Annotated in this window: 59 protein-coding genes and 1 tRNA gene (1 of these 60 running past the window's edge); 28 read left to right on the top strand and 32 right to left on the bottom strand. The window is 71.3% G+C overall.

The genetic code is table 11. The features are described from left to right. A protein-coding gene (locus tag VLI41_RS04445; protein WP_325266846.1) for a TolC family outer membrane protein crosses the window boundary here: on the bottom strand, positions 1-793 show its 5' portion. It extends 734 nt beyond the left edge of the window; the window shows 793 of its 1527 coding nt (coding positions 1-793); the start codon lies at positions 791-793; its stop codon lies beyond the left edge, outside the window. A gap of 124 nt (positions 794-917) precedes the next feature. Further along, positions 918-1481: a protein-L-isoaspartate O-methyltransferase gene (locus VLI41_RS04440; RefSeq protein WP_325266845.1), complete on the bottom strand. Its 564-nt coding sequence runs from the start codon at positions 1479-1481 to the stop codon at positions 918-920. A 148-nt stretch (positions 1482-1629) separates the two neighbouring features. On the opposite strand from VLI41_RS04440, the gene VLI41_RS04435 reads away from it, so the two are divergent. Then, a tRNA-Cys gene (locus VLI41_RS04435) sits at positions 1630-1703 on the top strand. 124 nt (positions 1704-1827) lie between these two features. Beyond that, the gene (locus VLI41_RS04430; RefSeq protein ID WP_325266844.1) at positions 1828-2145 is read left to right on the top strand and encodes a hypothetical protein; all 318 of its coding nucleotides are present in this window, start codon (positions 1828-1830) and stop codon (positions 2143-2145) included. A gap of 699 nt (positions 2146-2844) precedes the next feature. Here the strand turns inward: VLI41_RS04430 and VLI41_RS04425 are convergent. Both VLI41_RS04425 and VLI41_RS04420 read right to left on the bottom strand, forming a co-directional pair. Then, the gene (locus VLI41_RS04425) at positions 2845-3819 is read right to left on the bottom strand and encodes an aldo/keto reductase (RefSeq protein WP_325266843.1); all 975 of its coding nucleotides are present in this window, start codon (positions 3817-3819) and stop codon (positions 2845-2847) included. Beyond that, positions 3816-5501, bottom strand: coding sequence for an FAD-dependent oxidoreductase (locus VLI41_RS04420; protein ID WP_325266842.1), 1686 nt, complete (start codon positions 5499-5501; stop codon positions 3816-3818). Before VLI41_RS04420 ends, VLI41_RS04425 begins: the two co-directional genes overlap by 4 nt. A gap of 84 nt (positions 5502-5585) precedes the next feature. Between VLI41_RS04420 and VLI41_RS04415 the strand changes: the two genes are divergently transcribed. Beyond that, a complete protein-coding gene (locus VLI41_RS04415; RefSeq protein ID WP_325266841.1) occupies positions 5586-6629 on the top strand; it encodes a tetratricopeptide repeat-containing glycosyltransferase family protein in 1044 nt (347 codons plus the stop codon). Here the strand turns inward: VLI41_RS04415 and VLI41_RS04410 are convergent. The 4 genes from VLI41_RS04410 to chrA are packed head-to-tail and all read right to left on the bottom strand — an operon-like array spanning position 6626 to position 11042. After that, on the bottom strand, positions 6626-7678 hold the full coding sequence (locus VLI41_RS04410) for a DMT family transporter (protein ID WP_325266880.1): 1053 nt from the start codon (positions 7676-7678) through the stop codon (positions 6626-6628). The genes VLI41_RS04415 and VLI41_RS04410 overlap by 4 nt on opposite strands. Positions 7679-7737: 59 nt before the next feature. Further along, positions 7738-8730, bottom strand: coding sequence for a hypothetical protein (locus tag VLI41_RS04405; protein ID WP_325266840.1), 993 nt, complete (start codon positions 8728-8730; stop codon positions 7738-7740). Positions 8731-8732: 2 nt separating this feature from the next. Continuing rightward, positions 8733-9617, bottom strand: coding sequence for a DUF1259 domain-containing protein (locus VLI41_RS04400; RefSeq protein ID WP_325266839.1), 885 nt, complete (start codon positions 9615-9617; stop codon positions 8733-8735). Positions 9618-9638: 21 nt separating this feature from the next. After that, a complete protein-coding gene (chrA, locus tag VLI41_RS04395) occupies positions 9639-11042 on the bottom strand; it encodes a chromate efflux transporter (protein ID WP_325266838.1) in 1404 nt (467 codons plus the stop codon). Between the two features lie 250 nt (positions 11043-11292). On the opposite strand from chrA, the gene VLI41_RS04390 reads away from it, so the two are divergent. The 7 genes from VLI41_RS04390 (at position 11293) to VLI41_RS04360 (ending at position 15278) form a co-directional block, all read left to right on the top strand. Continuing rightward, positions 11293-12249, top strand: a complete 957-nt coding sequence (locus VLI41_RS04390) for an MDR/zinc-dependent alcohol dehydrogenase-like family protein (protein ID WP_325266837.1) — start codon at positions 11293-11295, stop codon at positions 12247-12249. After that, on the top strand, positions 12246-13274 hold the full coding sequence (locus VLI41_RS04385) for a Gfo/Idh/MocA family oxidoreductase (protein WP_325266836.1): 1029 nt from the start codon (positions 12246-12248) through the stop codon (positions 13272-13274). Before VLI41_RS04390 ends, VLI41_RS04385 begins: the two co-directional genes overlap by 4 nt. Further along, positions 13271-13876 carry an NAD(P)H-dependent oxidoreductase gene (locus VLI41_RS04380; RefSeq protein WP_325266835.1) on the top strand — a complete coding sequence of 202 codons (606 nt, stop codon included), beginning with the start codon at positions 13271-13273 and terminating at the stop codon, positions 13874-13876. Before VLI41_RS04385 ends, VLI41_RS04380 begins: the two co-directional genes overlap by 4 nt. Positions 13877-13967: 91 nt before the next feature. Next, on the top strand, positions 13968-14150 hold the full coding sequence (locus tag VLI41_RS04375; RefSeq protein WP_325266834.1) for a hypothetical protein: 183 nt from the start codon (positions 13968-13970) through the stop codon (positions 14148-14150). 9 nt (positions 14151-14159) lie between these two features. After that, positions 14160-14300, top strand: coding sequence for a hypothetical protein (locus tag VLI41_RS04370; protein ID WP_325266833.1), 141 nt, complete (start codon positions 14160-14162; stop codon positions 14298-14300). Positions 14301-14343: 43 nt separating this feature from the next. Continuing rightward, positions 14344-14943, top strand: a complete 600-nt coding sequence (locus VLI41_RS04365) for a cytochrome c (protein ID WP_325266832.1) — start codon at positions 14344-14346, stop codon at positions 14941-14943. A 56-nt stretch (positions 14944-14999) separates the two neighbouring features. Further along, positions 15000-15278 carry a hypothetical protein gene (locus VLI41_RS04360; protein ID WP_325266831.1) on the top strand — a complete coding sequence of 93 codons (279 nt, stop codon included), beginning with the start codon at positions 15000-15002 and terminating at the stop codon, positions 15276-15278. A gap of 3 nt (positions 15279-15281) precedes the next feature. Here VLI41_RS04360 and VLI41_RS04355 read toward each other — a convergent pair whose 3' ends face one another. The 3 genes from VLI41_RS04355 to VLI41_RS04345 all read right to left on the bottom strand — a co-directional run bounded on the left by VLI41_RS04355 (position 15282) and on the right by VLI41_RS04345 (position 18634). Beyond that, the gene (locus VLI41_RS04355; RefSeq protein WP_414692523.1) at positions 15282-17327 is read right to left on the bottom strand and encodes a prolyl oligopeptidase family serine peptidase; all 2046 of its coding nucleotides are present in this window, start codon (positions 17325-17327) and stop codon (positions 15282-15284) included. A 125-nt stretch (positions 17328-17452) separates the two neighbouring features. Continuing rightward, on the bottom strand, positions 17453-17605 hold the full coding sequence (locus VLI41_RS04350; protein WP_325266829.1) for a hypothetical protein: 153 nt from the start codon (positions 17603-17605) through the stop codon (positions 17453-17455). Positions 17606-17635: 30 nt separating this feature from the next. Continuing rightward, positions 17636-18634 carry a helix-turn-helix transcriptional regulator gene (locus tag VLI41_RS04345; RefSeq protein WP_325266828.1) on the bottom strand — a complete coding sequence of 333 codons (999 nt, stop codon included), beginning with the start codon at positions 18632-18634 and terminating at the stop codon, positions 17636-17638. Between the two features lie 73 nt (positions 18635-18707). Between VLI41_RS04345 and VLI41_RS04340 the strand changes: the two genes are divergently transcribed. Genes VLI41_RS04340 through VLI41_RS04330 form a run of 3 tightly spaced genes read left to right on the top strand, consistent with a single transcriptional unit; the run spans position 18708 to position 20946 of the window. Continuing rightward, the gene (locus VLI41_RS04340; RefSeq protein WP_325266827.1) at positions 18708-18995 is read left to right on the top strand and encodes a hypothetical protein; all 288 of its coding nucleotides are present in this window, start codon (positions 18708-18710) and stop codon (positions 18993-18995) included. Between the two features lie 48 nt (positions 18996-19043). After that, positions 19044-19874 carry an AraC family transcriptional regulator gene (locus tag VLI41_RS04335; protein WP_325266826.1) on the top strand — a complete coding sequence of 277 codons (831 nt, stop codon included), beginning with the start codon at positions 19044-19046 and terminating at the stop codon, positions 19872-19874. 10 nt (positions 19875-19884) lie between these two features. Then, on the top strand, positions 19885-20946 hold the full coding sequence (locus VLI41_RS04330) for a serine hydrolase (protein WP_325266825.1): 1062 nt from the start codon (positions 19885-19887) through the stop codon (positions 20944-20946). On the opposite strand, the gene VLI41_RS04325 is transcribed toward VLI41_RS04330, so the two are convergent. Genes VLI41_RS04325 through VLI41_RS04315 form a run of 3 tightly spaced genes read right to left on the bottom strand, consistent with a single transcriptional unit; the run spans position 20912 to position 22900 of the window. Further along, positions 20912-21556, bottom strand: a complete 645-nt coding sequence (locus VLI41_RS04325; RefSeq protein ID WP_325266824.1) for a 2-hydroxychromene-2-carboxylate isomerase — start codon at positions 21554-21556, stop codon at positions 20912-20914. The genes VLI41_RS04330 and VLI41_RS04325 overlap by 35 nt on opposite strands. 1 nt (position 21557) lies before the next feature. Then, positions 21558-21914, bottom strand: a complete 357-nt coding sequence (locus tag VLI41_RS04320; RefSeq protein ID WP_325266823.1) for a DUF6285 domain-containing protein — start codon at positions 21912-21914, stop codon at positions 21558-21560. Beyond that, the gene (locus VLI41_RS04315; protein WP_325266822.1) at positions 21911-22900 is read right to left on the bottom strand and encodes a phosphotransferase family protein; all 990 of its coding nucleotides are present in this window, start codon (positions 22898-22900) and stop codon (positions 21911-21913) included. The genes VLI41_RS04320 and VLI41_RS04315 overlap by 4 nt, the downstream gene beginning before the upstream one ends. A 133-nt stretch (positions 22901-23033) precedes the next feature. Between VLI41_RS04315 and VLI41_RS04310 the strand changes: the two genes are divergently transcribed. Next, a complete protein-coding gene (locus VLI41_RS04310) occupies positions 23034-24458 on the top strand; it encodes an acyl-CoA dehydrogenase (protein ID WP_325266821.1) in 1425 nt (474 codons plus the stop codon). Here the strand turns inward: VLI41_RS04310 and VLI41_RS04305 are convergent. From VLI41_RS04305 to VLI41_RS04285, 5 genes are all read right to left on the bottom strand, one after another. Further along, positions 24455-24673 carry a PRC-barrel domain-containing protein gene (locus VLI41_RS04305; protein WP_325266820.1) on the bottom strand — a complete coding sequence of 73 codons (219 nt, stop codon included), beginning with the start codon at positions 24671-24673 and terminating at the stop codon, positions 24455-24457. The two genes, VLI41_RS04310 and VLI41_RS04305, sit on opposite strands and share 4 nt — an antisense overlap. Continuing rightward, positions 24673-25026, bottom strand: a complete 354-nt coding sequence (locus VLI41_RS04300; RefSeq protein WP_325266819.1) for a hypothetical protein — start codon at positions 25024-25026, stop codon at positions 24673-24675. The genes VLI41_RS04305 and VLI41_RS04300 overlap by 1 nt, the downstream gene beginning before the upstream one ends. Next, entirely contained in the window at positions 25023-26261 is a 1239-nt protein-coding gene (locus VLI41_RS04295) for an NRAMP family divalent metal transporter (protein ID WP_325266818.1), read from the bottom strand. Before VLI41_RS04295 ends, VLI41_RS04300 begins: the two co-directional genes overlap by 4 nt. Continuing rightward, positions 26245-26589, bottom strand: coding sequence for a hypothetical protein (locus VLI41_RS04290; protein WP_325266817.1), 345 nt, complete (start codon positions 26587-26589; stop codon positions 26245-26247). Before VLI41_RS04290 ends, VLI41_RS04295 begins: the two co-directional genes overlap by 17 nt. A 169-nt stretch (positions 26590-26758) precedes the next feature. Further along, complete coding sequence (locus VLI41_RS04285; protein ID WP_325266816.1) at positions 26759-26983, bottom strand: tautomerase family protein; 225 nt, start codon at positions 26981-26983, stop codon at positions 26759-26761. Positions 26984-27121: 138 nt separating this feature from the next. Between VLI41_RS04285 and VLI41_RS04280 the strand changes: the two genes are divergently transcribed. The 4 genes from VLI41_RS04280 (at position 27122) to VLI41_RS04265 (ending at position 30708) form a co-directional block, all read left to right on the top strand. Further along, a complete protein-coding gene (locus VLI41_RS04280) occupies positions 27122-28696 on the top strand; it encodes a winged helix-turn-helix domain-containing tetratricopeptide repeat protein (protein ID WP_325266815.1) in 1575 nt (524 codons plus the stop codon). Continuing rightward, the gene (locus VLI41_RS04275; RefSeq protein WP_325266814.1) at positions 28693-29166 is read left to right on the top strand and encodes a hypothetical protein; all 474 of its coding nucleotides are present in this window, start codon (positions 28693-28695) and stop codon (positions 29164-29166) included. Before VLI41_RS04280 ends, VLI41_RS04275 begins: the two co-directional genes overlap by 4 nt. Before the next feature lie 4 nt (positions 29167-29170). Beyond that, complete coding sequence (locus tag VLI41_RS04270; RefSeq protein ID WP_325266813.1) at positions 29171-30022, top strand: polysaccharide deacetylase family protein; 852 nt, start codon at positions 29171-29173, stop codon at positions 30020-30022. Between the two features lie 173 nt (positions 30023-30195). After that, the gene (locus VLI41_RS04265; RefSeq protein WP_325266812.1) at positions 30196-30708 is read left to right on the top strand and encodes a hypothetical protein; all 513 of its coding nucleotides are present in this window, start codon (positions 30196-30198) and stop codon (positions 30706-30708) included. Between the two features lie 10 nt (positions 30709-30718). On the opposite strand, the gene acpS is transcribed toward VLI41_RS04265, so the two are convergent. From acpS to folK, 6 genes are all read right to left on the bottom strand, one after another. Beyond that, positions 30719-31117 carry a holo-ACP synthase gene (acpS, locus tag VLI41_RS04260; protein ID WP_325266811.1) on the bottom strand — a complete coding sequence of 133 codons (399 nt, stop codon included), beginning with the start codon at positions 31115-31117 and terminating at the stop codon, positions 30719-30721. Continuing rightward, entirely contained in the window at positions 31114-31872 is a 759-nt protein-coding gene (locus VLI41_RS04255; RefSeq protein ID WP_325266810.1) for a pyridoxine 5'-phosphate synthase, read from the bottom strand. The genes acpS and VLI41_RS04255 overlap by 4 nt, the downstream gene beginning before the upstream one ends. 244 nt (positions 31873-32116) lie before the next feature. Next, entirely contained in the window at positions 32117-32701 is a 585-nt protein-coding gene (gene pyrE, locus VLI41_RS04250; protein ID WP_325266809.1) for an orotate phosphoribosyltransferase, read from the bottom strand. Between the two features lie 94 nt (positions 32702-32795). Further along, positions 32796-34970 carry a bifunctional (p)ppGpp synthetase/guanosine-3',5'-bis(diphosphate) 3'-pyrophosphohydrolase gene (locus VLI41_RS04245; RefSeq protein ID WP_325266879.1) on the bottom strand — a complete coding sequence of 725 codons (2175 nt, stop codon included), beginning with the start codon at positions 34968-34970 and terminating at the stop codon, positions 32796-32798. A gap of 128 nt (positions 34971-35098) precedes the next feature. After that, positions 35099-35458 carry a DNA-directed RNA polymerase subunit omega gene (rpoZ, locus tag VLI41_RS04240; RefSeq protein ID WP_297693500.1) on the bottom strand — a complete coding sequence of 120 codons (360 nt, stop codon included), beginning with the start codon at positions 35456-35458 and terminating at the stop codon, positions 35099-35101. Positions 35459-35775: 317 nt separating this feature from the next. Then, the gene (gene folK / locus VLI41_RS04235) at positions 35776-36300 is read right to left on the bottom strand and encodes a 2-amino-4-hydroxy-6-hydroxymethyldihydropteridine diphosphokinase (protein ID WP_325266808.1); all 525 of its coding nucleotides are present in this window, start codon (positions 36298-36300) and stop codon (positions 35776-35778) included. 3 nt (positions 36301-36303) lie between these two features. On the opposite strand from folK, the gene VLI41_RS04230 reads away from it, so the two are divergent. The 4 genes from VLI41_RS04230 to VLI41_RS04215 all read left to right on the top strand — a co-directional run bounded on the left by VLI41_RS04230 (position 36304) and on the right by VLI41_RS04215 (position 40125). Continuing rightward, complete coding sequence (locus tag VLI41_RS04230) at positions 36304-36918, top strand: NYN domain-containing protein (RefSeq protein ID WP_325266807.1); 615 nt, start codon at positions 36304-36306, stop codon at positions 36916-36918. After that, a complete protein-coding gene (locus tag VLI41_RS04225) occupies positions 36905-37567 on the top strand; it encodes a uracil-DNA glycosylase (RefSeq protein WP_325266806.1) in 663 nt (220 codons plus the stop codon). The genes VLI41_RS04230 and VLI41_RS04225 overlap by 14 nt, the downstream gene beginning before the upstream one ends. A gap of 34 nt (positions 37568-37601) precedes the next feature. After that, positions 37602-38657: an MBL fold metallo-hydrolase gene (locus VLI41_RS04220; RefSeq protein ID WP_325266805.1), complete on the top strand. Its 1056-nt coding sequence runs from the start codon at positions 37602-37604 to the stop codon at positions 38655-38657. Between the two features lie 64 nt (positions 38658-38721). Further along, entirely contained in the window at positions 38722-40125 is a 1404-nt protein-coding gene (locus VLI41_RS04215) for a M20/M25/M40 family metallo-hydrolase (RefSeq protein ID WP_325266804.1), read from the top strand. A 154-nt stretch (positions 40126-40279) separates the two neighbouring features. On the opposite strand, the gene VLI41_RS04210 is transcribed toward VLI41_RS04215, so the two are convergent. From VLI41_RS04210 to dapA, 3 genes are all read right to left on the bottom strand, one after another. Then, the gene (locus tag VLI41_RS04210; RefSeq protein WP_325266803.1) at positions 40280-41017 is read right to left on the bottom strand and encodes a GNAT family N-acetyltransferase; all 738 of its coding nucleotides are present in this window, start codon (positions 41015-41017) and stop codon (positions 40280-40282) included. A 154-nt stretch (positions 41018-41171) separates the two neighbouring features. After that, positions 41172-41630, bottom strand: coding sequence for an SsrA-binding protein SmpB (gene smpB, locus VLI41_RS04205; RefSeq protein ID WP_325266802.1), 459 nt, complete (start codon positions 41628-41630; stop codon positions 41172-41174). 1 nt (position 41631) lies between these two features. Beyond that, entirely contained in the window at positions 41632-42516 is an 885-nt protein-coding gene (gene dapA, locus VLI41_RS04200; RefSeq protein WP_325266801.1) for a 4-hydroxy-tetrahydrodipicolinate synthase, read from the bottom strand. 104 nt (positions 42517-42620) lie between these two features. Here dapA and VLI41_RS04195 point away from each other — a divergent pair, with 104 nt between their 5' ends. After that, the gene (locus VLI41_RS04195) at positions 42621-44762 is read left to right on the top strand and encodes a lytic transglycosylase domain-containing protein (protein WP_325266800.1); all 2142 of its coding nucleotides are present in this window, start codon (positions 42621-42623) and stop codon (positions 44760-44762) included. Positions 44763-44847: 85 nt separating this feature from the next. Here VLI41_RS04195 and VLI41_RS04190 read toward each other — a convergent pair whose 3' ends face one another. After that, positions 44848-45480, bottom strand: coding sequence for a TetR/AcrR family transcriptional regulator (locus tag VLI41_RS04190; protein WP_325266799.1), 633 nt, complete (start codon positions 45478-45480; stop codon positions 44848-44850). A 149-nt stretch (positions 45481-45629) separates the two neighbouring features. Here VLI41_RS04190 and VLI41_RS04185 point away from each other — a divergent pair, with 149 nt between their 5' ends. Further along, positions 45630-46532 carry a class I SAM-dependent methyltransferase gene (locus VLI41_RS04185; RefSeq protein ID WP_325266798.1) on the top strand — a complete coding sequence of 301 codons (903 nt, stop codon included), beginning with the start codon at positions 45630-45632 and terminating at the stop codon, positions 46530-46532. Further along, positions 46529-47317, top strand: a complete 789-nt coding sequence (locus VLI41_RS04180; RefSeq protein WP_325266797.1) for an RNA methyltransferase — start codon at positions 46529-46531, stop codon at positions 47315-47317. The genes VLI41_RS04185 and VLI41_RS04180 overlap by 4 nt, the downstream gene beginning before the upstream one ends. An 11-nt stretch (positions 47318-47328) precedes the next feature. Here VLI41_RS04180 and VLI41_RS04175 read toward each other — a convergent pair whose 3' ends face one another. Then, positions 47329-48228, bottom strand: a complete 900-nt coding sequence (locus VLI41_RS04175) for a sugar phosphate isomerase/epimerase (RefSeq protein ID WP_325266796.1) — start codon at positions 48226-48228, stop codon at positions 47329-47331. A gap of 201 nt (positions 48229-48429) precedes the next feature. On the opposite strand from VLI41_RS04175, the gene VLI41_RS04170 reads away from it, so the two are divergent. Continuing rightward, positions 48430-48900 (top strand): carboxymuconolactone decarboxylase family protein, encoded by a 471-nt coding sequence (locus VLI41_RS04170; RefSeq protein ID WP_325266795.1) that lies wholly within the window; start codon positions 48430-48432, stop codon positions 48898-48900. A gap of 6 nt (positions 48901-48906) precedes the next feature. On the opposite strand, the gene hrpB is transcribed toward VLI41_RS04170, so the two are convergent. Both hrpB and VLI41_RS04160 read right to left on the bottom strand, forming a co-directional pair. After that, positions 48907-51345: an ATP-dependent helicase HrpB gene (hrpB, locus tag VLI41_RS04165; RefSeq protein ID WP_325266794.1), complete on the bottom strand. Its 2439-nt coding sequence runs from the start codon at positions 51343-51345 to the stop codon at positions 48907-48909. Between the two features lie 71 nt (positions 51346-51416). Further along, positions 51417-53012 (bottom strand): APC family permease, encoded by a 1596-nt coding sequence (locus VLI41_RS04160; protein ID WP_325266793.1) that lies wholly within the window; start codon positions 53010-53012, stop codon positions 51417-51419. A gap of 211 nt (positions 53013-53223) precedes the next feature. Here VLI41_RS04160 and VLI41_RS04155 point away from each other — a divergent pair, with 211 nt between their 5' ends. Next, positions 53224-53892, top strand: coding sequence for an MBL fold metallo-hydrolase (locus tag VLI41_RS04155; protein ID WP_325266878.1), 669 nt, complete (start codon positions 53224-53226; stop codon positions 53890-53892). Positions 53893-53941: 49 nt separating this feature from the next. Next, positions 53942-54269, top strand: a 328-nt coding sequence (locus VLI41_RS04150) for a response regulator (RefSeq protein WP_325266792.1), incomplete at its 3' end; no start/stop codon positions are given.

Below are 54269 nucleotides of genomic sequence, written 5' to 3'. Positions count from 1 at the left end.
GTTCGGCGAACTCCTGGGCGCGGAGCTGCGGGCTGTACTGCTCGGCGACCATGAAGGCCTGGTCGGGATCCGAGGGCAGCAGGTAGGCGAGCGACGGCTCCGGCGCGAGGTCGCCGGGATTCTGGCCGACCACGGAGGCGTAGTTGGCGCGGCTGATCGCGAGCTGGGCCTGGGCGGTCTGCAGCAGCGCCTTGGCGGCGGCGAGACGCGCCTCCGACTCGGCCACGTCGGTGCGGGTGATCTCGCCCACGTCGAAGCGGGCGCGGGATTCGTCGAGCTGCTTCTGCAGGACGACGAGGTCCTCCTGGCGGATCTTCAGCCCCTCCTCGTCCCGGAGCACGTCCATGTAGCCCTGGATCACCGAGACGAGCACCTGCGACTCGACGCGGCGCACGTTCTCCCGGCCCTGCAGGATGTCGGCCTGGGCGGCGGAGACGTTGGCCGCGGTGCGGCCGCCGGTCCAGATCGGCTGGGTGAAGGTGAGCGCCAGGCTGCCGGCGTTGCTCTCGGCGCTCTGGGTGAGGAAGTTCTGCGCCGCGTGCGGGATGGCGAGCTTGTCGTAGGTGCCGACCGCCTGGAGCTGCAGCGTCGGCCGCCAGCCGGTGCGCGCCTGGACGTACTCCTCGTCGATCGCGCGCTGGGTGGCGCGCTGCGCCTGCAGGGTCGGGTTGGTCTCGTAGGCCAGGGCCACGGCGTCGGAGAGCGTTTCGCCGCTTGCGGGCGCGGCGGCCGCGGCCGCGATCCCGCCGGTGAAGAGCGCGGCCAAGAGGCGTCCGCGGAGCGTCTTCGACATTCGTGATCCCCGATGAGACGAGAGTGTGACTTACGCCCTAATAGGCCTCGCCGGGCCGACGCGGCCAGTGGGCTTTGCCTTAAGCTTTGTTCACGCTTGGATTTCCGCGTTGCTCCGGATCAGATCAGAACGCAAAGCCATGCTGAACCTCCATCCCGGCGAGGACCGGAGGCGTGGAATCGAACAACTCCCGCCGACCCACGCCGTCCTGGGCCCGCAGGTAGAGGGAGGCCTTGCCGACCGGCCCATCGCGCTCGACGACGCCCAGCCGCCCGCCCTCGGCGATCGCGGCCTGCCAGGCCTGCGGCGCGCGGCCGACCGCGCCTTCGCAGACGATGACGTCGAACGCGCCGCTCGGGGGCAGATGGGGGTCCTCGATCCGGACGACGTCAAGGCCGATGCGCTCCAGGACCGCTGCGGCATAAGGCGCGGCGACGGCCAGCGCGCGCTCGCCCGCCATTGGGCGCAGGGCCTGCAGCAGCTTGGCCACGTCGCGCGGCTTCAGGAGCCAGCGACCCGGCGCATACTCGACCTCGATATCGGCGTAGGCGAGGTAGGTCTTGGCGGGGGGCACGAAGGTTTCGCGCGGCAGCGCGCGCATGGCGTCCTGGATGCGCAGATCGGTGACGTCGGCGGTGCGAACCTGGCTCTCCACCATGTTCTCCCGGGCGGCGGCGAGATCGGCCATGAGGCTCCCCCAGTCACGCGCCGAGGCGACGCGCCGCGGCTTATAGGGCGGGGCGCCCGGTCAAGGCAATCGAGCGGGCCCGCCGCAGGGCGCGAGACACGTTGCCGAACCGCGGGGCTTCTGTTAGCCATCCCGCCCGCTTCCGGATGGCCTGATGGCGGAGTGGTTACGCAGCGGACTGCAAATCCGTGCACGCCGGTTCGATTCCGGCTCAGGCCTCCAATGCCCATTTTTCCGGCATTCACAGACAAGCAGCACAGTGTTTAAACGCGCTGTGTTTTCAGGATCTTGCGTTAGCCGTCGGGTTGCAGACATTCATTGACATGCGCTGACGCCCAAGGCTTGGTTGGCCGAAATCGGCCTTGAGCCCTCGATCGGCGCTGCCGTGGTGGAACTGGCCATAGATGTAGGCAACCGCATCGCCGGGATGGACGAAGGCGAGCGGGAGCTGTGGCGGCGCGAGCAGCAAGCTCTGTTTATCAAGTGCGCCCGTTCCGAGGAACACGCGTCCGAGCTTCTGGATTATGCGAAGGCGGTCCTCGAACGTGGCGATCCCGGCTATCGAGAGCTGCTGGCCAAGTGCGGAGCGCTGGACGACGCCATGATCCTCCTGAACCTGGGACTACATGGCGAACGGCTAGCGGCACGCAACGCCGGTCAATAACAATACGTCAAGGGAATGAGCGTATCGGGGGCGCTTAGATAAGGTTCGCCCCCATGCGATGCATTCTCATTATCTTGGCTCTCTCGTTGCTGAGCCACCCGGCTTCCGCTGTTGAGCTGACCCTGCATTGTGAAGGGACTCACAACTACGCCACCACTAATTCTCACACGGTCTGGTCTGCTAGCCCTCATAGCTTTAGCTCAAATGTCGTAGACGACTACGGGGAAGCCTCTGAGGCGGACCAACTGACAGTCAAAATTTACGGTTCAGACGTGAGCGTTCAGCTTCCGGACTCAATGATCCCTGTTCTGCATATGGGTGACTCTGATGGGCGATGGAGCCTCTATGATGTACACATAAACGATAATCTGATCTCCGGTCGCTTCCGCGTAAACCCGTTGAACAAACCAACGCTAGTCATCGACCGGACCACGGGACACATCCAAATCCAAGGATTCGCCTCTGGTTTCCAGGGGACTTGCTCGCCGTACACGCCGGGAGAGGCGAAGTTTTGATTCACTGGGGGAATAATTGTGGGAACAGCCCGCTTCGCCCCCGTTTCACCGAGGGAAATTCGGAGTCGGCTCAGGCCTCCAGGATCCTGCGGCTTGCTCGGCGCCCTCCTCGACCGCAAGGCCGGCAGGTCTCGGCGTCGCCGGTCTGAACGACAGCGGAGTCCTGTTCGCCTGACCCGGAAGCTCAGGCGGCCAGTTCGAAGCCGCCCACCCGGCTGGCGCCGGCTTCGATGAGCCGGGCGGCAGGCGCGGCGAGCGAGTCGTCGGCGGCGACCTCGGCGTTCTGGCGGATGCGTTCGGGGTCGGTGCTGGCGATCAGGACCAGGCCGTTGGGGTTGTCGAGCAGCGCCGCCTTCAGCATCAGCCGCGAGAGCACCCGCGGGTCGCCCACGTCGAGGCCGATGCTGTCGGACAGGCGCTGGGCGGCTTCGGGGTGAGCGATCAAATGGCGGACCAGCCCGCGGAAATCTTGGGTGAGCACCCAGTAGTGGATTTCGAAGGCGTCCCGGAACCGCGGGCCGTTGGTCAGGGCGTCGTGGTTGAACTGCGCGACGCCGAAGAACTCGCGGTGCCCGGTGTAGGCCTCGGAAAGCAGCAGGACGTGACCGCCGACCCCGAAGGCGCCGATGTGGCCGGCGGCGGCTTCCGTCTCCAGGAACTCCAGCAGCCCGGCCCGCCCGAGGTCGGCCGCGTCGGGTTCGTGCATCAGGTAGAGATCGAGCTTGTCCCGTCTGAGCAGGCCGAGGCTGCGGGTCAGCGACTCGCGCGCCTCCCCGGGACGGTAGCTGGCCTTCGCGGTTCTCGGCCCGCGCGGGGGCGCGCCGCTCGGGCTTGGCCGCCGCGCCCGCAACGCACGGACCGCCGGGCCCAGCACGGTCCGCGCTGCCCGAATGTGCAGCGGCCGCGCAGAGGGCGGCCTGAGGCCATACTTGGAGGTGACGGTGACGTCGTCGCGGCCTTCGAGGAAGGTCCCGACATAGCCCTCGGCGCGCCCGTCCAGATAGAAGGGGGCCACGTCGAAGTGCCGGATCCCCGCGTCGTAGGCCGCCTGAAGCACGCGGTGGGCCTGGACCTCCGTCGTCTTGGGCTGGAAGGCGCAGCCGAAGCCGAGCTGGGTCGTCATGCGGTCCGAACCGGGAAGCCTGACGGTCTTCATCATGCAGCCCTCTGCAGCGCCGCCTGCTTGCCGAGCCGCTCGGCAAGGCGCGCGGCCAGCGCGATGATCGTGTGCGTCGGGTTCGCGAAGCCCGAGGTCGGGAACACCGAGGAACTGCAAACGTAGGCGTTGTCGAGTCCGTGCAGCCGCAGATCGGTGTCCACCACCCCTTCGTTCGGATCGCTCGACATCCGCGTGCCGCCACAGTGGTGGAACATGTCGCCGCACCGGTCAGCGAAGCGATCGCTCATCAGGTCGCGGTGGGGGACGATCTCGACGCCGTGCGCCGCGAAAGCCTCGATGGCGAGCTTTGCGTAGGTGCGGATGGTGTGCAGCTCGAGGTCGGAGATGGTCCAGCTCAGCCTTGCGCGCCGCAGACCGAGCGCATCGCGCGCCTGCGACAGCTCGATGCGGCTCTCCGACAGCGGCGACTGCTCGCAGAATACCGAGAGCCGCGGCTGCGCCCACGGCAGGGTGAACTTCGGATCGGCCTTCGAACGGAGGTGATGCCAGATCGCGCCGGGCGCGAACGGCGCCATGCGGGCCAGCTCGCCCAGGGTGATCGTCGAGGCCGGACCCAGGAGCAGTTTGATGCCGGTGCGCATGGCGGGATAGACGCCATCCTCGAGTTCGATCATGCCGCTGACGTTCAAGGTGCGCAGCCTGCGCTGGGCGGCCGGAGCCAGCCTGACCTTCGTCAGATGCGACCCTCCCACGCGCCACGGGCCGAAAGGCCAGTTCGGCGCATGGAGGTCCGCCTTGCGAACCTCGCCCGCGAAGCACTGGATGTGATCCTGGAAATGACGTCCGACGAGGCCGCTGGCGTTCCAGGGACAGAACCTCTGGTTCAGCAGGAACCGGGAGGTCTCGATGCCGCCGAGGCAAAGCGCCAGGCGGTGGACAGGGACGATGGTCTCCTTGCCACGCAGCGTGCGGATGCGCAGCCCAACGATCCGCCTGCCGTTGTCGGATGCCAGCAGCTCGACCGCATTGGCGTGCAGCACAAGCAGGCAACGTGGATCGTCGAACAGGTCGGAGAACACCCGGACGAACTTCTTCTCCGGACAGTACCGCGACAGAGTTATGGAGAAATCCTCGCCCAGATCCGGCTTGCCCCCATGGGCGCGCCACACTTCCCTGTTCGGCGGCAAGGCGTCGGTCCGCTCGAGCGCTTCGGCGCGACGGTAGGCCTCCCTGAGCTCCGCCTTGGGGATCGGCCAGCCGCTGCCAGGAACCCACGGGCGCGGCTCAAAATCGAGGTCGTCGAGCTCCATCACCTGGCCAGACCAGGCCGAGGTGCTGCCGCCGAGCGTCCGGAAACGGCCGGAGTGGGCGCCGGCGTAGCGATGCCCGCGCAGCTCGGTCTTGTTCAGAGCCTGGGAGGTGCGTTCCCATCGGCTCCGGCCGCCGCCCTCCAGCAGCATCACGCGGCGGCCGCTCCTGAGCAGCTCGTGCGCCAGGGCGAGACCGGCGGCGCCCGCGCCCACCACGCAGACGTCGGCGTTCCAGCTATCGCCTAGCTCGTCGGTCTCAAAATCCAGGATCATCGCTTCGAGCGTCCTGGCCCGCCGCATAGGTCTGCGGAAGCGTCCTGGCGCAGCCGATAGGCCAGAATTCGATGCATCCCCGAGCCTCCGACGGCCGCAACGCCGCCGCCATGACACGATAATTCGCGGCGCAGCCATGGGTTCACTCGTTCAGGCCCCCGTCACCTCTCCGATCGCGCTCGTCCGGGTGCGGCGGGCCCAGCGCTCTGCTAAGCGGGGCGCATGAACGTGGATTCCCAGTTCATGGAGGCCAACGCGCTCCTGCGCCAAGGACGGTTCGGAGAAGCCGAGAAGCGCTATCGAGCGCTGACTCGGGTCCGGCCGATCTGGGCCTACGCCAATCTCGGCACGCTCTACATGCAGATCGGGCGCGACAAGGAGGCCGAGCTTGCCTTGCGCACCGCTCTGCGGCTCGACCCGAAGCTTGCGAGCCCGCGCTACACCCTGGCGCTGCAGCTCCTGAGGACCGGCCGCTACCTCGAGGCCTGGCCGTTCTGGGAGGCCCGGCGCGAGCTCCCCGAATTCAACATCCGCACGCCGAATGTGGCGTACCCCGAGTGGACCGGCCAAGACCTCGCCGGAAAGCATCTTGTCGTGGTCCTGGAGCAGGGGCAGGGCGATCAGATCCAGTACGCGCGGTTCCTGCCGCAACTGCGGCGGATGGGCGCGCGGGTCACCTTTGTCTGCCGCCCGAGCCTGGCGCCTCTCTTCGCGGGCATGGACGCCGAGATCCGGCCCGCCAGCGCGGGAATGCCCGCCGAGGCGGACTACTGGGTCCTGATCCTTTCGCTCGGCCTCCGTCTGGGCGTCACCCTGAAGAACCTTCCGGCGGGCGCTTACCTGCCCGGCCTGCGCTTGACGAGCGGCGGCGGGATCGGCGTGGCCGTGAAGGGCTCGCCGACCCACAAGAACGACCGTCATCGCTCCCTGCCGGACGACCTCGCCGAGCAGGTCTCAGGTTTCGGCCGAAACCTCGCGCCCGAAGCCACCGGCGCCCAAGACTTCCGGGACACCGCCGAGATCGTCGCCGGGCTCGACCTGGTGATCAGCGTCGACACCTCGGTCGCGCACCTCGCCGCAGCCATGGGCAAGCCGACCTGGGTGCTGATTCCCGCGATCGACACCGACTGGCGCTGGCTGCGCGGGCGATCGGACAGCCCATGGTATCCGACCGCGAGGCTCCTGCGGCAACCTGGCCCAGGGCGATGGGATCGCGTCGTGCGGCAGATCGAGTCCGAGCTGCAGGAATCGGGGCTCCGTCCCTAATGGCCGTGGCGATGGTGCAGGTCCGGGTAGTGCGGGTGCTTGTGGCGTAGCGGCGCGTGGCGGTGCCAGTGGCTGTGCGGCTCGCCCGGCGGGTCGTTGGGGCCGTGGGCGTGCTGGTGATGCTCGTCATGCACGTGCCGGTGCTCGTGGTTCAGGGCCTCGTGGCTGTGTTCGTGCTCGTGCCGCTCCGACAGGTGCAGATAGACGCCGGCGGCCATCAGGACCGCCGCCGCGCCGAGCTGGACGGTGAGCGGTTCGCGGAACAGGATCAGCGACAGCGCCGCGCCGATGAACGGGGCGGTGGAGAAGTAGGCGCCGGTGCGCGCCGTCCCGAGAGCGCGAAGCGCCAGCACGAACAGCACCAGGCTGACCCCGTAGCCGAAGAAGCCGACGACCCCGGCCGCAGCGATCCCCGGCGCCGCGGGAAGCTGCGCCCCGTTGGCGAGCGCCAGCGCGAGATTGACCGCACCGGCGACGACGCCCTTGATCGCGGCGATCTGCACCGGGTCGGCGGACGAGAGCTTGCGGGTCAGGTTGTTGTCGAGGCCCCAGGCGAGGCACGCGCCGAGGATCGCCAGCGCGCCGAGGCCCACGCCCGAGGGCCCGCCCTGCCACGACAGCAGCACGGCCCCCGCCAGGATCGCGAAGGCGCCGGCGAGCAGCCGCCGGTCCACGTTCTCCCGGAACACCACCCACGCGATGCCCATCGTCGCGAGGCCTTCCACGTTGAGCAGCAGGGCGGCGGACGAGGCCGGCGTGCGGGCCAGGCCCAGCATCAGCAGCAACGGCCCCGCGACGCCGCCGGAGAGCACCACCGGGATCAGCCAGGGAATGTCGGTGCGCCGCAGCGGCGCTTCGGATTCGGCGTGGCTTCGCAAGCGGCGGCCGAGCCGCACCAGGCTCAGCCCGAGGCCCGAGCCGAGATACAGCAGGCCCGCCAGCAGCCACGGATCGACCCCGTGTCCCAGGAGAAGCTTGGCGAGCGGCGTGCTGGCTCCGAACAGCGCGGCGGACGCCAGGGCCATCAGCGCGCCGGGCGCGAACGTCACGACTTTCAAGCTAGGCTCCTCCGCCAGCGGCCCATCTCGCGAACTGCGGCCTGCGTGACCTAGTTCGGCTGGTACACGAGCACCGCCGCAGAATCCCGGCCTCGCGCCCTCGCCGCCACATAGAGCCGATCCAACTTCGGTGAGAAGAGCCCGGTCCTCGCGCCCGCCCGCGTCGCGACGCGGCTTGCGCGGCTATAGCCCGCGGCGCTCCGCTCGAACACGTCCACCGCACCGGCTCCGCAGACCACATAGAGGCGCGCCCGCCGCTGATCGAGGAACGCATCGTCGGCGTCGCCACACGTGTCCGCCTGCTGTTCGACCTTGCCGGAAGCGGCGTCGAACAGGACGAGCCTCGCCGGCAGGCGATAGACGACAGCCACCCGCCCGCCTTGGCTGTCGAGGGCGAGCGGGAAATTGAAGCGCTGCCCCGGATTGGGCCATCGCGCCAGCTCGCGCCCGCTGTCGAGATCCACGACGGCGATCCCGCCGGCGTCCGGCAGGTTGATGAACGCCCGCCCGCCTTCGGCCTCGAAGCCCTCGGGGTGAGCCGGCAGGGGGATGGATCGGACGAGGGCTCGCCTCGCGGGGTCGATCACCGCCAGGGCATGGCCGTAGCCGACCAGCACCCGGCCGCCGCTCGGATCGACGCGCACGTCATCGGCGTCATTCCCGAGCCGCAGCGAGCCCAGCAGCCTGAGGTCCGCGGCCCGGTAGAACCGAAGCATCCCGTCGCCGCCGGTGGCGACGGCCAGCTCGTCGCTCGCCGGCACATAGCCCAACCCTTGCGGCTCCTTCAGGCCGCCGATCCGCCCGAGCGACCGGCCGCTCGCCAGATCGACCGCCTCGACGCCGCCCTCGCCGAGTTCCGCCACGAACAGCCGCCCGCGCGCCGGATCGAGCGCCAGGTGATCGATCCGGCCGGAGACGCCGGCAAGCGCGATGCTCCGCTCCAGGACGAGCCTGGGGGGGCCGGACGCCGAGCGCGCGTCGCACGCCCACAGCGCCAGCACCGTGGCGGCGCTGACCAGCGCCCGCAGGCCGAAGTGCGCCACCTTCAGCGGCCCGCCACCTTCACGCGGTCCAGCGCCGCCCTGAGTGCGCGCGCCAGCTTGGCCGCATCGGCGTTGGCCCAGAAGTGCATGAAGAACAGCCGCGGCTCGTCGTTCAGCATGTGGTTGTGGATCGCGGTCACTTCGATGCCGCCCGCCCGCAGCGCCTTGATGACCGGGTTCACTTCATCGGCGGTGAGCACGAAGTCGCCGGTGATGGCCGCCTTCCCCGCGCCCGTCGGCTGGAAGTTGATGCCGATCGCCGAGCCCATCGGCGGCGGGACCGGCATGCCGCCCGCTTTCGGCGTTTCGGCGCGCGGGATGCTGAACTGATAGACCCCGCCGTTCGCGGTCCCCTTGGCCCCGAGGGTCCTGTCGAGCATCGCCGTATCCAGCGCGAGCGGCGGGGCGGCGGCGGCCGGAGGGGGTGCGCCGAACGGGGTCCGGGTCTTGGCCAGCGCCGCGTGGATGGCCGCCGCGAGCTTCACCGCATCGCCGCGGCCGTCGATGTGCATGTACATGGTGGCCGGCGTGGAGCGCAGCAGGTGATTGTGCAGGGCGGTCACCTCGATGCCGTTCGCCTCCAGCACCGACATGACCGGATTCACCTCGGACTGGGTGAGCACGAGGTCGCCCATCACCATGGCCTGGCCGCCCATCTCCCGGAAGGCGACCCACGAGCCCAGCGCCAGGGCGGGCTTGATCGCCACTCCATCGAGCGTGACCTTGAGGTCCGAGCGCGGCAGCCCGACCCGATAGACGCCGCCCGCCTGCACCGAGCCGGTCTTGCCGAGCGCCTTGCCGACCGCGCCCCAGTCGGTCGCCGCATGGGCCGGAAACGACAGGGCCGCCGCAGCCGCCAGCCCCGTCAGGATCGCACGCATGTTCATCGTCCACTCTCCCTTCGCAGATCAATGCGCCGCCGGACTTGCGCCGGTCAGCAGGTAGTAGAGCACGCCGGCCGCCGAACAGCCGAGCAGCAGCGGGATCACCCCCACCTGGAAACGGAAGGCCGCGATGGCCGCCGCGAGGGTCAGGACCGCGCTCGCCACGTTCAGCGTCGAGAGCTGCGGCAGCTCCAGCGACAGGCCGGAGGCGTGGATCACGACCATCTTGCGGAACAGCACGTGGAGGCCGAACCAGACGGCCAGATTGAGGATCACGCCGACCACCGCCGCGCCGATCGCCGCGAGCGCCGCATTCAGCGCCTTCGCCTGCCTCAGGCTTTCGACGTAAGGCGCGCCCAGGAAGATCCAGATGTAGCAGGGCATGAAGGTGACCCAGCTGGTCAGGGCGCCGCCGAGCACGCCGGCCAGCAGCGGGCTCATCGCGCCCGGATTGCGGAACGCGCCCATGAAGCCCACGAACTGGGTGACGATGATCAGCGGGCCGGGCGTGGTCTCGGCCATCCCGAGGCCGTCCAGCATCTCGCCCGGCCGCAGCCAGCCGTAGGTCTGCACCGCCTCCTGCGCGACATAGGCCAGCACCGCATAGGCCCCCCCGAACGTCACCACCGCCATCTTGGAGAAGAACAGGCCGATCTGGGTCAGGGCGCCGCCGCCGAACAAGAGCGCGCACGCCGCGACCGGGGCCAGCCACAGGACCAGCAGGACGGCGCTCAGCGACAGGGAGCGCCGCAGATTTCGCCGCGCGTGGATCGGCGTCTCCTCGCCGAGGAAGGTGTCCGCATCGGCGACGGCGGACTTCGAGGGCGCGCCATGGCCGCCCGCCGTCATGAAGGCTGCAAGTCGCATGCGCCCGCCGATGAAGCCGATCAGGCCGGCCGTGAGGATCACCAGCGGGAACGAGACCTTGAACGCGAACAGCGCCACGAACGCCGCCGCGGCGAGCCCGATCATCGGCGCGCCCTTGAGCGATCGGCGCCCCACCCGGAGCACGGCCTGGATCACCACCACCAGCACCGCGGCCTTCAGCCCGAAGAACAGCGCCGCCACCGCGCCGACCTGCCCGAACAACGCATAGAGCACGCTCAGGCCCATGATCGCGAGGAAGCCCGGCAGCACGAACAGCGCCCCGGCCACGAGGCCGCCGGCCGTCCGGTGCATCAGCCAGCCGATGTAGATGGCGAGCTGTTGCGCCTCGGGGCCGGGCAGCAGCATGCAGTAATTGAGCGCGTGCAGGAACCGGCGCTCGCCGATCCACCGCTTCTCCTCCACCAGGATGCGGTGCATCACCGCGATCTGCCCCGCCGGGCCGCCGAAGCTGAGCGCCGCGACGCGCGCCCAGACGCGCGAGGCCTCCGCAAAGGAAACCGTTCGCCTTGGGAGGGCCAGATCGACCGCCGCCTTGTCCATGCGCGCTCCAGGGCCGGCGCTCGAGCGGGGCCATAGAGCGGGTTCTTGGACGGCGCGCCGTCTATGACCGGGCGACCCGCGAGGGCCCGGCGCATCGAACCTATCCACTTGGCGCGGCGGGCTCAACCGGCAACCGCGATCCGACCGACCCACGCAATGGGAACAAAGCTTCGCCGCGTGGGCTTGTTGCTCATCGATGTCCGATTGGGGGTGACGCCGGATGAGCGTGGCATTGGCCGCGAGGCCTGTGATGCGGGCCGCCGTGCTGGCGGGGCCGGGCCAGATGCGGCTGAGCGAGGTCGAGATCCCGCAGCCCGGACCGGGGCAGGTGCGGGTGCGGCTGGAAGGCTGCGGGGTGTGCGCCTCGAACCTGACGCCGTGGGCGGGGCCGGAGTGGATGCGCTACCCCACCGACCCCGGCGCGCTCGGCCATGAAGGCTGGGGGGTGATCGACGCGTTGGGCGAAGGCGTCGAGGGCCTGTCCGTCGGCGAGCGCGTGGCCGCCCTCTCGTACAACGCCTACGCCGACTACGACCTGGCCGAGGCCGAGGCGGTGGTGAAGCTGCCCGCGAGCCTGGCGGCCCAGCCGTTCCCGGGCGAGCCGCTGGGCTGCGCGATGAACATCTTCCGCCGGGCCGACATCCAGCCCGGCCAGACGGTGGCGATCGTCGGCGTGGGGTTCCTGGGCGCCGTGCTGACGCGGCTCGCGAGCCAGGCCGGGGCGCGGGTGATCGGGGTCTCGCGGCGGCCGTTCTCGCTGGACGTCGCCCGGCGGATGGGGGCGGCCGAGGTCGTGCCGATGGACGACCACTGGCGGGTCATCGAGGCGGTGAAGGCGCTCACCGGCGGCGCCTTCTGCGAGCGGGTGATCGAGGCGGTGGGCAAGCAATGGCCGCTGGACCTGGCCGCCGAGCTCGCCGCCGAGCGCGGCAAGCTGATCGTCGCCGGCTACCACCAGGACGGCCCGCGGCAGGTCAACATGCAGCTCTGGAACTGGCGGGGCCTGGATGTGATCAACGCCCACGAGCGCGATCCGGCGATCTGCCTGGCGGGCATCCGCGAGGCGGTGGAGGCGGTGGCCTCGGGGCGGCTCGATCCCTCCGGCCTCTACACCCACGTCTATCCGCTGGCGCGGCTGGCGGACGCGCTCGACGCCACGCGCGACCGGCCGGACGGGTTCCTCAAGGCTCTGGTGACGCCGTCATGAGCGAGGCGGCGGCGAGGACGCGCCGGCCCGCCCCGGCGCTGCGGCGGCCGCGGCTGGGCTTCCTGGGCGTGGGCTGGATCGGGCGGCAGCGCATGGAGGCGATGCTGGCGACCGGGGCGGTCGAGGCGGCGGCGATCGCCGACCCCTCTGCGGACGCCGCGGCCGGGGCTGCGCGGCTCGCGCCCGCGGCGGCGATCGGACGGGATCTCGAGGACCTGCTCGCAGCCGACCTCGACGGCCTGGTCATCGCGACCCCCAGCGCGCTGCACGCCGAGCAGGCGATTTGCGCCCTGGAGCGGGGCCTGGCGGTGTTCTGCCAGAAGCCGCTCGGCCGCAGCGAGGCGGAGGCCGCCGCGGTGGTGGCGGCGGCCCGCAGGGCCGACCGGCTGCTCTGCGTCGACCTCTCCTACCGCTTCACCGAGGGCATGGAGCGCATCCGCGAGCTGATCGCGGCGGGCGCGCTCGGCCGGATCTTCGCGGCCGATCTGGTGTTCCACAACGCCTATGGGCCCGACAAGCCGTGGTTCTACGACCCCGCGCTCTCCGGCGGCGGCTGCGTCATGGACCTCGGCGTGCACCTGGTCGACCTGGCGCTGTGGACCCTGGGATTCCCGGCGGTCGAGGCCGTGCAGGCGAGCCTGTTCGCGGGCGGCGCGCCGCTCCCGGCGCGGGCGGGCGCGGTGGAGGACTATGCGGCCGCGAGCCTCACGCTCGCCACCGGGGCGGCGGTCCGGCTGGCGTGCTCGTGGCGGCTGCAGGCCGGCTGCGACGCGGCGATCTCGGCGGCGTTCTACGGGACCGAGGGCGGGGCGGCGCTGCAAAACGTGGCGGGCTCGTTCTACGATTTCACCGCCGAGCGCTACCGCGGCGCCGGGCGCGAGACGCTGGCGAGCCCGCCGGACGCCTGGGGCGGGCGGGCCGGCGCCGACTGGGCCAGGCGCCTCGCCGCCGGCCAGCGGTTCGACCCCGAGGCCGAGCGGCTGGTCGAGGTCGCCCGCACGCTCGACCGGATCTACGGCCGATGAAGGCGCTGATCCTCAACGGCACGCTCAAGCCCTCGCCGGAGGTCTCCAACACCGAGGCGCTGGCCCGGGTGCTGATCGCCGAACTGGAGCGCGAGGGCGTCGCGTGCGAGCTGATCCGCCTGGTCGACCTGGACATCAAGCCGGGCGTCAAGTCGGACCAGGGCGCGGGCGACGCCTGGCCGGCGATCCGCGCCAAGATCACGGCCTGCGACATCCTGGTGATGGCCACGCCCACCTGGCTCGGCCAGATGTCCAGCGTCGCCAAGCGGGCGATCGAGCGGATGGACGCATTCTTCAGCGAGATGGACGACCAGGGCCGCACGCCCGCCATGGGCAAGGTGGCGGGCATCGTGATCACCGGCAACGAGGATGGCGCGCACCACATCGTGGGCACGCTGGCCCAGGCGCTGATCGACGTGGGTTTCACCGTGCCGGGCCAGGCCTGGACCTACTGGCACCTGGGCCCCGGCGCCGGGCCCGACTACACCGAGACCCCACAGGCGCACGACTATTCGGACCGGGTGGCGCGCAACGCCGCGCGCAATCTCGCCTGGGCGGCCCGTGCGCTCGCCGGAAGCCCGCCGCCGAGGCAGGAGAGCTGAGCAGGCGCGGTCACCTCCCGTTAACCGCATTGTGATGATGGTTCCGGGCAGGTCGTGGGGGTCGACCGCAATGCACCTGACGCCATTTCGATTGAAGCTCGGCATTGCGGCGATCGCCGCGGAAGCCGACGACCTGGAGGCGCGGCTGGGGCCCCGCGGCGCCGTCCGCCACATCCGCGCCGAGATCGCCCGCGCCGGGCGCTATGCGCGGCCGCACCTCTACCGGCTGCACGACGAGATCGCCCGACGCCACCCCGCCATGATGTCGGCCTGAGCGATGGCCATGCCCCGCCGCATGGACCGGGCGCAGCGGATGCGGGCGCGGCGGCTCTGGTGGGAGCGCAACGGCTCCTTCTTCCGCGGCTTCCTGCTGGGCGTGGTGCTGACCGCCGCGGTCGCCTGGATCATCACGCGGTTTCAGTAGGCTCCCGTTTGCACCGCGAAGCGCCGCCGAGCGTTCCGGCGGCATGGGTTCGGCGGCCGGACGCCTGTGGAGACGCTGGGTTGACGCCCCGAAGGCGGTTTGCCTGCTGACAGGCGTCGTCATCGGCGTGGCGGCGCTCGGCGCGGCGGCCTGGGGGACGGTGCTGTCGGGCGCCTTCGATATGGCGGCCAGCGTGCCGCACGGCCGTCTCGCCTATCGAATCCTCGACACCGTCAAGCTGCATTCGGTCCGCCGCCATGCCCGCGGCATCCGGGTCCCGGCGCGCTTCACCGCCGACGAGATGCGGGCGGGATTCCGGCTCTACGACGCCCATTGCGTGACCTGCCATGGCGGACCCGGGATCGCCCCCGCCCCGCTGTCCTACGGCCTCAACCCGCCGCCGCCCTACCTGATCAACTCGCCGGACCGCTGGCGGCCGAACGAGCTCTACTGGATCATCCGCAACGGCGAGAAGATGACCGCCATGCCAGCCTGGAAGGGCCGGCTGAGCGCGCGCGAGGCCTGGAACCTGGTCGCCTTCATCGAGGCGCTGCGGAGCCTGGACTATCCGGGCTATCTGGCGATGCGGCAGGCCGAGCCGCCGCCGCCGACCGACCCCTCGCCCGCTCCACCGACGCCCTGACTTGTCGCCGGCCCCGCTCTGGGCTCTACTGCCGCGTATCTTCTGGGGGAGTTGCGATGATCCTTTCCATGCTCGCCGCCGGCGCCGTCCTGATGGCGGGCGCGCCGGCCGCCGCCGCCCCCGCTGATCCGCCCGCGGCGCAGGCGGCCCCCGGCGAACGCGCCAAGCCGATCTGCCACATGGAGGAGCGGCCGGGCAGCCACATGAGCGAGCGCATCTGCCTCACGGCGACGCAGGCGGCCGAGCGGCAGCAGGAGTCCAAGGAGGCGGTCGACAGCGTGCGGCGGCGCGGCAGCGGCGAGCGTACGAACCCCGCCGGGGCCGTCCCGCGATAGCCGTCAGTCCATCAGCCGCTGCATGAGGTAGGTGTATTCCAGCGCCACCCGCAGCGCCCGCTCGTTGAGGTTGGCCGCGGCGGCGTGGCCGCCCTCCATGTTCTCATAGTAGAGGAAGTCGTAACCCAGCGCCTCGAGCTTGGCGGCGGCCTTGCGGGCGTGCGCCGGATGCACCCGGTCGTCCTTCGTCGAGGTCTCCAGGAACACCTTGGGATAGGGCTGGCCGGCCCTCAGGTTCTGGTAGGGCGAGTAGCTGAGCAGGACCTTGCGCTCGGCGGGGATGGCGGGGTCGCCGTACTCGCCCACCCAGGAGGCCCCCGCGCCGATGTGGGTGTAGCCGATCATGTCGAACAGCGGCACCTGGATGACGATGGCCCGGTAGAGCTCGGGGTGCTTGGTGAGCGCCACCCCCATCAGCAGCCCGCCGTTGGAGCCGCCCATGATCCCGAGCCGGCGGGGCGAGGTGATCTTCCGCGCGATCAGGTCGCGGCTGACCGCGAAGAAGTCCTCATAGACCCGCATGCGGTTCAGCTTCAGGCCGGCGTTGTGCCAGCGCGGCCCGAACTCGCCGCCGCCGCGGATGTTGGCGACGACATAGACCCCGCCCTTCTCCAGCCAGAGCTTGCCCACCGTGGCGGCGTAGGCCGGGGTCTGCGAGACCTGGAAGCCGCCGTAGGCGTAGAGCAGCGTGGGATTGCTCCCGTCGAGCTTCATCGCCTTCGGCCGGACCACGAAATAAGGCACCTTCGTGCCGTCGCGCGAGGTGGCCCAATACTGCTCGACCACGTCCTTCGAGGCGTCGAAGCGGGCGGGCAGGCTCTTCAGCTTCTCCGGATGGCCGGCGGCCGCATCGGCCAGCCACTGGGTGTCGGGCTCGAGGAAGCTGGTGACGTTCAGGATCAGCCGGTCGTCGCGATCGGAGGCCGAGCCGATGTGGATCGAGGAGTCCTTCGGCAGGTCGAGCCTGGTCGCGGTCCAGCCCGCGCCGTTGCGGGCGAACGCGAGGACCTCGCCCTTGACGTCGTCATAGAGCGCCACGACCAGCCGGTCGCGCGTGGTGGCGACCTCCTCGATCGCCTGGCTGCGGGTGGGCCTGAGCACCAGGTGCGCCCTGGGATGGGCGAGATCGGCCTTCAGCTCGGCCAGGTCGAGGGCGACCAGGTCGCCCTCCTTGAACCCGGCCTCCGGCCAGTCCTGCTCGAGCGTGAGCGCCACCTGGCCGGCGACGTAGCCCTGGATGGTGGAGCGGGTCGGCAGGGCGAGCTTCACCGGCCCGCTGTCGGTGAGCAGCACGTGCTCGGTGTTGAAGAAGTCCAGCGCGCGCTCGAGGAGCACCGCCTGGGCGCGGCCGTCCGGATCGCGCAGCACCAGCGGCGAGACCGCGACGTCCTTGACCGAGCCGCGGAACACCTCCCGGGCCGATGACAGGGGCTCGCCCCGTTTCCAGAGCTTGACGATGTAGGGATAGCCGGACTGGGTGACCTCGCCCTTGGTCCATTCGGTGGCGACGGCCAAGGTGTCGCGGTCGATCCAGGCGGAGTTGGACTTGGCCTCCGGCAGGGAGAAGCCGCCGTCCACGAACTTGCCGGCCTGGGCGTCGAACTCGCGGACGATGGCGGCGTCCTTGCCGCCATTCGAGAGCCTGACCAGGCACAGCCGGTCGTCCGGCTTCAGGCAACTCGCGCCGCCGAACACCCAGGTGACGCCCTCGGCCTTGGAGAGCGCGTCGACGTCGAGCAGGGTGCGCCACTCAGGCTCGGCGGTGCGGTAGCTCGCCAGGCTGGTCGCGCGCCAGACCCCCTGCACGTGATCGGCGTCCTGCCAGAAGTTGCGCAAGGCTCCGTCGCCGGCGATCGCGACCGCCGGGATGCGGTCCTTGGCCGTGACGATCTTCAGCGCCTCGGCGTGCAGGGCGCCGTAGCGGGGATCGTCCTGCAGCTGCGGCAGGGAGCGGTCGGTCTCCGCCTTGGCGAAGGCCAGCGCCTTGGCCCCGTCGATCTGCTCCAGATAGGCGTAGGGGTCGGGTTTCGGGGCCGGCGCCGCCACCATCAGAAGTCCTCCCGCCGCCATCAGAGCCAGAACTCGCATGATGCGGATAGAGCCATCCGCGGTGGCGAGGGCAAGCGCGGGCGGATTAAACCTTGGTCATCCGGGCCCGCCTGAGACGACGCGCCTCACCCCCGCCGCTCGCGCCAGATGGCGAGGGCGAGGTTCGGGCGAACCAGGAAGAGACCGGCCCAGACCATCAGGGCCACGGCCCGGCGGCCGCGCCGGCGCAGGCGGAACTCCAGCTCGAAGACGTTGGCGTAGTCGCTGACGATGGTCATGGGCCTCTCCCGTTGCTCACGGGAAAAGCGCTAGGCGGCGGGTGCGGCAGAATCGGTCGCATGAGCGCGACGGGCGAGCTCGATCTGCTCGATCAGGGTCTGTTTCAGGACCGGGGGCGCGAGGATCTCGACCTGGTCGCCCCAGGTGAACAGGTGCCAGGCGAGCTCGCGCATGCCGCTGGCGCGGAAGCGCACGATCACCGCGCCGTCGGCTTGCGGCTCGAGCGCCTGGTTCGAATGGAAGCGCCAGCGCAGCGCCCCCTCGGCCGACGCCGGCAGGATGCGCAGGACCACGTCCTGGGTGTCGTCCTGGTAGATGCCGAAGCTCTCGTCGGCGTAGTCCTGCAGCGAGAAGCCGGGATCGCGTGAGGCCGGGCGGCCGGTGGCGGCGACCTCGCCGATGCGGTCGAGCCGCCAGTTGCGCGGCTTCCCCTCGCCTTCCGACGCCACCAGGTAGTTCGCCCGCCCGAACAGGATGCCGTAGGGGCTGACCTCGCGCACGCGGCCCGGCTGCGAGCCGCCCTCGTAGCGGAAGCTCAGCGTCGAGGCGGCCTTCAGCGCCTCGCGCACCGCCGCAAGCACCGTCTCGTCCTCGAACGGCCGGGGACCGGCCTGGACGGCGATGGTCTCGGCCTGCAGCAGGGCCTCCAGGTCCGGGGCCAGCCGCCGGCGCGCCGCGGCCCGGGTCGCGGAGAGCACCTTCTGCTCCAGCGAGCGCAGGGCGGCGGCCCGCGCGCTCGCGCCTTGGGCGGCGAAGCTCTCCGCGGCCAGCGCAAGCGCCGACAGCTCCTCCGGCGTCGGCGCCTGGAAGAGCCCGTCGAGACCGGAGGGGATGCGGAATCGGCGGGTGGGCGGGTCCTCCACCTCCTCGAGCTGCGGGAACACCTCGCGGACCGCGTCGCGCATCCGCTCGGCGGTGCGCCGCCCGACCCCCAGGCGCTCGGCGATCTCGTCGAGGGTCAGGCCCTCGGCGGTGGACGCGAGCAGTCTGGCGAGCTCCAGGAGCCGGCCGGCCTTTTCATGCCTCATGAACTTACGTCCGTTTCTGTCGCAGCGGCCCATCAGAACCGAACCCAAGCGATCCCGCAACGGAGTTCGACCGATGGCCTCCTACCGCCCCTTCCGCCCCGCCTACCGGCGCCCGGCCCGCAGCCTGCCGCACCTGGAGCGCCCGGCGCTTCCCGCCGCAGTGGTCGACGCGGTGCTTCGCTTCCATGACGAAGCGCAGGACCAGGGCGGCGGCCGCACCCTGCTGCGGCTGTCGCAGACGCGCCTGCGCCGCGCCGACATCCGCGCCGCGCTGGGCGAGCTCACCGAGCGCGCGGCCAATGTCGCGATCCTGTGGAACGCCCGCGAGGACGAGATCATCCGGGTGCTCGAGGCGGCCTGATATCCGCCGCATTCGCGGCCAAGCTCGGCTTCGCGGCTGGAGCGGCGCGTGGCGAGAGAAGTGCGTCCCGGAGGGTTCGACGGCGCCTGGCGGCGCGACGGCTGGTCGGGCGCATTCGATATCGATTCGTTCGAGATCCGGCCCAAGGGCCAGGTCGTGGAGACCCACACCCACCGCGAGCCGCACTTCGTGCTGGCGCATTCGGGCGTCTATTCGGCCACCCTGCAGGGCCGGCCGCTGCGGGTCGCGGCCCCCTGCCTGATCTTCTATCCGGCCGGGACCACCCATGCCGACTGCTTCGAGGGCAATCTCGGAGCCTTCGTGTCCGTGGCCCTGCCGCCCGGCGCGGCGAGCCGCGACCTGCCGGAGCTCCCGACCGCGGTGACCGACGCTGACGCCCAGCGCCAGGCGTTCCGCATCGCCCGCGAAGTGCTGGGCGCCGGCCGCGACGCCGTGCTGCTGGAGAGCGCCGCGTGGGAGCTCACCGCCCGCACGGCCCGGCCCGGGGCCCAGGCCGCCACGCCGCCGTGGGCCCGGCTCGCCTACGAGCTGGTGATGGACCGCGCCCGCGAGGCGAGCCTCAGCGTCGCCGAAATGGCCGCCGCCGCGCAGGTCCACCCCGTCCACCTGGCGCGCGTCTTCCGCCAGGCCTGGGGCTGCTCGCCGGGCGACCTCCTCCGATGGCGCCGCGTGGAGCACGCGGCCGAACTGATGCTGCACCGGCGGCTCTCCCTGGCCGAAGCCGCCGTCGAGGCGGGCTTCACCGACCAGGCGCACATGACCCGCGCCTTCCGCGCGGTGCTGGGGCTCACCCCGGGCCAGTGGCGCGCGTCGCACGATGTTGCGGCGGTACAAGACGAGGCGGCGCAGGCGGCCTAAGCCCCGCGGCATGCGACCGACCGTCTCCCTCGCCCTTGCCGCCAGCCTCTGGGCCGCTGCGGCCCTCGCCCAAACCCCTGCCCCCGCCGGCGCCGGGTTCGCCGCCATCGCGCCGGCCGTGCAGGCCGGGACCTACAAGCAGATCACCAGCGTGCTGGTCGCCCGCGACGGCCGGGTGGTCTACGAGCGCTACTTCGACAAGGACGGGCCCCTTGGCCTGCGCAACACGCGTTCGGCGACCAAGACCGTCACCGGCATGCTGGTCGGCGCGGCCGTCGACCGGGGCTTTCTGAAGCCGGAAGCGCACGTCCTCGACTTCTTCCCCGACCGGCGCCCGCTCGCCAACCCCGATCCGCGCAAGGCGAAGATCACGGTCGAGGACTTCCTGACCATGAGCTCGCTCCTGGAGTGCGATGACGAGAACAGCTTCTCGCGCGGCAACGAGGAGCGGATGTACCTGGTCGAGGACTGGGTGAAGTTCACGCTCGACCTGCCGATCAAGGGCTTCCCGGAGTGGACGCAGACGCCCGCCCAGTCACCCTACGGCCGGGCCTGGAGCTACTGCACGGCGGGAGCCACGACGCTCGGCCCGCTGATCCAGCGGGCGGTGAAGGCGCCGCTGCCCGCCTTCGCCCAGAAGGTGCTGTTCGGCCCGCTCGGCATCGCCGACGCCAAGTGGCAGTTCACGCCGCTGCACGACGCCATGACCGGCGGCGGCCTGCAGCTCACCACGCGCGACCTCTGGAAGCTGGGCCAGCTCTATCTCAATGGCGGCAAGTGGGATGGAAGGCAGGTGATCTCGGCCGAGTGGGTGCGCCGCTCGGTCAGCCCGCACGCCAACGCCCGCGAAGACACCGACTACGGCTATCTCTGGTGGCTGCAGACCTTCCGCGTGGCCGGCAAGCCGGTGAAGACCTGGGGCATGTACGGGACGGGCGGCAACAAGGTCTACGTGCTGCCGGACGCCGAGGCCGTGGTGGTGGTGACCACGACGAACTTCCGCATCCCCCACGCGGGCGATGTGACCGATGCGCTGTTCACGAGCCTGATCGCGCCGGCGCTGCTGCGCTGAGCGAGGATTCCTGCAGCGCCAGGCGCACGATCGGCAGCTGGTCGTTGCCGAAGAAGATCCGGTCGCCGTCGACGAACAGGGTCGGCGAGCCGAAGCCGCCGCGGTCGATCACCTCCTGGGTGTTGGCGCGCAGCCGCTGCTTGACCGCCTCGGTCTGCGAGCGGGCCAGGAGGCCCGCGCCGTCCAGGCCGCAGCCCTCGGCGATGTCGGCCAGCACAGCCGAATCGTCCAGGTTGCGGGCCTCTCCGAAATAGGCCTCGAAGGCGGCCTCGGCGAAGCCGAACAGCGCCGCCTGGTCGTCCTCCAGCGCACAGCAGACGCGCATCGCATGGACCGACTTCACGGGATGGTGCGGCGAGGGGAAGTTCATCGCGACGCCGGCGAGCCGCGCCCAGGCCTTCAGCCAGGTGAAGGTGTGACGGACCTTCGGATCGCCGGGGTTGGCGCGGCTCGCGTAGACGCCGGGATTGACGGCGTTGAACACGCCGCCGACCAGGAACGGCCGCCAGGTCACCGACGCGCCGGTCTCGCGCAGGATCGGCTGGACGTTGTGGAAGGCGAGCCGCGTCCAGGGCGACGACAGGTCGAAGAAGAACTCCAGGCGCGCCATCTCAGGACCTCTCGTGCCTGTAGTTCGGCTGGTCGATGGCCAGCTGGTCGAGGACGTTGGCGCGCAGCGCGGCGATCAGGCCGGGGGTTTCGACGCCCACCTCGCCGGCGCGAAGCTTCTCGCAGAGCTCCCAGTTGAGGCCCTCGTAGGTCCCGCCGTGGCCGAGGATCGGCTCGAGGCGCTGGACGGCGGCGGCCTTGGCCTCCTCGCCCATCCGCAGCTCGCGGGTGACCGCAGCGAGCGCATTGGCGGCGACGCGGGCCAGGAACTGGTTGCGCGGGTCGAGCGCGGGGCGGATCTCCTCGATCCAGCGGCCGACCGCCTCGGTCAGCTCCTCGGGCTTCGGATGGGTGATCACAGCCCCGCCTCCAGCATGTTGATGAGGTCGATCTCGGTCTCGGAGACGCGCCGGCCGATCATCGGCCGCTCCACCGAGGCCGAGCCGCCGCTCGCCCAGCTCATGTACATGGTCAGGCACATGACGCCCCATTTCAGGCTGCCCAGCGTCTGCCAGAAGCGGACGCGCTCCAGGGAGATCGGCTCGCCGCCGGCCGCCTCGTAGCCCGCCAGCAGGTCGGCGTAGTCGCCGAAGCCGCCCACCGGCCGGTCGGGCCGCGAGAACCGCCAGGAGTTGGTGCAGAGCCAGCCCATGTCCTCGGCCGGATCGCCGAGGTGGGAGAGCTCCCAGTCGAGCACCGCGGCGAGCCCGGACTCGGGGCTGATCATCAGGTTGCCGTTCCGAAAGTCCCCGTGCAGCAGCACCGGCGCGCGCGGCGCGGGCAGGCGCTCGCGCAGATAGCGGAAGGCGAGCTCCAGCACCGGCCGCTCTGCGCCCGAGACGCGGTAGACCTCCTCGTAGCGATCGAGCTCGACGGCGGCGTCGGCGAACTTCAGGTTGGCTTCGGGCGGCGGCGGGGTGGCGTGGATCTTCGCCAGCACCTCGCCGCACTGGCGGGCGAGCAGCGGGCGCACGGCGTCGAATTTCGGATCGGTGTTGATCCTGCGCCCCAGCGTCTCGCCGGCCACCCGGCGGGTGACGTGCGCCTCGCCCAGGCCGTCGCGCTCGTCGCAGAGGTGGACGAACGGCGGGGCGGGCGCGCCGCGGGCGGCGACCGCGCGGATCAGGGCGGCCTCGGCGGCGAGGCTCGTCGAGCGCGAGGTCTCCGGATCGGTGGGCGCGGTGCGGCGCCGCAGGATCAACTCCTGACGGCCGGACGGCGCCTCGATGCTGAAGGCCCAGGTCTCGGCGCTGGCCCCGCCGGTCAGCCGCTGGGCCTCGGTGAGGCGCGCCCCCGCCCCGGCCAGCCTGACCGCGAGCTTCCCCAGCGCGTCGCGAACGTCCACTTGGCCGTCTACCGGCATGACCCCACGGAAGCCCTTTCCTGGTCTAGAGTGGCGATCTGGCGGGTCCCGGCCCCGCTTGTAAACCGATCACCCGAGGTAAGGCGGCCCGAGACCGCCCACGAGGACGCGACCCATGGATTTCGACCTGCCGCAGGAACTCTCCGACTATCTGGACGAGCTGGACGCCTTCATCGAGCGCGAGATCAAGCCGCTCGAGCAGGAGAACGACAACATCAGGTATTTCGACCACCGCCGCGAGTACGAGCGGACGGATTGGGAGAAGGGCGGCCTGCCGAAGAAGGAATGGGAGCAGCTCCTGGCCGAGGCGCGCCGGCGGGCCGACGCGGCGGGGCACCTGCGGTTCGGCTGGCCCAAGGAGCTGGGCGGCAAGGGCGGCAGCCAGCTCTGGCTGGCGGTGATCCGCGAGCACCTGGCGGCCAAGGGCCTGGGCCTGCACAACGACCTGCAGACCGAGCACTCGATCGTCGGCAACAACCCGTTCATCCTGATGTTCAAGGAGTTCGCGACGAACTCCCAGTACGAGCGCGACGCCGACAAGCTGCTGTCGGGCCAGTTGCGCACCGGCTTCGGGCTCACCGAGCCGAACCACGGCTCCGACGCCACCTTCATGGAGACCCGCGCCGTCCCGCACGAGAAGGACGGCCAGCCCGGGTGGCTGATCCGCGGCGAAAAGATGTGGACCACGGGCATGCACGTGGCGAACCACATCATGGTCTACGCCCGCACCTCGGGCGAGGACGGCGACGCCCACGGGATCACCTGCTTCATCGTCCCGGCCGATGCGCCCGGCGTGAAGGTCGAGGAGTACCTCTGGACCTTCAACATGCCGACCGACCATCCGCGGGTGAGCCTGAACGACGTCTGGATCCCCGAGGACAGCTACTGGGGCCAGATCGGCGGCGGCCTGGCGCTGGGCCAGAGCTTCGTGCACCAGAACCGCATCCGCCAGGCGGCCTCGAGCCTCGGGGCGGCCGTCTACTGCATCGAGGAGAGCGTGAAGTACGCCCGGGCGCGCAAGCCGTTCGGCAAGGCGCTGGCGGAGAACCAGGCGATCCAGTGGCCGCTGGTCGAGCTCGCCACCCAGGCCGAGGCGCTGCGCCTGCTGATCCGCAAGACCGCCTGGCAGATGGACCGCATGGACCACAAGGAGATCGAGCGGACGATCTCGGACAAGGTCTCGATGTGCAACTACTGGGGCAACCGGCTGGTCTGCGAGGCCGCCGACCGGGCCATGCAGGTGCACGGCGGCATCGGCTATTCGCGGCACAAGCCGTTCGAGCACATCTACCGCCACCACCGCCGCTACCGGATCACCGAGGGCTCCGAGGAGATCCAGATGCGCAAGGTGGCGGCCTATCTGTTCGGCTACCTCGGCCCTCGCCGCAAGGCGATGTCGGCGCTGACCTGGGACGACGTGGACTACCGCAAGACCGACCGGCCCACCGAGGGCGAGCGCGCCGCGACCGAGGCGGCGACCCGGCGCGCGACGCCGGCCCTCGAGGAGGAGTCCGTCCAGCCCGCGCCGGCCAGGCCTTAGCCCGCGACCACGATCCGCCTGGCCTCGATCCGGCGGACCGCGGACCACTCGACGCGTCCGCCGCGGCGCGAGCTCTTGAACCGCTGCAGGAAGCCGCCGCCACCGCAGGTGAGGTAGGCGACCTCGCCGCCCTTGAGGTGAATCTCGGAGACGTGGCCGAGGCGCTTGCCGGCCTCGGTCACCACGGGCTTTCCCTGCAGGTCGATGGCGCGCATCAGGCGAACGGCACCTTCTCGATGAGCGGGCGAAGACGGCGGTCCTCGCGGCCGAGGCCAAGGTCTTCCGCGCGGACATTGAGCGAAATGCGCGAGGTGACGTGCTCGACCGCGCTCCAGGGCACGCGGGTGATGCGATCGCCCGCCACGCGCCGCACCAGCCAGAAGACGACGCCAGGCAACCGGCCCCGGTAGGCGCCCGGGCCGACCAGCAGGGCCGCGACCTTCAGGGGCTGGCTGGGCTCGCCCTCGAATTCGACCTCGTCGCAGATGCCGCACAGCTGGTCCTCGCAGTCGAAGATCTGCAGATCGCGCAGCTCCGAGAACACCTTGATGGCCCCGTCCGGCGTCACTTCTGGCCTCCCGAGGTGAGGATGTAGAGCGGGATGGCGCCGACCGCGGCCACGACCACGATGGCGTAGAAGGCGACGCCGAGGCCATTGGCCACCCAGCCGTTGACGTAGCGGCCCATGTACTTGCGGTCGTTGGCGATGAGCAGCAGAGGCAGGTAGGTCAGCGGCAGCACCACGATCGAGAAGACGATCGACCACTCCACCAGATCGAGCGGCGGCACATTGGTGAGCACCAGGGCCAGCGCGATCACGAAACCCGCGATCCAGGCGAGCGTGAAGCGGGGCGTCTCGGCGGGCTTGCGGTAGCGGCCCCAGGGCCAGCCGAAGAACTGGGCGAGCGAATAGGCGGCGGCGAGGCAGGTCTCCACCGCCGCGCCGGAGAACGCCATCAGCATCCCGAACAGGGCGATCAGCAGCCCGGGCCTGCCGAACGGCACGGCGACCTGCAGGGCGACGGTTGCGGGCTCGCGCGGGTCGACGTGGACCGGCCGGAAGAGGACGGCGGCCGAGATCAGGATGCCCATGGAGAGCAGCGAGCCCAGGCTGAAGCCGACGCCGGTGGTCAGGCGGTTGACCGGCAGCTTGGAGGGAGTCCAGCGGTCCTCGATCGCCCCGGAAGAGTAGAAATAGGTCTCGTACGGGAACAGCACGGCGCTGGTGATGGCGACCGCGAAGTAGCCGTAGGCCAGCCTGTCGCCGCCAGGCAGATGCATCGGGAACTGCGGAACCAGGCCGCGGGCGACCTCACGCCAGGGCGGATGCAGCGCGACGGTGGCCGCCGCGAACGCGAGCATCAACAGGCCAAGCAGGCCGAACAGGCGCTCGATCCATTCGAACGGCAGGACCCAGACGATCACGATCAGCGCCGCGACGCTGAGCGCCGCCCAGATGAGATAGGCGCCCCCGGCCATCAGCTTGAGCACGATCGCCACGCCGCCGATCTCGGCCGCGCAGGTGATCAGGCTGACCACGATCGAGGCGATCAGCGTGAAGAGGCCGAGCGAGACTCCGAGCCGCTGGCGCATCAGGCAGAACACCGGCTGCTTGGCGATCGCGGCGACCCGGCCGCTCATCTCGCCGAACACGATGATCCCGACGGTCGCCAGCGCGAACACCCACAGCAGCGAATAGCCGAAGCGGGAGCCGGCCTGAGCGGCGAAGGTGAGCTCCGAGACGTCGACGAAGCCGCCGACCGCGGTCATGATGCCCAGGACGATCTCAATCAGCCCGGCCATGCGACCTTTCCCGGGCGACCAGGCGGTCGCGCAGCCCGGCCAGCGCGGCCGCGTCGTGACGGTCGAGCGCGGTCAGGGCGGCATGCGCCGTGGCCGCGAACTGCGGCGACCGGGCGAGCTTCTGCAGGTCCTCACGCAAGGTGTCGCGCAGCGCCTGGGCGTAGGTCTGGGTGACGCGGCCGCGGGCGGCGGCGGTCTCCAGGAGCGCGGCCTCGGCGATCACCGAGCGAGCCTGGTCAAGCTTGGCCTTGTCGAGATCCTGCGCCGAGGCGACAGTGCCTGCGGCCACGACGATCAGACAGAGGTGGGTCAGGCTGGGCTTTGACACGCCGGGGAAACCGACAAGCCATGGCCCAGGTTGCCAACTGCACGGCGACCACCTCGAAGCCCTGGCCGAAACGGGTCCCGGCGAGCGCCAGCGCCGAGGAAGCGCCAGAGAAGCCGCAGATCGGAGCCAAGGCCGGGGCGGGCCGCGAGCCGGACCGCCCCGGCCGGAGTCAGGCGGCCTTCGAGCCGTCCATCGCCTGCACGTCGCGAGCGGTCACCGGCTTGCCGCCGATCGCCCAGTCGCCCTGCTCGATCTCGTTCACCTTCACCCAGGTGACGCCGCGCAGCGCTTCGCCCTCGACGGACACCATGGCGTCGGTGACCCGCTGGATCAGGTCCCGCTTCTGGGTGGGGGTGAAGACGTCCTTGATCACCTCGATCGTCACGAGCGGCATTTCCGCGCCCTCCTTTGCTGCGGCCCGGCGCCCGTCGCGGGGCCATGGCGGACCATGCGCGCCCTCGCCCGCCGCCGCTTGCAGAGCGCGTGGAGGTTTTTGGGAGGCGGTCCGGAGACATGTTAGGCTGACGGCCCGATGATCTATCGCTTCGGGGCATTCCGTCTCGACACTTCGGCGTACGAGCTGCGCGCGGGCGACGACCGCGTGGCCGTCGAGCCGCAGGTCCTGGCGCTGATCCGCCTGCTGATCGAGAACCGCCACCGGCTGGTCGGCCGCGACGAGATCATCGAGCGCATCTGGAACGGCCGCATCGTCTCCGAGGCGGCGATCTCCAGCCGCATCAAGTCCGCCCGGCGGGCGCTCGGCGACGACGGCGCGGCGCAGAGGGTGATCCGCACCGTGCCGAAGCTCGGCCTGCGCTTCGTGGCCCCGGTCGAGGCGGACCCCGGCGAGGTCGAACCGCTGCCGGCCGCGCCACGGCCGCCGCCGCAGGAGGATGTTCCCGCCGAGCCCCGGCAGAGCGGCCCCTCGCTCGCCGTCCTGCCGTTCGCGGTGCTGGGCGCGGCCGGCCCGAGCGCCTGGATCGCCGAGGCGCTGCCGCACGACCTGATCACCGCGCTGTCGCGCTTTCGCTGGCTGTTCGTGATCGCCCGCGGCTCGTCCTTCCACTTCCGCGGGCCCGAGGCGACGCTGGAGACCGTGCGCGAGGCGCTGAAGGTGCGCTACTGCCTCTCCGGCGCGGTGGAGATCCACGGCTCGGCCATGGGCGTCAGCACCGAGCTCAGCGACACGCGCGACGGCCGGGTGCTGTGGAGCGAGCGCTTCGAGGCGCCGCAGGCGGCGGTGCACGAGATCCGCCAGCAGGTGACGCAGGCGGTGATCGGGGCGCTGGAGCTGCAGATCCCGCTCAACGAGGCGCGCCGCGCCCAGCTCAGCGCGCCCGAGAGCCTCGACGCCTGGTCGGCCTATCACCTGGGCCTGCACCACATGTACCGCTTCAACCGGGAGGGCACGGCGCGGGCGGCGGCGCTGTTCGAGCAGGCGATCGCGCTGGAGCCGTCTTTCGCCCGGGCCCACGCCGGCTTGTCGTTCGCCCAGTTCGAGACCGCCTTCCTGAGCTTCACCGACGACGCCACCCGCGCCACGGCGCTGGCCAAGCGCGCCGCGGAGGCCGCGCTGGAGCGCGACGCGCTGGACCCGTTCTGCAATCTCGTGATGGGGCGGGCCTTCTGGCTCACCGGCGAGCTGGAGGCGAGCCTGCCCTGGATCGAGCGGGCGATCCGGCTCAATCCCAACTATGCCCAGGCGAAGTACGCCCGCGGCTGGAGCGAGACCCTGCTCGGCAAGGCCGACGCGGGCCGGGCGAGCGCCGAGGCCGCGCTGGCGCTGAGCCCGCTCGATCCGCTGGCCTATGGCATGCTGGGGGTCAGGGCCCTGTCGCACATGGTGCTGGACGAGCCCGCCCAGGCGGCCGAATGGGGCGAGCAGGCGGCCCGCGCGCCCGGCGCGCACCCGCTGATCGAGATGATCGCCGCCGTCGGCCACGCGATGAACGGCGAGGCGGCGCGCGCCGCCGCCTGGGCCGCCTCGGCGCGGCGGCGCAACCCGAACCTGCGCGCCGCCGACTTCCTGCAGGCCTTCCCGTTCCGCGACGCGGCGACCCGGCGACGGGTCGTTCTGGCGCTGGAGCGGCTCGAGATGCCGGCTTGAGCGCCGAGATGGCGGGCGCGCGCGGCGCGGCTATAGTCGCGGCCATGATCCGCACCGCCCTGCTCGCCCTGGCGCTCGCCCTGCCCGCGTCGGCCGCCGGCGCGGCGCAGGCGACCGGCCTCTGCACAGCCCTGAAGGGCCTGGCGGAGGCGGCGCGACGCTCGGGCGAGCCGCTGCGGCTGTCGCTCACCGTGAGCGGGGATGCGGTCTCCTGCGGAGCCGGAGCGACGAGCCCGCCGGCCCGTGCGTTCTGCGAGGCGGCGCAGGCGAGCCTCGGCAAACGGCCGTTCCCCTGGCCGCTCAGGAGTTGCGTCGACAGCATGGCCGCGGATCCGCGGCTCTACGCCGGCCCCGGCGAGGCGTTCCGCCGGCTGGGCGCCAGGCTCGGCGGCGGCGTGCGGCTGGACGTCAGCGCGGCGCCAGGCGGCGCGACGGGCCGCTACGATCTGGTCGTCTGGAAGGAGAGATAGGGTCATGACCACGCTTGCCGAGCGCCTGGGCTACCGGGCCGACGACCGGCTGGTGATCGTCAACTGCGACGACATCGGCTCCAGCCACGCGGCCAACCTCGCCAGCCTGGAGGCGATGGAGACGGGCGTCGCGACCAGCGCCACCCTGATGGTCCCCTGTCCCTGGGCGCGCGAGGCGGTGGAGCTGTTCCAGGGCAAGGACGTGGGCGTGCACCTGACGCTGACGGCGGAGTATCCGACCTACCGCTGGCGCTCGCTGACCGGCGCGGCCTCGCTGCACGACCACCAGGGCTATCTGCCCCGGACCGTCGCCGAGGCGCGCGAGCGGGCGCAGGTGGCGGACGTTGCGGCCGAGTGCCGGGCGCAGATCGAGCAGGCCTACGCCTGGGGCGTCGACGTGACCCACCTGGATTCGCACATGGGCACGGTGCAGCTCGATCCCCGCTTCTTCGAGATCTACCTGGCGCTCGCCGAGGAGTTCCGGCTGCCGGTCCGGATGGTGAGCGCGCCGGCCGAGCCGGTGCTGGGCTTCGCGAGCCGCGCGCCCGCCGCCGAGCGGGGGATCGTCTTCGCCGACGAGGTCTGGGCCCAGTGGGGCCGGCCGACGGGCGAGCAGATGCGCTCGGTGTTCCCCAGGCTGAAGCCGGGCGCGGTGGCCGAATTCCTGGTGCATCCGGTGTTCGACGGCCCGGAGCTGCGCGGCTACGATCTCGCCGAGGCGCAGTTCCGGGTGGACGACCATGCCTGCGCCATGGATCCGGAGATCCGGTCCCTGATCGCCGTGGAAGGGCTGATCCCGATCAGCTACCGCCCGTTGCGCGAGCTGCAGCGGGCCGGCGCGCTGGAAGCGGCGTGAGGGCCCGCCGAGCCTGCCTGCGAAGGTGAAGCCGGCGACGGCGACGACGCTGGCCGTCGCCTGAAACCAAATTTGATCGGTCCGAGATGAAAATCGACGGCCCGGCGGCTTGCCGTGGCGCTTGGGCGTGGCCGAGTCTGGGCGCCAGAAACCGCAAGCTCCGCGAGGATGCCATGATCCACCATGTCTCCATTCCCGTTCGCGACCCGGCGCATGTGGCCGGCGTGCTGGCCGAGCTGACCGGCTGGACGGCGCGGCCGTTCATGGCCCCGGTCCCCGGCTCGGTGATCCTGCTGTCGGACGACGAGAACGGCACGGCGATCGAGCTCTATCCGTTGGGCGTGACGCTCAAGCTCGACGACGCGCGCACCGGCCAGTTCGAGGTCGGCGCCGAGACCGCGCACGGTCCCTACCCCTTCCACTTCCTCTGGTCGCTGGACCTCGACCCCGATGCGGTGCTGGCCATGGCGAAGCGTGAGGGCTGGAAGGCGGTGCGCTGCTGGCGCGGGCCGCCGCATCGGCCGCTGTTCGAGCTGATCGAGCTGTGGATCGAGAACGCCATCATGGTCGAGATCGCCACGCCGGCGATGCTCCCCGACTACCTGAATGTGGTCAGCGTCGAGGCCTACGACCGGCTGCGCGAGGAGGTCGAGCGGCCGCCGCAGCCGGCGCCCGAGCCGGCCTGAGTCCGGCGGGTCACCCCGCCACGGCCTCGATGATCACGAAGGCCTGGGCGTAGGGGTGGTCGTCGGTGAGCGAGAGGTGGATCACCGGCCGCATGCCGTCCGGGACCAGCGCCGCCAGCCGCTCGGCCGCCCCGCCGCTCAGCGCCATGGTGGGCTGGCCGGAGCGCATGTTGACCACGCCCATGTCGCGCCAGAAGACGCCGCGCCGGATGCCGGTGCCCAGCGCCTTGGCGCAGGCCTCCTTGGCGGCGAAGCGCTTGGCGTAGGAGGAGGCGCGGTCGGGCTTGCGCTCGGAGCGCGCGCGCTCGGTCTCGGTGAACACGCGATGCGTGAACCGCTCGCCGAAGCGGGCCAGGCTCTGCTCGATGCGGCGGATGTCGGAGAGGTCCGAGCCGATGCCGAGGATCACGCGGCCCTCGTCGCCCGCGCTTCGTCCATCAGGGCGCGCATCCGCTGGATGGCCGGGCCGAGGCCGATGAAGATCGCCTCGCCGATCAGGAAGTGGCCGATGTTGAGCTCGACCAGCTCGGGGATGGCGGCGATCGGCTTGACCGTCTCGTAGTCGATGCCGTGGCCGGCGTGGACCTCGAGGCCGAGCCCGGCCGCCTGGGTCGCGGCGGCCCTGAGCTTTGAGAGCAGGTCGGCCGCCTGCGGGTTGCGCTCGCGCGCGGCGTCGCACCAGGCCCCGGTGTGCAGCTCCACCACCGCCGCGCCGCAGGCCTTTGCGGCGGCGATCTGGGCCGGGTCGGGCTCGACGAAGCAGGAGACGCGGATGCCCGCGGAGGCCAGGCGGCCGATCACCGGAGCGATCTGGTTGTGGCCGCGCACCACGTCGAGGCCGCCCTCGGTGGTCACCTCCTCGCGCCGCTCCGGCACCAGGCAGGCGGCGTGCGGCAGGTGGGCGAGCGCGACCTGCTCCATCTCCGGCGTGGCGGCCATCTCGAGGTTGAGCGGCCGCCCGCGGCGGCGGGTGATGGCGGCCAGCGCGTCGATGTCGGCGTCGGAGATGTGGCGGCGGTCCTCGCGCAGGTGGGCGGTGACGCCGTCGGCGCCGGCGGCGAGCGCCATCTCCGCGGCGCGCACCGGATCGGGATAGGCCGCGCCGCGCGCGTTCCGGACGGTCGCCACGTGGTCGATGTTCACGCCGAGCCTGATCTTTGACACGCCCTACCCCTTCCGCCCGCAGCTCATCGAGGACCTTAGATAGGAATCACGAAGGAGACGAAAAGCAGGAAAGAACGGAACCACGGATTTCACGGATTGCACGGACGAGGGGCGCTCGGAACGATGATCGATCGCGCCCGCAGCGCGATCAGTCAGGTATCGGGGCCTTAGTCCACTTCGCCCATCCGTGAAATCCGTGGTTCCGGCGCGAAGCGGCTTTCGTGCCCTTTCGCGCCTTCGTGGTTCACCCCTTCAGGCGCTTGGAGCCGGGCTCCTCGGCGGGAATGGCGGCGAGGTCGGGGGGGACCTCGTCGGGGGCGTAGGAGGGGACGTCGACGGTGGCCAGCGCCACCAGCGGCCAGCCCACCTCGGCCCGGCCGCCCGAGCGGTCCACCAGGCAGGCGCAGCCCACCACCTCCCCGCCCGCCGCAGCGATCGGCTCGACGGCCTCGCGGAACGAGCCGCCGGTGGTGATGACGTCCTCGACCACCACGACCTTGGCGCCGGGCGCGATCGTGAAGGCGCGCCTGAGCCTGAACTTCCCCTCCTCCCGCTCGACGTAGAGGGCGGGCACGCCCAGCCAGCGGGCGGTCTCGTAGCCGGGAATGATGGCGCCCACGGCCGGGGCCACGATCAGGTCGGGCTTGCCGAACCGCGCCTCGATCTTCTCGGCCAGCGCCTTGCAGAGCCGCGCGGTGCGCTCGGGGTACTGGAAGACCAGGTTCTTCTGCAGGAACATCGGCGAATGGCGGCCGGAGGCGAGGATGAAGTGGCCTTCGCGCAGGGCGCCTGCGCCGCGGAATTCGGCAAGCACGTCGTCGGTGGTCATGGGCTTCGCTGATAGTGCGGTTCGCACCGGATCGGAATAGGACTGCGCCCAGACGGCGACACCGGCGTCCGTCGTCCGGCGCCGCGGCGAACGCCTACGCCTTGGTGCGGTCGACGGTCTCGACGCTCGGGTTGGCGCGCAGGGCGGCGGCGATGTGGGTCAGGTGCTTGGCGTCGTTGACGTCGACGTCGATGTCCACGTCGAAGAAGTCCGACTGCCGGTGATGCATGCGCAGGTTCATGATGTTGCCGCCGGCCTGGCCGATCACCGTGCAGACCTGGCCCAGCACGCCCGGCGCATTGCGGATGGTGGCGGTGAGCCGGGCGGGGGCGATGGCGTTGCGCTCGGCCTCGGGCGTCCACTGCAGGTCGCGCCACAGCTCCTCGCGATCCTCGAACTCGGCCAGCCGCTCGCAGTCGATGGTGTGCACGGTGAGGCCGCGCCCGTCGCTCTCCAGGATGCCGACGATCCGGTCGCCCGGCACCGGCGAGCAGCATTCGCCGAAGTGGATCGACACGCCGGGCGTCAGCCCCCCGCCGCGGACGTAGAGCCGGGCCTGCTTGCCGCCCTCGATGCGGCGGCGGGCGGCGGCGACCTCGCGCTCGGAGACCTTCAGGCCCGGGAAGATGGCGTCGAGCACCTGCGGCGGGGAGATGCGGCCGCGGCCGACCGCCTCGAACAGGTCGTCCTCGCTGGTCACCGCGAAGCGGTCGAGCGCGGGCCGGAGCGAGACGTCCTTCACGGTCTTGCCGACGCTCTCGAAGGTCTGCTGCACGGTGGCGCGGCCGAGCTTGGAGAACTCCTCGCGCTCGGTGAGCCGGATGTGGCGGCGGATCGCCGAGCGGGCGCGGCCGGTGACGGTGAGCGACTTCCAGTCCGGCGGCACGCCCGGCTTGCCGCCGCGGATCACCTCCACGACGTCGCCGTTGGAGAGCACGGTGCGCAGCGGCTTCAGCTCGCCGTTGATCTTCACGCCCACGGTCGTGTCGCCGATGTCGGTATGCACCGCGTAGGCGAAGTCGAGCGGCATGGCCCCGCTGGGCAGGCTGACCAGCTGGCCCTTCGGCGTGAACACGAACACCTGGTCGAGATACATCTCGAGCTTGGCGTGCTCGACCAGCTCCTCGGCGTCGCCGCCGTGCTCCAGCACCTGGACGAGGTGGCGCAGGTTGACCAGCGGATCGCGGCCGCCGGCCTCCTTCTGGTGCTCGAGGTCGAAGCCGTATTCCTCCTCGTGGTTCTTGTAGCGCCAGTGGGCGGCGACGCCCTCCTCGGCGACGCGGTCCATGGCCTCGGTGCGGATCTGCATCTCGATGCGCATGCCCTTGGGCCCCACGACCGTGGTGTGGAGCGAGCGGTAGTTGTTGCGCTTGGGCGTGGAGATGAAGTCCTTGAACCGCTCGGGCACGCTGGGCCAGGCGCGGTGGATGACGCCCAGCGCGCGGTAGCAGTCCTCCTCGGAATCGACGATCACCCGGAAGGCGTAGATGTCGGAGAGCTGCGAGAAGCCGATCGACTTGCGCTGCAGCTTGCGCCAGATCGAGTAGGGATGCTTCTCGCGGCCGAAGACGCGCGCCGGGATGCCCGCGTTGTCGAGGCGGCTGGCGATCTCGCCGGAGGCCATGGCGACCGCGCCGCCCTGATCGTGGCGCAGCGTCTCCAGGCGCCGGCAGATCGCCGAGTGCGCCACCGGGTTGAGGTGCTCGAAGGCCAGCTCCTCCAGCTCCGTGGTCATGCGGTGCATGCCGATCGAGCGGGCCAGCGGGGCGTAGATGTCCAGCGTCTCGCGCGCGATGCGCTCGCGCTTGGCGGGCTGCTTGATGTGCTGCAGCGTGCGCATGTTGTGCAGCCGGTCGGCCAGCTTGACCATGAGCACGCGGACGTCCTTGGAGATCGCCAGGATGAACTTCCGCAGGTTCTCGGCCTGGCGCAGGTGCTCGGAGGAGAGCTCCAGCTTGGAGAGCTTGGTGACGCCCTCGACCAGCTCGCCGATCTCGGGGCCGAACAGCCGGTCGATCTCGGCGCGGGTGACCGGGGTGTCCTCGATCACGTCGTGCAGCAGGGCGGTGACGATGGTGGCGGCGTCCAGCCGGTATTCGGTGAGGATGCCCGCCACCTCGATGGGATGGGCGAAGTAGGGATCGCCCGAGGCGCGCTTCTGCGCCCCGTGCATGCGCATGGCGTAGACGTAGGCGCGGTTGAGCAGGCCCTCGTCGGCGGTGGGATCGTAGGAGCGGACCTTCTCGATCAGCTCGAACTGGCGCAGCAGCTTCGGCCGGCCGGCGGCCCTGGGGGCCGCCCCGTCGGTTTTCGGGCCGTCCGGCTTGCGAGCGTCGGGGGTCGTGGCGGCGGGAGGGTTCGCCGTCGGTTGGGCTAGCGGTTCTGCGCCTTCGGCGTTCAGTACCGCTCCTCCTGACCGCCATCGCGGTCGCTCTGCAACGCGCGGACCAGCTCCATCTCGCTCATCTGCGTGTGGGTGGGATCGGCCAGCAGCGCCAGGGTCTCGGCCTCTTCCTCGGCCTCGGAGCGCTCGTCGACCCGCTGCAGGGTGCCGATCAGCCCCTCGCGCAGCTCTTCGGGATCGACCACGTCGTCGGCGATCTCGCGCAGCGCCACCACCGGGTTCTTGTCGTTGTCGCGGTCGACCAGGATCTGCGAGCCGGCGGAGATGCCGCGCGCCCGATGCGCCGAGAGCAGCACCAGGCCGAAGCGGTTGGGAACCTTGTCGATGCAATCTTCGACGGTGACGCGCGCCATTTAAGTCCTCGGAATCTCGGGGAGAGAACCTGGGAAGATAATGGCCGGGGCCCGATTGTGCAATGCGGGAAAGGCCGCACCTGCGTTCGATACGAACCACGGAACACACCGAACACACCGAAGAAGGGGAACCACCGATTTCACGGATTGCACGGATTCGGGTGGCTTCGGCTGCGCCGTAGGCGCGACATGACCTGAGCGCGACAGCATTGAGCCGCTCGCTGGCTCTCGCAGAGGCAATCCGTGTCGATCCGTGAAATCCGTGGTTCGATCCGGCGCGGAGCGCCCCTTTTCGTGTGTTCCGTGTGTTCCGTGATTCAAATGGGGATTGCGTCGGCGCCCACCGTGGCGGTCACCACCAGTTCGGCGGCGCTCCGGCCAAGCGTGGGGTGCACCCACCCCGGCGCGATCTCGGCCAGCGGGCCCATGACGAACAGGCGCTCGTGGGCGCGGGGGTGGGGCAGGACCAGGCCCGGGGCATCGATCACCTCGCGGCCGCAGGCGATGAGGTCAAGATCGAGCGTGCGTGGCGCGTTCGCCGCGCCGCGTGTTCTGCCAAAGCCGCGCTCGATGGAAAAAAGCGCCTCCAGAACGGCCCGCGGGCGCAGGCTCGTCTCGACAAGCGCGACGCCGTTGCGATACTCAGGTTCGCCGGGATCGGGCCAGGCGGCGGAACGCCACCAGCCGGACCTGGCGAGAACGGGCAATCGGGCCCCAGGGAACCGCGCCAAAGCCGCCTCGAGAAGCGCCTCGGAAGACGGGTAGCCGCCGGCCATATTGGAGCCAAGGGCGATGACCGTCACTTCATCCAGCGCCTCGAGCCCTGACTTCAGGAATTTCAATTTATGACCTTTTATCCCACTGACAGGCTCGCCCTCTTCATCGACGGGGCCAACCTCTACTCGTCGGCCAAGGGCCTGGGTTTCGACATCGACTACCGGAAGCTCCTGGAGGAGTTCCGGCAGCGCGGCGTGCTGGTGCGGGCCTACTACTACACCGCCCTGGTCGAGGATCAGGAGTACTCGCCGATCCGGCCGCTGGTCGACTGGCTGGACTACAACGGCTACCGGCTGGTGACCAAGCCGGCGCGGGAATACGTCGACAGCCAGGGGCGCAAGCGCTGGCGCGGCGACATGGACGTCGAGATCGCCGTCGACATGATGGAGATGGCCGGCCCCGCCGACCACCTGGTGCTGTTCTCGGGCGATGGCGACTTCCGCTGCCTGGTGGAGGCGGTGCAGCGCAAGGGCGCGCGGGTGACCGTCGTCTCGACGGTGAAGTCGACGCCGCCGATGGCCTCCGACGACCTCAGGCGCCAGGCGGACAGCTTCGTCGACCTGGCCGACCTGGCGGAGATCATCGGCCGGCCCTCGCGCCTGCCGCGCTTCATTCAGGAGGCCCGCGCCCATGAGCGGGAGCTGGGGCGCGACCGCGTCGACGAGGCCGATGCCGAGGCCTGAGCCGGCGGAGGCGGGCTATCCGCCGGACGCGCCGCCGGACTGCCCGCTCTGCCCGCGGCTGGTCGCCTACCGCGCCGCCAACCGAACAGCCCATCCCGAGTGGTTCAACGGCGCCGCGCCGTCGTTCGGCGACCCGGACGCCCGGCTGCTGGTCGTGGGCCTGGCGCCCGGACGCACCGGCGCGAACCGCACCGGGCGGCCGTTCACCGGCGATTTCGCCGGCGTGCTGCTCTACGGGACGCTGATCAAGCTGGGCTTCGCGCAGGGCCGCTACGAGGCCCGGCCCGACGACGGGCTGACGCTGGTCGACTGCATGATCACCAACGCGGTGCGCTGCGCCCCGCCCGGCAACAAGCCGGAGACGCCCGAGCAGGCCAATTGCCGGCCGTACCTGGCGAGCCGCATCGCCGCGCTCCCCCGCCTGCAGGTGGTCGTCACGCTGGGCGACGTCGCGCGGCGCAACGTCCTGCGCGCGCTGGGCCTGACGGCCGGCGCCGGCGCGAGCGGCCACGGGGCGGAGATGCGGGTCGGCCCGCTCACCCTGCTCAACAGCTACCACTGCTCGCGGCTCAACACGAACACCGGCCGGCTCACCGCGCCGATGTTCGAGGCCGTGTTCCAACGCGCCCGGGCGCTCCTGGCGGGCTGACGGCCCTTGCCAGCGCAGGCCGGCGGCGCAACCCTTGCCGAACGACGTTCGGGAGGGCGCCATGGTGTTCGAGCAGATCGCGACCGGCGGTTGCCAGTCATACCTCGTCGGTTGCGCGGCGAGCCGCGCAGCGGTGCTGATCGACCCCGAGCAGTCGCGGATCGACGAATACCGAGGGCTGGCCGCCCAGCACGGGCTCGCCGTGCGCTACGTGATCGACACCCACACTCACGCGGACCATTTCTCGGGCAGCCGCGAGCTCGGCAAGGCGCTCGGCGCGCCGGTGGTCATGCACCGGCTGAGCCCGGCCCCCTACGCTGACCTGCGGCTCGACGACGGGGACATGCTGATCGCGGGCTCACTCAAGGTGAAGGCGCTGCACACGCCTGGCCACACGCGTGATTCCATGTGCCTGGCGCTGGACGACCGGGTGTTCACCGGGGACACTCTGCTGATCGGCGGCACGGGCCGCACCGACCTGCCCACCGGCGATCCGCATGCGCTCTACGAGAGCCTGTTCGACAAGCTCCTGAAGCTGCCGCCGGAGACGCTGGTCTATCCCGCGCACGACTACAAGGGCCGCAGCCACTCCACGATCGGCGCGGAGATCGCGGACAATCCGCGGCTGCAGAAAACCGAGCGGGGCGCGTTCGTGGAGATGATGCAACACCTGGACCTCTCGGCGCCGACGCATCTCACCGAGGCGCTGCGCACCAACATGAGCGGCGGCAAGACGGTCGACCAGCTGCTCGCCGAGGCCGCGGCCAAGGTGCCGTTCATGTCGTTGGCCGAGCTCGCCGGCCGGATCGGCGGGAACAGCCGCGACCTGGTGGTGCTCGACCTGCGCGAGAGGGACGCTTTCGAGTCCGGCCATGTGCCCGGCGCAGTGCACCTGCCGCGCGGGCAGCTGGAACTGCGGGTCAACAGCGCCCTGCCGGATCCGACGGTGCGCATCCTCACCTGCTGCGAATTCGGCAAGATCTCCACCCTCGCCGCCGCCACCTTGCGAGAACTGGGCTACGGGCGCGCCGCGGCGCTTGACGGCGGCGTCAAGGCCTGGCGGGAGGCGGGCCATCCGGTGGAGACCTGAACGGCTCGCACAAGCGCCGGGGCTCGGCTACACAGCCCGGGTCGCCGCAACGGAACGTCCGCAAGTGCCGCATCTCGACGCCCTGTCCGGACTCGCCGCCGTCCTCGCCCTGGCCGCCCTTTCCGCCGCCGCCGCGCCGGCGCCTCAGCCCCCGACCGCGCTGCACGATCGGGCGCTGGAGACCCTGAAGCGGGGCGTGGCCTTCCGCACCGTCGTGCCGCCCGGCGACCAGGTCCCGGCCTATGCGGCCTATCTGAAGGGTCTGCTGGTGGCGGCGGGCTTCGCGCCCGAGGACGTCAGGATCGAGCCCATGGCCGGCACGGCGCGGCTGGTCGCCCGCTACCGCGGACGCGATCCGGCCAGGAAGCCGATCGTGGTCATCGACCACATGGACGTGGTCGAGGCCAACCCCAAGGACTGGACCCGCGATCCGTTCACCCCGGTGGTGGAGCACGGCTACGTGTTCGGCCGCGGCGCCTATGACGACAAGTTCGACGTCTCGGCGATCGTCACCGTGCTGGCCAAGCTGAAGCGCGAGGGCTGGACGCCCGGGCGCGACGTGGTCCTGGCGCTCTCCGGCGACGAGGAGACCCAGATGCAGACCGGCCGCGCCAATGCGGTCGAGCTGAAGAACGCCGAGCTGGTGCTGAACGGCGACGCCGGCGGCGGCGTGCTCTCGCAGGACGGCAAGCCGCTCTACTATGGGCTGCAGGCGGCGGAGAAGACCTACGCGGACTTCGCGATCGCCGTCACCAGCCCCGGGGGTCATTCCAGCCGGCCCGGCAAGTCCAACGCCATCTACGAGCTCGCCGCCGACCTCGGGCGGCTGGCGGCCTATCGGTTCCCGGTGATGCGCTCGGAGATCACCGAGGCGGCGTTCCGGGCCGCGGCGCCGATCACCCCCGGCCCCACCGGCGCGGCGCTGCGCCGCTACCTGGCCAACCCGAAGGACGCCCAGGCGATCGCGGTCCTGACGGCCGATCCGGACTATGTGGGGCAGCTTCGCACCACCTGCGTGGCGACCATGGTGAGCGCCGGCCATGCGCCCAACGCCCTGCCGCAGCGGGCCGAGGCCAACGTCAACTGCCGCATCTTCCCCGGCACGCCCTCCGAGGCGGTGCGCAAGGTGATCGAGCAGGTGATCGCCGATCCGGCCGCCCGGGTGACCCGCAAGGACGACGGCTCCATCGATGCGCCGGCCTCGGCGCTCAGGCCCGACGTGCTGGCCGCCGTGAGCGCGGCGGTGCACGCCCGCGCACCCGGCCTGCCGATCGTGCCCTCGATGTCGGCCGGGGCCACCGACAGCATGTTCTTCCGCGCCGAGAGCGTGCCGGCCTATGGGGTCTCGGGGGTGTTCATGAAGCCCTCCGACGACTTCGCCCACGGGCTCGACGAGCGCGTCCCGCTGGCGTCCCTCGACGGGGCGCTCCTGCAGTGGGAGCTCATCCTCAGGGAGCTGGCGAAATAAGGCTGAAATTCTTTCGTGTTCTCTGATCGTTCTGGTACCGCCGAGGCACGACCGAGACGCCACAGCCTATGGTCCTCACGCTCTGGGCGGCAGCTTCCGCAGTGACGACCTGGTTCGCTCCTGACGTGTTTGGGCCGATTGACCGGATCCTGCATTAACCCCCACTCCAGTAGTGGTACCGCCAAACCGCTGAGAAGCCGGTCGCGCGGTAGAGGCTGCGGGCGGGATTGTCTTGGACGACCTGGAGAACCGCGCGTCTGACGCCGCGCGCGGCCGCGGCGCGTCCGAGCGCGGCCAGGATGCGGCTGGCGTGGCCCCTGCGGCGCCGGTCCGGCGCGGTGCGCATGCCGTGGACGCCCGCCCAGCCGCGACCGAACGAGACGACGCCCACCGCCGTGATGCGCTCACCCTCGCGCACGGCGGCGAACAGCACGTCCGGCGAGCGGGTGAGATTGCGGATGCGGCTGGCGGCCTCGTCGGGATCGAAGCCTTCGCCCGTGAAGCAGGCGGTCCAGGCCGCGTCCGGCGCCTCCAGCAGCTCGGCGGGATCATCGGAGAGCGCGATCAGGCCGTCGGCGGCGCCGAGCTTCATCATCGTCGGGTTCAGGGGCGTATAGCCGCGGGCGATGAGCGCCGCGCGGACCGGCGCGAGCGCCGCGGTTTCGGCGATCCGGAAGGCGGGCGCCAGGCCGGCGGCCAGGTAGACCTGCTCGATCTCCTCGATCGCGCCCGGACCGGCGCCGTGGGCGAGCGGCACGGCGCTCTTCGCGCGGCCAATGGCGCCGGGATCGAGCGGGACGAGCCAGCCTGCGACCTCCAGGACGCGCTCAGGCGCGACGGACTCCACGATGGAGCGCTCGAGGGCATCGATCTCCGCCTCAGCGAGCGTCACCCCTGCCCTCCCATTGATGGGGAGGGGGGGACCATCGGCCGAGCGCAGCGAAGAGCCGATGGTGGGCGGGGCGATGACTTGCGCGGGGCTTGCCCCTTCCACCGCTCGCTCTGCGGCGAGCGGTCCCCCTCCCCCGTGAACGGGGGAGGCAGGCTCACCCCTTCTCCCTGAGTAGCCGGGCCTTGTCGCGCTGCCAGTCGCGTTCGGCGGCGGTGTCGCGCTTGTCGTGCAGCTTCTTGCCCTTGGCCAGCGCCACCTCCAGCTTGGCGATGCCGCGGTCGTTCCAGTAGAGCCGGGTCGGGATGATGGTGCGGCCCTCGCGCTTGACCGCGCCGATCAGCCTGTCGATCTCGCGCCGCTTCAGGAGCAGCTTCCGGTGGCGGCGCGGCTCGTGGTTGAAGTAGGGGCCGGCCTGCTTGTAGGGCGGGATGTCGGCGTTCACGAGGACGATCTCGTGGCCCTCGACGGCCGCATAGCTCTCGGCGATGTTGGCGCGGCCGTTGCGCAGGGACTTCACCTCCGAGCCGGTGAGCTGCAGGCCCGCCTCGAAGGTGTCTTCCAGGAAGTAGTCGAACCGCGCGCGGCGGTTCTCGGCGATCAGCTTGCCGGGCATGTCAGATGACCCCGGCGTCCCGCATCGCGGCCAGCACTTCCTTGCGGGCGGCTTCGGAGCAGGGAACGATCGGCAGCCGCGTCTCCTCCGAGCAGAGGCCGAGGTGGGCGAGCGCGAACTTGGTCGGCGCGGGCGAGGCGTCGGCGAACAGCGCCTTGTGCAGCCGGATCAGCCGGTCCTGGCCCGCGAGCGCGCCCTGCCACCGGCCCGCCAGGGCGTCGTTGTAGAAAGCGGCGCACGGCTCGGGGGCGACATTGGCGGTCACCGAGATGCAGCCGTGGCCGCCGTGGGCCATGTAGCCCAGCGCCGAGGGATCGTCGCCCGACAGCATCACCCAGTCCTCGCCGCACATCAGGCGCTGGAAGGAGGCGCGCGGCAGGTCGCCGGTGGCGTCCTTGACGCCCACCATGTTCGGCAGCCTGGCGAGCCGGGCGAGCGTGTCGTTGGAGATGTCGACGCTGGTGCGCGAGGGCACGTTGTAGATGATCACCGGCAGCTGCACGGCGTCGTTGATCGCCCGGTAATGCGCGTACAGCCCCTCCTGGCTGGGGCGGTTGTAATAGGGGGTGACGACGAGCGCCGCGTCGGCGCCGACGGCCTTGGCGTGGCGGACCAGCTCGATCGCCTCCTCGGTGGCGTTGGAGCCCGCCCCGGCGACGACTGGCACGCGTCCTGCAGCGGTCTTCACGCATAGCTCGACCACGCGACGGTGCTCGTCATGACTGAGGGTCGCCGTCTCGCCGGTGGTGCCGACGGGAACCAGACCATGAACCCCGCCTGCGATCTGACGCTCGACCAGGCGCACGAAGGCCGGCTCGTCGAACGCGCCGTCGCGGAACGGCGTCACCAGCGCCGGCAGGACGCCGCGGAACAGGGGCTCGGACATTTCAGCAAATTGCCGTGAAGGGCTCGCTTGTTAAGCGAAATTCAGAACTGCCGCGACAATATGGGGGAGTGGGCCACGCTCGCAATGTTCGTATCAAGTCGTCGATGAAGGGGGGCAGTCCGTTGGGGGACACCAGCGTGCTCGCAAAAGCCCGCAAGATCGCACTGATCGCCGGCGTGCTCGGCTTGGCCACGGCCGCCGCGCGCGCGCAGCCGGTCGATCCGATCGGCGACCTGCTGCAGAACGCGATTCCCGAGGAAGCGCCCGTCGAAGCGGCCGCGGTGGTGCATTCCGCCGGCCGTACGCTTTCGGCCGCCGACGTGGCCCTGCTCCGCCGCGCGATCGAATCGGCCCGCCGCGGCGACGTGAACGGCGCGCGCGCGGCGCGCAGCGAGCTCTCGGATTCCCTGGCCCGCAAGGTGGCCACCTGGGCGATGGCCGATTCGGACGGCGATTCGCTGGGCTTCTTCGAGATCGACAGCGCCAGGCGCGAGCTCGCCGAGTGGCCCAGGGCCTCGCGCCGGGAGCTGGCCGCTGAGCGGCAGCTGGAAGCCTCGGGAAAGTCGCCCAGCGAGATCGTGGCCTGGTTCCGGGCCGACGGGCCGGATACGCCGCAGGGCGCGATGGCGCTGGCCTCCGCCGAGCAGGCGCTGGGCCGGCCGGCCGAGGCCCAGGCCCTGATCAGGCATTGGTGGCGCGACAGGGCGTTCGACGCCGAGGCGCAGCGCGCGATGCTCGCCCGCTTCGCCGGGCTGCTGACCCAGGATGACCAGGTCCGCCGCGTCGACATCCTGCTCTATGAGAAGAACACCCAGGCCGCGCGCGACCTCCTGCCGCTGATCCCCGCGGACCAGCAGCAGGCGGCCGAGGCCAGGCTGGCGCTGCGGGCCAATGCGGCCAACGCGCCTGAGCTCGCCGCCGCCCTGCCTGCCAGCGTCGCCAATTCGCCGGGCGTCGCCTTCGAGCGCGCCGCCTACTACCGCCGGCACAACCTGGAGACGCTCGCCCAGGCGCTGGTCAAGGACTTCCCGCGCGAGGCGCCCACGCCTGAGATGGCCAAGCAGGTCTGGGAGGAGCGCAAGCAGCTGATCATCGCCGCGCTCCGGGCCGGCGACGCCCGGAGCGCCTACGCCGCGGCCGATTGCGACAGCATGACCGGGCCCGATGCGGCGGAGGCCGCCTTCTATGCGGGCTGGATCGCGCTGACCAAGCTGAAGGACCCCGAGGCGGCGGCGAAGCACTTCGCGACCCTGGACCGGATCGGCACCTCGCCGATCACCCGCGCCCGGGCGCTCTACTGGGAGGGCCGCGCCGCCGAGGCGAAGGGCGACCAGGCGTCGGCCGACAGCTTCTACCAGGCGGCCTCGGCGCACGGCACGACCTTCTATGGCCAGCTCGCCATGGAGAAGGTGGGGCGCAAGCTGACGCTGACCGCCGATCCGGAGATCACGCCGGGCGAGCGCGCCCGCTTCGAAGCCCGCGAGCCGGTGCAGGCCGCGCGTCTGCTCTACGAGCTGGGCTACCGCGACCTCTACCGCAGCTTCGTGCTCAGCCTGGACGACGTGCTCCCCTCGACGGCCGACGAGGCGCTGCTGGTCGACCTGGTGCGCGGCTATGGCGATCAGTACCTCTCGATGCTGGTGGCCCGCTCGGCCGCGCAGCACGGCTTCATCCTGCCCCAGCGGGCCTATCCCTACCGCGCGCCGCCGCAGGTGGCGGGCGGGCCGGAGCCGGCGTTCGTGCTGGCCATCACCCGCCAGGAGAGCGGCTTCGACGCCTACGCCCACTCCGGGGCCGGGGCGCGCGGCATGATGCAGCTGATGCCGGCCACCGCCGCCGTCGTCGCCCGCCGCATGGGGGTCGGCTATTCGCCCGCCCGCCTGGAGGACGCCGACTACAACATGCAGCTCGGCTCCAGCTTCCTGGGCCATCTGGTGGACCAGTTCTCCGGCTCCTACGTCATGGCCGCGGCGGCCTACAACGCCGGGCCGGGCCGGCCGGGGCAGTGGGTCTCGTTCTGCGGCGATCCGCGGGGCGCGACCGATCCCGTCGACTTCATCGAGTGCATCCCCTTCTCCGAGACGCGCAACTACGTGATGCGGGTGATGGAGAACGTGCAGGTCTATCGGGCCAAGCTGAGCGGCGGCACGGCGCCGATCACCTTGCACGCCGACCTGCGCCGCGGCTCCTACGGCTTCGCCGCCGCGCAGCCCGCCCCGCTGACCCGCGTCTCGGCCGCACGCTGACTATGCCCGCGCGGCGAGCGGCGAGCCCGAGACCCGCCCCTGCGGGGCCGGCGTCCAGAGACAGGCCAAGGTCGCGGCGGCGGGCCTAATCGACGACCAGGCCGTTGATCAGGCCGTCCAGGGTGACGGCGATGAGCTCCTCGCGGTCCGCCCAGGCGAAGTTGGGCCGGGCGGCGAGCAGGGCCACCACCCCGTGGCAGGACATCCACAGCGCCTGGGCGGCGCAGTCGGCCGAGCCGTTGCGCAGGCGCCCGGCGGCGGCGATCTCGCGCACGACCCCGCAGAACACGTCGTAGCAGGCCGCGCCGAGGTCGGCGGCGGCGCTCTCCGAGACCGCGGATTCCGGACGCGGCGCCGAATAGACCAGCTGATAGGGGTTCGGGTGCTCCATGCCCCAGCGCATGTAGGCCTCGAGCATCATGCTCAGCCGCACCACGGCATCGATCGGCTTGGCGGCGATCTCCAGGTTGCGGTCCAGGAGCAGCTTGATGGTCTGCTCGCAGATCTCCAGGAGGATGGCGCTCTTGTCGGCGAAGTGCATGTAGAGCGCGGTGGAGGAGACCCCCACCTCGTCGGCGATCCTGCGGATGGTCGCCCCCTCGTAGCCTTCGGCCACGAAGATCCGCTCCGCCGCCTCGAGGATCTCGGCGCGCCGCAGATGGCCGTCGCCCTTCGCCTTGCGCGAGGATCGACGAGTCGTGGTCGCTGCAACCGTCACTGGAATCCGATCCTCCCCAACCCCCAGGGCAGCGGACCCCAAATCCTTCGATGTGACAAGGGCGTAACGTGAGATACGGGCGCAAAGCTGTCGCAGCGGAAGCCGCCGGGCACTGGACGAGCGGCGCCCGAAGCTCGTAAGGCCGCGCCATGAGCCGTTCCGGACCGAAGCTGGCCGAGACGCCCGGCCTGATGCGCACGACCGGATGGGCGGACTACGAGCTCGTGGATTCCGGCGCGGGACGCAAGCTCGAGCGCTACGGGCCCTACACCGTGGTGCGGCCCGAGCCGCAGTGCCTGTGGGCGCCGGCGCTCGCGGCGGAGGCCTGGGCGGCGGCCGATGCGGTGTTCGATCCGGAAGGCGAGGAGGACGCCGGGCGCTGGCGGTTCCGGGGCGAGCCGGCGCAGGCCTGGCCGCTCGCCTGGGGCGAGGCGCGCTTCCACGGCCGGTTCACCAGCTTCCGCCACCTGGCCTTCTTCCCCGAGCAGGCGGCCAACTGGGCCTGGCTCGACCAGCGGGTGCGCGCCCGCGGCGAAGCGCCGAGAATCCTGAACCTGTTCGGCTACACCGGCGTGGCGAGCCTGGTGATGGCCGCGGCGGGCGCGGCGGTGACCCACGTCGACGCCTCGCGGCGGGCGGTGGGCTGGGCGCGGGAGAACGCCGAGCTGTCCGGGCTCGCGGAGCGGCCGGTCCGCTGGATCGTCGAGGATGCGCGCAAGTACGTCGCGCGCGAGGCCCGGCGCGGCTCGCGCTACGACGGGATCGTCCTCGATCCGCCGAAATACGGCCGCGGCCCGGCGGGCGAGGTCTGGCGGCTGTTCGACGACCTGCCTGAGCTTGTCCGCCTATGCTGCGGACTTCTCGCCGAAAACGCCGATTTCCTGCTGCTCAACGCCTATGCCGAGCGGATCTCCGGCGCCGCGCTCTCGGGCTTGCTGGCCGAGGCGCTGGCGGCCCGCGGCGGACGGATCGACTGGGGCGAGCTGGCGCTGGCGCAGGATGCCCCGCCCCGGCAGATCGGCATGAGCTTCTACGCCCGGTGGTCGGCATGAGCGGCCGCGTCACCTCGCTGCAGAACCCGACGGTGAAGGCCCTGCGCGCCCTGCACCTGAAGAAGGCCCGCGACCAGACCGGCCTGTTCGTGGCCGAGGGGCTGAAGACCGTCGTCGAGGGCCTCGACACCGGCCACGCGCCGCAGATGCTGCTGTTCGGCGCCGAGGCGGCCGATCATCCGCTGACCCGGCGCGCGGTCGCGGCGACGCGCGAGGCCGGCGGCGAGGCGCTCGAGGTGACCGAGGCCATCCTCGCCAAGGTCTCGCGGCGGGAGAATCCGCAGGCGGTGGTGGGCGTCTTCCGCCAGGCGTTCCGGGCCCTCGACCAGATCGAGCCGCACGCGGCCCCCTGCTGGGTGGCGCTGCACCGGGTGCGCGACCCGGGCAACCTCGGGACCATCGTGCGCACCGCCGATGCGGCCGGCTGCGGCGGGGTGATCCTGGTCGGCGAGTGCTGCGACCCCTATTCGACGGAGGCGGTGCGCGCGACCATGGGCTCGATCTTCGCCGCCGCCCTGGCGCGGGCCTCGGAAGCCGAGTTCGCCGCCTGGCGCGACCGCTGGCCGGGCTCGGTGGTGGGGACGCTGCTCGCCGCCAGCCTCGACTACCGCGCCGCCGACTACGTCAGGCCCTCGCTGATCCTGATGGGCAACGAGCAGCAGGGCCTGCCGCCGGAGATGGCGAGGCTCTGCGACGTGAACGTGAAGATCCCGATGCGCGGCCGGGCGGACTCGCTGAACCTCGCCGTGGCGACCGGCATCATGATCTACGCGGCGACGCCTTAGATCGGCATCGATCAGGCGGTGAGCGCCGCCAGGTTCCGGTAGCTGTCGGCCAGCATCTCCAGCACCGGGCGGGCGAACGGCGGCTCGTGCTCGACGAAGTACTCGCGCACGCCCTCGGCGTAGGCGGCGGCGAGCAGGCGCGGCCAGTCGATGATCCCCTGCCCGACCGAGGTGGTCTGCACGCGGAAGGCGAAGTTGGGCTCGACGCCCTTGGCCACGTCCTTCACGTGCATCATCCGGAAGCGGCCGGGATGGGCCTTCAGCACCTCCACCGGATCGCGGCCGGCGGCGACCACCCAGCCGGCGTCCATCTCGAACTGCACGAGCGCGGGATCGGTCTCGCGCAGCAGCAGGTCCAGGGCCGTGCCGCCGTCGAGCGGCGCGAACTCCGGATTGTGGTTGTGGTAGGCGAAGGCGAGCCCCTCGCGCTTCAGGCCCGCGCCGGTGCGGTTCAGGAACGCCGCGGTGGCCTTCCAGTCCTCGGCGGAGGGCGGCGACCGCAGCGACTTGCCCTCGGGGACCAGGAAGATCGGCATGACCACGTGCCGCGCCCCCAGGATGCGCATGTCGGCGGCGAGACGGCCGAGGTCGCCCGAGAGCGTCGGCTCGGGGCCGCCGCCGCGCGGCTGGACGTGGGCCGAGGTGCAGGCCAGCCCATGAGCATCGAGCGCGGCGCGCAGCTCCTGGGCCGAGCGCCCCGCATAGCCGGCGGTCTCGACCGTCGTGTAGCCGATCGCGGAAAGCGCCTTCAGGGTCCCGTCCAGATCGCGGCGGAGCTCGGCACCGACCGAGTAGAGCTGCAGGCCGATGGGCAAGCGGTGACTCCGGAAGAAGCGCTGCGGCGCGGACCGGGCGGCGCCGGCCATGAGCGCGAAGGCTGCGGACAGGGCCCGGCGGCGCGTGAGATGCATGGTCCCTCCCCGGCCGACAGTGAGCGGCGCCATGCGCCGCTTGGCAAGCTCAGGTTCCATCGCCCGCCGGGCATGGGCGGGCCGCCAGCCTCAATCTCGCCGCGGCGAGGCGGATCATGCTGTCCGCGGCGGCCCGGCGGCGCGTGTCACATCCGGGCCGGGCCGCCCGTCCTTAGGCGAAAAGAGCTGAAGGAGCCTCCGATGTCCCCACGCCTCAACCTCTACGCCCTGGCGCAGAAGCCGCTCGAGCAGCTGCTCGCGTTGGAGAAATACCTGACGGACAGCGGCCTGGAGCACGGCCTGCTGCACCTGGTCAAGATGCGCGCCTCGCAGATCAACGGCTGCGCCTACTGCCTGCATATGCACTCGGCCGACGCCCTGAAGGCGGGCGAGGATCCGAAGCGGCTGTTCCTGCTCGACGCCTGGCGAGAGTCGAGCCTGTACAGCCCGCGCGAGCGGGCGGCGCTGGGCTGGACCGAGGCGCTCACCCGGGTCGCCGAGACCCACGCGCCCGACGAGGACTTCCAGGCGCTGAAGCCGCACTTCAGCGATCAGCAGATCGCCGACCTGACCCTGGCGATCGGCTTGATCAACACCTGGAACCGGCTGGCCATCGGGCTTCGCTCGGAGCATCCCAAGGACAAGCCGGCGAGGGAGACCGCGGCGGCCTGAGGTGGGTCACGCCTTGCGCGGCTTGGCCCGCGTGGTGGGCTGGGCCGCGGCCGGGTCTTCGGGCCACAGGTGCTTGGGATAGCGGCCCTTCATCTCGGTCCGGACATCGCGCCAGGAGCCGCGCCAGAAGCCGGGCAGATCCCGGGTGGTCTGGATCGGGCGGTGGGCCGGCGAGAGCAGCGAAAGCGTCAGCGGCGCGCCGCCGACCTGCGGGTGCTCGGAAAGCCCATAGACCTCCTGCACGCGGACCTCGACGCGCGGCCCCCCCTCGGCGGCGTAATGGATGGCGAAGCTGGCGCCGGAGGGCGCGGTCCAGCGGGCAGGCGCTTCCGTTGCGAGCCGGCGCTGCAGGTCCCAGGGGACCAGACCGCGAAGCGACGCCTCGAGGGCGTCCGGCTTGAGGTCCGCCAGCGCGCGCACGCCGACAAGCAGCGGCGTCAGCCACGCCTCCAGACGGGCGATGAGCGCCTCGTCGGAGAGGTCGGGCCAGGCGGGATCGCGCCGGCGGAGGAACGCCACGCGCTCGCGGAAGCTTTGCCCCGCCTCGCCGAGCCGCAAGGCCGAGAGTCCCTGGGCGCGGACCCGCTCGGCGAGCGCCCGGGCGATCAGCGCGGGATCGGGGGTCTCGACCAGGGTCTCGCGGACGGTGAGCCTTCCCAGGCGCAGGATGCGCTTGGCGCGCAGCTTGCCGCCGCCGCTCTCCTCCAGGTGGTCCTCTTCCGTGAGCTGGCCCGCGAAAACCTCGAGGATCTCCGCCTCGTCCAGCGGGGCCGCGAGCAGGATGCGGTCGCGCACGCTCCCGCCGCCGAGCTCGCCCACCGCCAGCCAGGGCGCGCGGGCCAGCGCGTCGGTGGGCTCGACGAACGCGCCGCGGCCGGAGACCAGCTGGAATTCGCCCACCGACCCGCGGGCGCGGGCGAGACGCTCCGGATAGGCGAAGGCGAGGAGGAGCCCGTCGGAGAGCGGCTCGGCGGCGGTCGCCTCCTTTCCCGCCAGCCTCGCCCAGCGGTCGGCAAGCGCGCGGGCGTCGCGGGCGCGCGGGCTGCGGTCGCGGTCCAGGGCCTCCAGGCGATGGCGCAGGTCGGCGTCGCGGCCGCCGAGGTTGCGCTCGGCGATCAGCGCGGCGATGCGGGCGGCGCGGCGCGCCTGGCCCGTTGCGGCGGCCTTCAGCACCATGTGCGCGAGCCGCGGCGCGAGCGGAAACTCGGCGAGCGCGCGGCCGTGGGGCGTCAGCACGCCCTCGGCGGTCAGGGCGTCCAGGCGGATCAGCAGCGCGCGCGCCTCGGCGTAGGCGGCGGCGGGCGGCGGGTCGAGGAAGGCCAGCTCGGCGGGGTCCTTGGCGCCCCAGCGGGCGAGGTCGAGCGCCAGCCCCGAGAGGTCGGCGTCGAGGATCTCCGGATCGGCATAGGCCGGCAGCGCGCGGGTCTCGGGCTCGTCCCACAGGCGGTAGCAGGCGCCGGGCTCGGTGCGCCCGGCGCGGCCACGGCGCTGGTCGGCGGCCGCGCGGGAGACGCGGACGGTCGCCAGCCGGGTCAGGCCGCTCGCCGGATCGTAGCGGGGGACGCGCGCCAGGCCGCCGTCGATCACCACGCGGACACCCTCGATGGTCAGGCTGGTCTCGGCGATGGAGGTGGCCAGCACCACCTTGCGCCGCCCCGGGGGCGCCGGCGCGATGGCGCGGTCCTGGGCGGCGGGATCAAGCGCGCCATAGAGCGGCGCGATCTCCACCTCGGGGCGGCGCAGGCGCGCCTCCAGGCGCTCGGCGGTGCGGCGGATCTCTGCCTGGCCGGGCAGGAAGACGAGCACCGAGCCGGCCTCCTCGGCCAGGGCGCGCTCGATCGCGCGGACCACCTGGTCTTCGAGGCGCACGGCCGGATCGCGGCCGAGGTGGCGGGTCTCGACGGGGAACGCCCGGCCATGGCTCTCCACCACCGGCGCGTCGTCCAGCAGGCGGGCGACCGCGGCGCCGTCGAGGGTGGCGGACATCACCAGCAGGCGCAGGTCCTCGCGCAGCAGCTTCTGGGCGTCGCGGGCGAGCGCCAGGCCGAGGTCGGCGTCCAGGCTGCGCTCGTGGAACTCGTCGAAGATCACGCAGGCCACGCCGGAGAGCGCGGGATCGGCGAGGATCATGCGCGTGAAGACGCCCTCGGTGACCACCTCGACGCGGGTGCGGGCCGAGACGCGCGAGGCCATCCGCACGCGGAAGCCCACCGTCCCGCCGACCGGATCACCCAAGGTCTTCGCCATCCGCTCGGCGGCGGCGCGGGCGGCGAGGCGGCGCGGCTCGAGCACGATGATCCGGCCCTCGCCCGCCCAGGGCTCGGCGAGCAGCTCGAGCGGGACGACGGTGGTCTTGCCCGCGCCGGGCGGGGCGACCAGGACGGCGGCGTTGCGGGCCGCCAGCGCGCGCTTCAGGCCCGGAAGGGCGTCGTGGATCGGGAGCATGGGCCCGCGCATATCACGCCCGGCGCGCCGGGCGGCCACGGCGCCCGAGGTCGGCCGTCAGTCAGGCGCGATCAGTCGCCCTGCTGGGGCAGGTCGACGAAAGGCTCGGGCTCGCCGCCCTTGACGACGATCCCGCGCCCCAGCGCCGACTTGCGGATGCCATAGAGGAAGTAGATCACCACGCCCACCGCCAGGTAGCTCAGGAAGAAGGTCCGCGTGGCCGGCGTCGACATCAGGCTCATCAGCAGGATCAGGCACATCACCGCCCCGAGGATCGGGGTCGCCGGGAAGAACGGCGTGCGGAACGGCCGGACCAGGCCCGGTTCGCTGACCCGCAGGTAGATGACCGTGATGCAGACCAGGGTGAAGGCCGCGAGCGAGCCCACGTTGGAGAGGTCCGACAGCGCGTCCAGCGACAGGAACCCGGCCGCGCCCATGGCCGCGAGGCCCACGATGATGGTGTTGATCCACGGGGTGCGGAAGGTCTTGTGCACCGTCGCCAGCGACCTGGGCAGCAGGCCGTCGCGGCTCATCGTGTAGAAGATCCGCGTCTGCCCATAGAGCAGCACCAGCATGACGCTGGACAGCCCGGCGATGGCGCCGATCTTCACCAGCACCGCGAACCACGGCAGGCCGATCTGGTTGACCGCGGTGGCGATCGGCGCAGGGTTGTCGAGCGAGGCGTAGGGCACGATGCCGACCAGCACCGCCGAGGTGGCGATGTAGAGCGCGGTGCAGATGACCAGCGCGCCGAGGATGCCGATCGGCATGTCCTTGGCCGGATTGCGCGACTCCGCCCCGGCGGTGGAGACCGCCTCGAAGCCGAGGTAGGCGAAGAAGATCACCGCCGCGCCGTGGATCACGCCGCCGACGCCGTACTTGGTCGAGTTGTCGCCGGTGATCACGGCGATCAGCGCGCGGCCGATCTGGTGCCAGATGTCCATCGGCGTGCCGGGCGGCCGGACCGGGATCTCGGCCGGCACGAACGGCGCCCAGTTGGCCGGATGGACGTAGCGCGAGCCGATGGCGATGAAGGCGATCACCACCGTCAGCTTGATGGCCACGATGATGTTGTTGACCGTGGCGCTCTCCGAGACCCCGCGGACCAGCAGCAGGGTGACCAGCGCGATCACCACGATCGCCGGCAGGTTCATCACCCCGGTGGCGATCACGTGGCCGGCGGCGTCCTTGACCGCGACGCCCGGCGCGGCGGTCAGCGCGGCCGGAATGCCGAGATGCATGTCGCCCAACAGGCTGGTGAAATAGCCGGACCAGCCGACCGCGACGGTGGAGGCCGCCAGGCCGTACTCCAGGAGCAGCAACAGGCCCATGACCCACGCCGCCCCCTCGCCCATCGAGGCATAGGTGTAGGAGTAGGCGGAGCCCGAGACCGGCAGCGCCGAGGCGAGCTCGGCGTAGCAGAGCGCCACGAAGGCGCAGAGCACGCCGGTGATGACGAAGGACACCATGATGGCCGGGCCCGCGAACTGCGCCGCCGCCCGGCCGGTGAGCACGAAGATGCCGGTTCCGATGATGCAGCCGATGCCGAGCAGCACCAGGTTGAGCGCGCCCAGCGAGCGCTTCAGCTCGCCATGCTCGTGCTCGGCCTGGATCTGCCCGACGGACTTGCGCAGGAAGATGCGCGAAATGCCTGCAGCGTTCGCCATGAGGGCCCTGTCCTCGATTCCCCGACTCCCCCGCGAGCGGGTGATTGGGGGCACGCTAGCTGGCGGGCCCGCGCCCGGCAATGCGACTTGCAGCCCGCGGCCCAAGCGCCCGGCTTTGTTGTGGTTTCGCGCGGTCTCCCTATTGTTAGGCGAGCCGCGGCGCGCCGCGGAGCCATAGGATTGGATCTTGAACGCCCCCGCCCGCCCCGACCTGCCCATCCATGCGCTGATCGCCCCGGTCACCCCGCTGCAGCAGAACTGCACCATCGTCTGGTGCGCCAGGACCAAGAAGGCGGCCGTGATCGATCCCGGCGGCGAGGTCCCGCGCCTGCTCGCCGCCCTGAAACAGTACGAGCTCGAGCTCGAGAAGATCTGGATCACCCACGGTCATCTGGACCATGCCGGCGGGACCGCGGCGCTGCAGGCCGCGACCGGCGCGCCGATCGAGGGCCCGCATCCGGACGACGCCTTCTGGATCGACCAGATCGAGGCCTCCGCCGCCCGCTGGGGCATGCCCGACGCCAAGGGCTTCACGCCGGACCGCTGGCTCGGCGATGGCGACACCGTGACGCTGGGCGAGACCCGCTTCGAGGTCCGCCACTGCCCGGGCCACACCCCTGGGCACGTGATCTTCTTCCACCCGCAGTCGCGCTTCGCCCAGGTGGGCGACGTGCTGTTCCAGGGCTCGATCGGGCGCACCGATTTCCCGCGCGGCGACTACCAGAGCCTGATCCGCTCGATCACCGAGAAGCTCTGGCCGCTGGGCGACGACGTCCGCTTCGTGCCGGGCCACGGTCCGATGTCGACCTTCGGCCAGGAGCGCCGGACGAATCCCTTCGTGGCCGACGAGGTCCTCGCCGAAGGCGGGCTGCAAAGCTGATTTCAACCGGGAAATCCGGGTGTTACCCTCGGCTTCCAGCATCCGGCTCATGGAGACCGCGCAAGACATGACCGCCCAGGGGGCCCGCATCCTGATGGTCGACGACGATCCGGGCATCCGCGACGTGGTCTCCGAGTTCCTCGGCCGTCACGGCTACAAGGTGTCCACCGCCGCCGACGCGCGCGAGATGGAGCAGGCCCTGGAGCGCGGGCCGGTCGACCTGATCGTGCTCGACGTCATGCTGCCGGGCGAGGACGGGCTGGCGGTCTGCCGGCGCGTCGCCTCCGCCGACGGTGGGCCGCCGATCATCATGCTCTCGGCGATGGGGGAGGACACCGACCGCATCGTGGGCCTGGAGCTCGGCGCCGACGACTATC

The organism is Phenylobacterium sp., from assembly GCF_035475775.1.
Lineage (GTDB): Bacteria > Pseudomonadota > Alphaproteobacteria > Caulobacterales > Caulobacteraceae > Phenylobacterium.
The sequence above is the reverse complement of the archived record's forward strand: the minus strand, read 5'-3'. Positions and strand labels throughout refer to the sequence as shown.

What these genes read in the sequence shown, in the direction of transcription:
- VLI41_RS04440 (WP_325266845.1), bottom strand. Translation starts at nt 1,481, where the DNA reads ATGGCCGATCTCGCCGCCGCCCGGGAGAACATGGTGGAGAGCCAGGTT.
- VLI41_RS04425 (WP_325266843.1), bottom strand. Translation starts at nt 3,819, where the DNA reads ATGATGAAGACCGTCAGGCTTCCCGGTTCGGACCGCATGACGACCCAG.
- VLI41_RS04420 (WP_325266842.1), bottom strand. Translation starts at nt 5,501, where the DNA reads ATGGCTGCGCCGCGAATTATCGTGTCATGGCGGCGGCGTTGCGGCCGT.
- VLI41_RS04415 (WP_325266841.1), top strand. Translation starts at nt 5,586, where the DNA reads ATGAACGTGGATTCCCAGTTCATGGAGGCCAACGCGCTCCTGCGCCAA.
- VLI41_RS04400 (WP_325266839.1), bottom strand. Translation starts at nt 9,617, where the DNA reads ATGAACATGCGTGCGATCCTGACGGGGCTGGCGGCTGCGGCGGCCCTG.
- chrA (WP_325266838.1), bottom strand. Translation starts at nt 11,042, where the DNA reads ATGGACAAGGCGGCGGTCGATCTGGCCCTCCCAAGGCGAACGGTTTCC.
- VLI41_RS04390 (WP_325266837.1), top strand. Translation starts at nt 11,293, where the DNA reads ATGCGGGCCGCCGTGCTGGCGGGGCCGGGCCAGATGCGGCTGAGCGAG.
- VLI41_RS04385 (WP_325266836.1), top strand. Translation starts at nt 12,246, where the DNA reads ATGAGCGAGGCGGCGGCGAGGACGCGCCGGCCCGCCCCGGCGCTGCGG.
- VLI41_RS04380 (WP_325266835.1), top strand. Translation starts at nt 13,271, where the DNA reads ATGAAGGCGCTGATCCTCAACGGCACGCTCAAGCCCTCGCCGGAGGTC.
- VLI41_RS04370 (WP_325266833.1), top strand. Translation starts at nt 14,160, where the DNA reads ATGCCCCGCCGCATGGACCGGGCGCAGCGGATGCGGGCGCGGCGGCTC.
- VLI41_RS04365 (WP_325266832.1), top strand. Translation starts at nt 14,344, where the DNA reads ATGGGTTCGGCGGCCGGACGCCTGTGGAGACGCTGGGTTGACGCCCCG.
- VLI41_RS04360 (WP_325266831.1), top strand. Translation starts at nt 15,000, where the DNA reads ATGATCCTTTCCATGCTCGCCGCCGGCGCCGTCCTGATGGCGGGCGCG.
- VLI41_RS04355 (WP_414692523.1), bottom strand. Translation starts at nt 17,327, where the DNA reads ATGGTGGCGGCGCCGGCCCCGAAACCCGACCCCTACGCCTATCTGGAG.
- VLI41_RS04350 (WP_325266829.1), bottom strand. Translation starts at nt 17,605, where the DNA reads ATGACCATCGTCAGCGACTACGCCAACGTCTTCGAGCTGGAGTTCCGC.
- VLI41_RS04345 (WP_325266828.1), bottom strand. Translation starts at nt 18,634, where the DNA reads ATGAGGCATGAAAAGGCCGGCCGGCTCCTGGAGCTCGCCAGACTGCTC.
- VLI41_RS04340 (WP_325266827.1), top strand. Translation starts at nt 18,708, where the DNA reads ATGGCCTCCTACCGCCCCTTCCGCCCCGCCTACCGGCGCCCGGCCCGC.
- VLI41_RS04330 (WP_325266825.1), top strand. Translation starts at nt 19,885, where the DNA reads ATGCGACCGACCGTCTCCCTCGCCCTTGCCGCCAGCCTCTGGGCCGCT.
- VLI41_RS04325 (WP_325266824.1), bottom strand. Translation starts at nt 21,556, where the DNA reads ATGGCGCGCCTGGAGTTCTTCTTCGACCTGTCGTCGCCCTGGACGCGG.
- VLI41_RS04310 (WP_325266821.1), top strand. Translation starts at nt 23,034, where the DNA reads ATGGATTTCGACCTGCCGCAGGAACTCTCCGACTATCTGGACGAGCTG.
- VLI41_RS04305 (WP_325266820.1), bottom strand. Translation starts at nt 24,673, where the DNA reads ATGCGCGCCATCGACCTGCAGGGAAAGCCCGTGGTGACCGAGGCCGGC.
- VLI41_RS04295 (WP_325266818.1), bottom strand. Translation starts at nt 26,261, where the DNA reads ATGGCCGGGCTGATTGAGATCGTCCTGGGCATCATGACCGCGGTCGGC.
- VLI41_RS04285 (WP_325266816.1), bottom strand. Translation starts at nt 26,983, where the DNA reads ATGCCGCTCGTGACGATCGAGGTGATCAAGGACGTCTTCACCCCCACC.
- VLI41_RS04280 (WP_325266815.1), top strand. Translation starts at nt 27,122, where the DNA reads ATGATCTATCGCTTCGGGGCATTCCGTCTCGACACTTCGGCGTACGAG.
- VLI41_RS04270 (WP_325266813.1), top strand. Translation starts at nt 29,171, where the DNA reads ATGACCACGCTTGCCGAGCGCCTGGGCTACCGGGCCGACGACCGGCTG.
- VLI41_RS04265 (WP_325266812.1), top strand. Translation starts at nt 30,196, where the DNA reads ATGATCCACCATGTCTCCATTCCCGTTCGCGACCCGGCGCATGTGGCC.
- pyrE (WP_325266809.1), bottom strand. Translation starts at nt 32,701, where the DNA reads ATGACCACCGACGACGTGCTTGCCGAATTCCGCGGCGCAGGCGCCCTG.
- rpoZ (WP_297693500.1), bottom strand. Translation starts at nt 35,458, where the DNA reads ATGGCGCGCGTCACCGTCGAAGATTGCATCGACAAGGTTCCCAACCGC.
- VLI41_RS04230 (WP_325266807.1), top strand. Translation starts at nt 36,304, where the DNA reads ATGACCTTTTATCCCACTGACAGGCTCGCCCTCTTCATCGACGGGGCC.
- VLI41_RS04225 (WP_325266806.1), top strand. Translation starts at nt 36,905, where the DNA reads ATGCCGAGGCCTGAGCCGGCGGAGGCGGGCTATCCGCCGGACGCGCCG.
- smpB (WP_325266802.1), bottom strand. Translation starts at nt 41,630, where the DNA reads ATGCCCGGCAAGCTGATCGCCGAGAACCGCCGCGCGCGGTTCGACTAC.
- dapA (WP_325266801.1), bottom strand. Translation starts at nt 42,516, where the DNA reads ATGTCCGAGCCCCTGTTCCGCGGCGTCCTGCCGGCGCTGGTGACGCCG.
- VLI41_RS04195 (WP_325266800.1), top strand. Translation starts at nt 42,621, where the DNA reads ATGAAGGGGGGCAGTCCGTTGGGGGACACCAGCGTGCTCGCAAAAGCC.
- VLI41_RS04185 (WP_325266798.1), top strand. Translation starts at nt 45,630, where the DNA reads ATGAGCCGTTCCGGACCGAAGCTGGCCGAGACGCCCGGCCTGATGCGC.
- VLI41_RS04180 (WP_325266797.1), top strand. Translation starts at nt 46,529, where the DNA reads ATGAGCGGCCGCGTCACCTCGCTGCAGAACCCGACGGTGAAGGCCCTG.
- VLI41_RS04175 (WP_325266796.1), bottom strand. Translation starts at nt 48,228, where the DNA reads ATGCATCTCACGCGCCGCCGGGCCCTGTCCGCAGCCTTCGCGCTCATG.
- VLI41_RS04170 (WP_325266795.1), top strand. Translation starts at nt 48,430, where the DNA reads ATGTCCCCACGCCTCAACCTCTACGCCCTGGCGCAGAAGCCGCTCGAG.
- hrpB (WP_325266794.1), bottom strand. Translation starts at nt 51,345, where the DNA reads ATGCTCCCGATCCACGACGCCCTTCCGGGCCTGAAGCGCGCGCTGGCG.
- VLI41_RS04160 (WP_325266793.1), bottom strand. Translation starts at nt 53,012, where the DNA reads ATGGCGAACGCTGCAGGCATTTCGCGCATCTTCCTGCGCAAGTCCGTC.